The organism is Rhizobium cerradonense (genome assembly GCF_030182455.1).
GTDB lineage: Bacteria > Pseudomonadota > Alphaproteobacteria > Rhizobiales > Rhizobiaceae > Rhizobium.
In genome coordinates this window covers 288358-344156 of sequence record NZ_JAQJCK010000004.1, presented here as the reverse complement: position 1 = coordinate 344156, position 55799 = coordinate 288358, and the positions used below count along the sequence as shown (strand labels likewise).

The following is a 55799-nucleotide window of genomic DNA, read 5'->3' as shown; positions in this document are numbered from 1 at the left end:
GATCGAGAACATCCGCTTCCGTCGGCACGAGAATCTCGCGCTTGCCGGCGTGGTTGGCCGGGCCGATCAAGCCTTCCTGCTCCATACGCTCGATCAGCGAGGCGGCACGGTTATAGCCGATGCCGAGCCGGCGCTGGATGTAGGAGGTCGACGCCTTGCCATCGCGCAGCACGATCGCCACGGCTTGGTCGTAGGGGTCCTCCGAGTCGGAAAGGTTGGCCGTACCCGCCGGACCGTGACCATCGTCGTCATCATCATCGTCGGCAGTGATCGCATCGAGATATTGGGGAGAACCCTGCGTTTTCAAGTAGGATACGATATCTTCCACCTCGCCGTCGGCGACGAAGGGGCCGTGGACACGCTGGATGCGCCCGCCGCCGGCCATGTAGAGCATGTCGCCCATGCCGAGGAGCTGCTCGGCGCCCTGTTCGCCGAGGATCGTGCGGCTGTCGATCTTCGATGTGACCTGGAAGGAGATGCGGGTCGGGAAGTTCGCCTTGATCGTACCGGTGATGACGTCGACCGACGGACGCTGCGTCGCCATGATGACATGGATGCCGGCCGCACGCGCCATCTGCGCCAGACGCTGCACGGCGCCTTCGATATCCTTGCCGGCGACCATCATCAGGTCGGCCATCTCGTCGATGATGACGACGATGTAAGGCATGGGCTTCAGATCGAATTCCTCGGTCTCGTAGATCGCCTCGCCGGTCTGGCGGTCGAAGCCGGTTTGCACGGTGCGGCTGATCGCTTCGCCCTTGGCGACGGCCTGCTCGACGCGGGTATTGAAGCCGTCGATGTTGCGCACGCCGATCTTCGACATCTTCTTGTAGCGCTCTTCCATCTCGCGGACGGTCCATTTCAGCGCGACAACGGCCTTTTTCGGATCGGTGACTACAGGCGAGAGCAGATGCGGAATGCCGTCATAGACGGAGAGTTCGAGCATCTTCGGATCGATCATGATCAGGCGGCACTGTTCCGGCGTCATGCGATAGAGCAGCGACAGGATCATGGTGTTGATGGCGACCGACTTGCCCGAGCCGGTGGTACCGGCAACGAGCAGATGCGGCATCTTGGCGAGATCGGCGATAACGGGCTCGCCGCCGATCGTCTTGCCGAGCGCCATGGCAAGCTTGGCCTTCGAGCTTTCGAAATCACGGCTGGCGACGAGCTCGCGCAGGTAAACGGTCTCACGCGTGGAATTCGGCAGTTCGATACCGATGGCATTGCGGCCGGGAACGACGGCGACGCGGGCGGCGATGGCGCTCATCGAACGGGCGATATCGTCGGCAAGCCCGATCACGCGCGAAGACTTGATGCCCGGCGCGGGCTCCAGTTCATAAAGCGTGACGACCGGGCCGGGCCGGACATGGATGATCTCACCCTTGACGCCGAAGTCCTCGAGCACGCCCTCGAGCATGCGGGCATTCTGCTCCAACGCATCGGAAGACAGCGTCGCGTCACGCACGATCGTCTTCGGCTCGGCAAGCAGATGCACGGCCGGAAGCTGGAAACCATAGGGACGGATGAAGGAGGTTTGCGCCTCGCGCTCGGCGCGGATGCCGGGCTTCGGGCGGGCGGCGGCGGGAACGACGCGGTGGCCGCCGGGAACCTTCGGCGAAGCGGGACGCAGCGCCGCCCATTCGTCTTCCTCGTCATCCGGCAGAATACCGGCCGGGCGCGGCAGCTCGCGCTCATAGGAGGGATCGTCGTCCTCATCCTCGTCATCGTCGATACTCATCGACGGCGGAGAAACGACGCGGCGCTGCGCCGGACCGTCCATCGACGGCTCGACGCGTTCGCCACGGGCAACCGGCGCCTTGGCGCGCACCGGCTCGTTCAGCGTACCGAACTCGTCGTCATTGAAGTCGTAGGGCGCATCGAAGGCATGGTCGCGGCGCTTGCGCGGCCCCATGCCGAATAGCCGGCGAAGGCGCGCCTGCGTATTGTACCAGGCATGCATGAGGGCGCCAAAGGCCAGGAAGCCGCCGCGATCGTCATCCTCGTCGTCGTCGCCGACATTGCGCGCACGGCTCGGCGTGTTCTCGTATTCCTCTTCGTCTTCCTCATCTTCCGGCAGGCTGCGGCCGAGAACGCCGGCAGCAAACAGCATCAGCCAAGCCGCGGGAATCGCAAGAATGGAGCCAAACACGGTGGCGAAGACGCCGCTCGGATAGGTGCCCATGAAAAGAGCGGGGAAGCGCAGAACGATGTCGCCGATAACGCCGCCGATACCGTTCGGGATCGGCCAGGTCGGAGGCGCGGGGAAGCAGGCGATGGAACCGGCAGCAACGATAGCCCCGCCGACCCAGGCGCCGAGACGAGCCGGCACACGATGAATCCTGCGGTTGGAAATCAGCGCAACAGCCCAGGCGACGACCGGCAGCAGCGCGACCACGGAGGCAAGACCGAGCGCCTGCATCATGATGTCGGCAAAGGCCGCGCCGGAAAAGCCGAGTATGTTCGTCGGCGCGTTGCTCGTGGCATAGGAATAGCTGGGGTCCATGACGTTCCATGTCGCCAGTGCCGCAACGGCAAGCGCCAGCAGGAACAGCAGCGCGAAGCCGCTGAGGCCCCTCACCTGCCGCCAAACCACTCCCGAAAGCGAGAGACGACCGGAAGGACCGCCCAACGCTGCCGAATTGCTTCTGCCCATATTATCCAGCCCGTTCGTTGTCGAAAAGCACGCGAATCGGCTTCATGCCAACTCACGGAATACGTCGGCCCTAGCTAATCAGAGGAGGGTTAATGGCATGTTAACCATGCGGGTGCGGCGGGCGAATCAATGAAATATGGGCGCGTGGCAGACGGTCGCGCGAACAAAAAAAGCCCGAACCGAGGTCCGGGCCAAGAGCGGCTCATTTTTGATAAATGAACCGCGACGGGATGTTCTGCGACGTCGGAAACTTTGTTCCGGCGTCGCAAGCCCCAGATTAGGAATTGTGGTAAGCGGCTTCGCCGTGGGAGGCGAGGTCGAGACCTTCGCGCTCTGCTTCCAGCGTCACGCGCAGGCCGACGATCACGTCGACGATCTTGTAGAGGATCGCCGAACCGACGCCCGACCAGATCAGCGTGGTGAGAACACCCTTCACCTGAGCGAGCAACTGGGTTGCGGTGCCCGGATAGGAGGCTGCGAAGTCGGCCGTCGAATAGTCGACGATGCCTGCACCGCCGAGGGCCGGATTGACCAGGATGCCCGTCGCGATGGCGCCGAAAATACCACCAACGCAGTGAACGCCGAAGACGTCGAGGCTGTCGTCGTAGTTGAACTTGTTCTTCACGACGTCGACGAAGAAGTAGCAGATCGGCGAAACCAGCAGGCCGAGAACGATGGAGCCCATCGGACCGGCAAAGCCGGCAGCCGGCGTGACGGCGACGAGGCCAGCAACGGCACCCGAAGCAGCACCGAGCATCGAAGCCTTGCCGCGGGTGAAGGTTTCAACCACGCACCACGAAAGAGCGGCGGCAGCGGTGGCAACGAAGGTGTTGATCATGGCGAGCGAAGCGTAGCTGTTGGCTTCGAGGTTGGAACCGGCGTTAAAGCCGAACCAGCCGACCCACAGCAGCGAAGCGCCGACCATGGTGAGCGTCATCGAATGCGGAGCCATGATCTCCTTCTTGTAGCCGGTGCGCTTGCCAAGCATGATCGCGCCGACCAGACCGGCGATACCGGCATTGATGTGAACGACCGTGCCGCCCGCGAAGTCGATCGCGCCGAAACCGAAGACCATGCCCGACGGAGCCGAGTACGAGCTTGGACCACCCCAGAACCAGACCATGTGAGCGATCGGGAAGTAGATGAACGTGACCCACAGGAAGACGAAGAGCATCACGGCCGAGAACTTGATGCGCTCGGCGAAGGCGCCGACGATCAGGGCCGGCGTAATGCAGGCAAAGGTCATCTGGAAGCAGACATAGGTCAGCTCCGGAATGCCAACACCCTTGGTGAAGGTTTCGACGAGATCCTTCGGATCGGTGCTGACGCCAGCGAGGAAGGCCTTGGAGAAACCGCCGACGAAGCTGTTCAGCGAACCGCCGTCGGTAAAGGCAAGCGAGTAGCCATAGACGCACCAGATGATCATGACCATCGCGGTGATCATGAAGACCTGCATCAGGACGGAGAGCATGTTCTTGGCGCGGACGAGACCGCCGTAGAACAGCGCCAGACCCGGAATCGTCATAAGAAGAACGAGAACCGTGGAAACTAGCATCCAGGTGTTGTCACCCTTGTCCATGGTCATTGCCGGTGCTGCGGCAGCGGCGGCCGGTGCTGCCGCCGTCGTGGCTTGCTGCGCAAAGGCAACCGCCGGCGCGAGCAAGGCCGCAGAAAGCGCGCCTACCCGTGCAAGAGTGGAGGAAAGCTTTGTAGATGTCATTGCAAATAACTCCCTGATCGGCCGTGTCTTACAGCGCGTCTGAATCGGTTTCGCCCGTACGGATGCGCACGGCATGGTCAATCGAGTAGACAAAAATCTTGCCGTCGCCGATCTGACCCGTCTTGGCGGACGCCGCGATGGCTTCGACGGCCTTGTCGACGATTTCGGTTGCGACCGCGACTTCGATCTTCAGCTTCGGCAGGAAGCTGACGGCATATTCGGTGCCACGATAGATTTCGGTGTGCCCCTTCTGGCGCCCGTAACCCTTCACTTCGGTCACAGTCAGGCCTTGGATGCCGACAGCCGTGAGGGCCTCACGGACCTCATCGAGCTTGAACGGCTTGATAATGGCCATCACAATTTTCATCTGGTTTCCCATCCTTTGTTACCCTCGGCACGGAGCCGACTCTCCTTGCCGCTGACGACTGTTTCAGCAGCGACTGAGGGTACACATTCAAGGGACGTGCCAGATTCGTGACACTATTATAACTATTTGAAATTTAATGACTTTACGAGAGGCACCTAATAAAGCGGCAGATCGCAGCGCGCCTCGCGCACAAATAATATGCAAATTTGAAAAATTGCATATTATTTAATCATTTGCCTTTTTACGAATCAAACCTTCCTGCGCCACCGACGCAATCAGGACACCGGACCGCGTAAAAAGACTGCCGCGGGCCAAGCCGCGCGCGCCTGAGGCGCTTGGGCTATCCTGGGTATAGAGCAACCAGTCGTCGAGCTTGAACGGCCGGTGGAACCACATGGCATGATCGAGGCTCGCCACTTGCAGGCCCTGATCGAAAACCGACGTACCATGCGCATGAAGCGCTGCGTCGATGAGCGTCATGTCCGAGAGATAGGCCAGCACTGCATTCCGATAGAGCCGGTCATCCGGCACCGGTCCGGTCAGGCGAACCCAGATATCCTGCCGCTGGCTGGGCTCAGTACGGGAGAAATAATGATCGAGCGATACCGGCCGGATTTCGATCGCCCGCTTCCTCTCCCAATAGCGGCGCACATTTTCCGGCGCATTGGCGAGATAGCGCTCCTTGATCTGCTCCTCGTCCATCAGTTCTTCCGGAGCCGGCACCTGCGGCATCTCGCTTTGATGCTCGAAACCGGGCTCGTCGATCTGGAAGGAAACCGTCATCGCGAAGATCGCCTTGCCGTGCTGGATCGCCAGCACGCGGCGCGTATTGAAACTCGAACCGTCGCGCAGGCGGTCGACCTGGTAGAGGATCGGCACAGTGGGATCGCCGGGGAGCATGAAATAGGCGTGCAGCGAATGCGCGAAACGATCGTCCGCCACCGTCCGCTGCGCCGCCATCAGCGCCTGGCCGATGACCTGCCCGCCGAAGACGCGCTGCCAGCCGACCTGCGGGCTGTTGCCGCGAAAAAGGTTCATCTCGATCGTTTCGAGATCGAGCGTCGCGAGCACGACTTGCATGGCGGTCAATTTCTCGTTCTCGCGCGACATTTTGCATGAACTCCGACGGTAGGAACCACGAATGGGATGCTCTATATAGAACAGGAAATGACAGTAGGACACGGGGAAGCGCTATGTTGGACATGCTGGTAGTGGGTGGCGGTTATGTGGGTCTCGCCGCCGCGGTTGCCGTCAAGCAGGCAGCCCCCCATCTTGACGTCATGGTCATAGAGGCCGCCCCGGAAAGCGCCTGGAAAAAGGACATGCGCGCCTCGGCGATCATCGCCGCCGCTTCAAAAATGCTGGACGTCTTCGGCATCTGGGACGAGATCAAGCCGGAAGCGGAACCGATCACCCGCATGATCGTCACCGATTCGCGCACCAGCGATCCCGTGCGGCCAGTCTTTCTCACTTTCGACGGGGAAGTGGCGGAAGGTCAGCCCTTCGCCCATATGGTCCCGAACCTCACCATGGTCGGCGCGCTGCGCGGCGCTTGCGAACGCCTTGGCATTCCGATTCGCCACGGCGTCAGCGCGACAGACTTCAAGACCGGCGATGCCAACGTTACGCTGACGCTCTCGGACGGCAGCGGCCTAGAAACAAAGCTGCTGGTCGCCTGCGATGGCGTGCGCTCCAAGCTCCGCGATATGGCTGGAATCAAGACGGTGAGCTGGGACTACGGCCAGTCCGGCATCGTCGTGACCGTCGAGCACGAGCGGCCGCACAATGGCTGCGCCGAGGAACACTTCCTGCCCTCCGGTCCCTTCGCCATCCTGCCGCTGAAGAACAATCGCGCCTCGCTCGTCTGGACCGAGCGCACCGCAGATGCCGACCGGCTGGTCGCCTCCGACGATCTGGTATTCGAAGAGGAATTGGAGCGCCGTTTCGGCCACAAGCTCGGCGCGCTGCACGCGGTCGGCGAGCGCCGCGCCTTCCCGCTCGGCCTGACGCTTGCCCGCGACTTCGTCGCACCGCGCTTTGCACTCGCCGGCGATGCCGCCCACGGCATCCACCCGATCTCCGGGCAGGGCCTCAATCTCGGCTTCAAGGATGTTGCGGCATTGGCGGAAACCGTCGTTGAAGCCGACCGCCTTGGCCTCGATATCGGCTCGATCAATATTCTCGAACGCTACCAGACCTGGCGGCGCTTCGACACCTTCCGCATGGGGGTGACGACCGACGTGCTGAACCGGCTGTTTTCCAACGACATCACGCCGGTGCGAATCGCCCGCGATTTCGGCCTCGGCCTCGTCGACCGCCTGCCGAAACTCAAATCCTTCTTCATCGGCCAGGCCGCCGGCACGGCTGCCAGAGACAATCCGCGGCTTCTCGCCGGCGAGGCAATTTAAACGGTTAAAGCCTAAAGAAAACTCAATTCTGTAGCGACCAGCTCTGAGCCGATAACCGATATGCCCGCTATCGGCCCGACGGCGGTCATCAAGGCAAATGGCATCCTACTTAACTGGTGGCTCAAGAATTATTTTGAGCCGATCGTCTCGACGGTCATTCAACCATTTCTGGCGTTCCGGCCACGGGCACCGGACTTCATCGGAACACTCTTTCCGTATTCATTCCACCAGGCCGTCAAGGCTTCCATTGTGGGGCCAAGACCGCGTGCTTTCTGCGTAATCTCATATTCGACGCGTGGAGGAACCTCCGCAAAGACCGTGCGTGACACGAGCCCGTCGGCTTCGAGCTCGCGAAGTTGCGCCGTCAGCATGTGTTGGGTGATGCCGGGAATAGCCTTTCGCAGCTCTCCAAATCTGTACATCCGTTGATTGAGCAGCCACATGATTTCGAGCTTCCATTTGCCGGAGAGCAGTGCGAAGGCGCGCCGCATTTCCTCGTGCATATTGATTTCTTCATCAGCCATAGTCTGCTTTTCCATACTAACAGCAAGTAATTCATCCTACTTGCAGTAATCGATATTAGGCGACATTTTCTATTTATGCACCGGGGATCGCAACAATGAGCGACCCTCAACGCTAACCAACAATCGAAACGGAATGATGTTGCCGCTCGTTCGGCGACAAGGAAGAGATCATGCCTGAATACTACGCATACTGGATCAGCACGACGCTTTTGTCCCTGCTTTATTTGACCTCCGCCACCATGTACCTGACAAAAGGTGATTGGGTTCGGAAGGCCCTTGGGGACCTGGGATACAAGGCATCTTACTTGGTGCCGCTCCTGATTATCATCAAAATCCTTGCACCGGTCGCGATTCTGTCGCGCATAAGTGTGCCTTTAAGCGATTTAGCTTATGCCGGCATCTTCTTTCATCTGACGTTGGCGGCTTTGGCACATATCGGCGTTCGCAAGCCGATCGAAGCTCTGCCTGCGGTCATCGGTCTTGTTCTCATGGTCACATCGTTCGCCACACAGAACGATGCGCGGGATATGTCGTCCCCCTACTTCCAGGCAGCGCTTCGCTGACATCCAGACAATCACAAACCCGGCAATAGATGGAGATGAATATGAGCCGACTTGATGGAAAAGTTGCCATTGTCACAGGCGCAAGCCGCGGCATTGGCCGCGCCACGGCAAAACTCTTTGCGGCTGAAGGCGCCAAGGTTGCCGTGCTTTCACGCACGTCCGAAGGCGTCGAGAGCGTTGTCGCGGATATCCTTGGAGCGGGTGGCACTGCACTCAGCGTTGTCTGCGATGTCAGTGTAGCCGGCCAGATCAAGGCCGCGGTGGATAGGGTTGTCGCTGTTTACGGTCGCATCGACATTCTCGTGAACAACGCCTTCGATGGTTCCGTGGTTCTGTCATCGATTTTGGACCTTTCGGTCGAGCAATTGCACCGTAACTTCGACACTGGGCCAATCGCATATCTGCGCTTCATGCAGGCTTGCTATCCGTATCTGAAGCAAAGCGGAGAAGGTCGCGTCATCAATTTTGCTTCGATGGCTGCCACCATCGGATTGGGCGGCTACGGTCCGTACAACATGGCCAAGGAGGCAGTGCGTGCGCTCACCCGGACCGCCGCACGCGAGTGGGGTGCGGACAACATCACGGTGAACAATGTCCTGCCTATCGCCGACACCTGGGGTGCCGCTGCGAAGGATGTTCCACCGCCGACCAACGCGCTCGCCCGTTTCGGCTCCCCGGAAAATGACATCGCTCCGGTCGTCCTGTTCCTTGCCAGCAAGGACTCCCAGTTCATTACGGGATACAGCCTTACCCCCGATGGCGGCGCCATCATCGACAGCGCTCGGTGACCTTCAACAACTGCAGAGGTGTGACGCACGGCTATGCCTCTTCATCTATCCCGATCAGATGAAGAGGTCTCTCTGTAGGTGCAATATGAAAGTATTGCGCTTCTCGCCGCCACTCGGGTCAAGCAGTGTCCGCTTGTGGCATAAACGCCCCAATCCCGGAGAAACGAGGTTGCACTTACTGCCTGATTCCGAGGGAAAATCGCACTTAGTCCTCTATACGCCGGGCCTCCGAGATCAGCATGATCGGTATGCCATCGCGGATGGGATAGGCGAGCCGCGCCTTTTCCGACACCAGCTCGTTCTTGTCGCGATCGTAACTCAGCCGTCCCTTGGTGAGGGGGCAGACGAGGAGATCGAGCAGTTTCGGGTCCACCTTGCTGACCGTGATATCCATCGCAAATCTCCTACTGCATCACGGAATCGGTATCCCCGAAGCGGGCGAGTACGATTTCGATGATGGCGATGAAGGTCTCCGCCCGCGTCTTCAGGTCGGGCGCTTCCAGGAGCGCCTGCTTCTCGGCGGGATCGAAAGGCGCCATCATCGCCAGCGAATTGACCAGCGTCATGTTGCTGGCGCGCTCCACGCTTTCCCAGTCCGCCTCCAGCTTGTTGGCATCGAGATAGGCCCGGAAGGCCAACAGGAGCGCCGAACGATCGACTGTATCCTCCTCGTCGCGCGACTTGAGGTCGGAAATGAAGGGCGTAATACGGAAGCTGCGATAGGGATGGTGGCCGGTGATCTCGTCCATCAGCCGGAAGCGGCAGATGCCAGTCAGCGAGACGATATAGCGGCCATCGCCCGTCTCGGCGAAGGAGGTGATGCGCCCAAGGCAGCCGACATGCGCAAGATGCGGCGTTTCCGGATGCTCGCCGAGCGCCGGCTGCACGACGCCAACCAGCCGGTTGCCGGCGATCGCGGCATCGAACATCGAAAGATAGCGCGGCTCGAAGATATTGAGCGGCAATTGCCCGGTCGGCAGAAGCAGAGCACCGGACAGAGGAAAGACAACCACCGAATCCGGCAGATCGCTTGGCTTCAGATATCTGGCATTGCCGACTTGCATGATTTTCGTCCCGCTACATCACCGTGCTGCGCCTTGTGAGACGCGCAAGAACGATACCCCAACGGACATTCTTCTTCCGTCACACGCCGCGCCACAGGACAATGTGACCCCCTCTCCCGAAAACACAAGAGCATTTCCGGGCAAAACGCCGAAGCATTTCGCTTTCCTGTTCAATCGAGGCAACCGCGACGTCCCGAATGGCGCGTCAGGTGCCTTCCGGACAGATGACGCCTTAGGAAAACAGGATCGACGAAAGCTTGCGACGCGCGGCAATGGTCGCCGGATCCTTGGCACCCCAAACCTCGAAGAATTGTAGCAACTGACGGCGCGCGCCATCGTCGTCGAAAGCGCGGTCGCGGCGCATGATCGTCAGCAGATGCTCGGCCGCCTCATCGCGCTTGCCCTCGACATTACGAATCTTGGCAAGTTTGACGCGCTGCTCGTGATTGTCCGGATTGACCGCCAATTCCTGTTCGAGCGCCACGGGATCGCCGAGCTTGCGGGCCTCCTCGATCTGATCGAGCTTCTTCACCACGGCCTGGATGCCGGCATCATTGGCAAGCGTTTCCGGCAGATCCGTCAGCGTCTCGCGCGCCCTTTGGCTCTGGCCGGCCGCGATCATGCACTCTGCCATGCCGGCAAGCGCCTTGGCGTTTTCCGGATCGGCCTGCAGCACCGCGCCGAACAGCTCGGCGGCGCCATTGATATCGCCTCCGGTGAGAAGACCGGCAGCCTCTTCCAAAATCGCTTCGATCTCTGCCGCCTGATCGCCGGCACCGTCAGCCGGACCACCGAGGCGATCGATGAACTGGCGGACCTGGCTTTCGGGGACTGCGCCCATGAAACCGTCGGCCGGACGGCCGTTGACGAAGGCAATCACCGCCGGGATCGACTGGATGCCGAGCTGGCCGGGAATGGCCGGATGATCGTCAATGTTCATCTTGACCAGCTTGACGCGGCCCTTGCCCTCGTTGACGACCTTTTCCAGAACCGGCGTAAGCTGTTTGCACGGGCCGCACCAGGGCGCCCAGAAATCCACCAGCACCGGCTGGTTGCGCGACTCCTCGATAACGTCCCGCGCGAAATTCGCCGTCGTGGTGTCCTTGATGGGCGAAGCGCCGCCGGATGCGACAGGTGCGGCACCATAGGATGCCGAAGCCGACATCTGGCCGCCGAAGGAAGCGTTATAAGGATTGTTTGAACCGCTCATGAGTGTCTCCCGCCTGCCGGTATCCTGGACCCTTTAAAGCATGATTCCAAAAGGAAAGAAGCAGCCTTTGGATAAAATCACGCCCAATGAAATAGCCAAAGCGACAGGCCAATTCGAAGATAGGTCCTCTCGCTCTAATCGTAGCGCTAAAATCGTATGTCAGCCCGTCACTTTCAAGACTAGCGGCGTATGACCCGTCGCCTCCATGAAACGAAGGAGATCGCCGCTGGCAATCGAGGTCGTCGCGTCGTTCGACAACGGGTGGCAATTGACGATGTCGTGCTCCATCAATTCGGCATCGATCACAAAGGTAACGTTCTTGCCTGTATCGTTGATCGCCCCGAAGGCCGTCACCGCGCCGGGAACGACACCCAGATATTCTAGCAGCTTTTCGGGTTTACCGAAGGAGACTTTGCTGGCCGCACCGATCAGCGTGTGCACCGTCTTCAGATCGACGCTCGCATTCTCCTCGACCGTCAGTAGGAAGAAATTGTCCTTCTTGTCCTTCACGAACAGGTTCTTCGTATGCCCGCCGGGGATTTCGTCGCGCAGCGACACCGATTCGGCAACAGTAAACACCGGCGCATGATCCTTGGTGCTGTGGGAAATGCCGAGACCATCCAGGAAACGGAAAAGATCGTCGCGGGTTTTCGGGCTGTTGTCGGTCATGGGCGTCTCGCAATAAAAATGTTCCGCCCCTGATACGTCGCCCGCAAATCCTTTGCAATCTTCCAGACGACAAAGCCCGGCGTCCTGGGGCTTTCCGGCGGGCAATGAAAAAAATGCAGATTTTTCTTCGCCACCTCGTCATTTCCCTGTTGCATTTGAAAAATGGTTAGGCCATATAGCGCCCGTCGCCGCAAGACGACGCCCAGCGGTCCAACACACTACCCCGGACGGCTGCGGATATGAGCGGGTGTAGCTCAGGGGTAGAGCACAACCTTGCCAAGGTTGGGGTCGAGGGTTCGAATCCCTTCGCCCGCTCCAGTTTTCTCAAGAAAATCAGATGGTTATAATGGCCGCTCGAGGCCATTTTGCGTTTGCCGCAAGGCCTGTCGCTGAGGAGTGCCGACAGGCATCGGCGCATTTGAAGCCGTGAGAACTCCGCAAGTTTGCCGTTGCGGATGCGGCTAGCCGGTGATGCGAAACCCGGTCGGCATCTCGGCGAGAGTGGTCGGTTGCTTCTCCACGCTGGAAACCGATGCGCCGGCAGGCCCGTGCCAGAAACGCTCGATCATGGTCGAAATCGCGGCATCAGGTCCGGCGATCAAAGCGAGGACGGACCCATCCGATTCGTTGCGGACCCAGCCTGTCAAACCGAGCCTTGACGCCTCGTTGCGGGTCCAGACACGGAAACTGACACCCTGTACCCTGCCGGTTATCCGTACCAGGGTAGCCTCATAATCATCGGACATAGCCACACCCATCTGGCAACACCATTAGAATGCCAAGCTGTAAAGCGGCGCGCAAGGGATGACTGATTCCCACGGCAAACGGGTCTGGCCGATCGCATCAATCGGGCATGAAGCTGCACAGCGCGAAATAGGCGACAGCGCCCGTGACGATCGCAATGGCCGACGCTTGCGCCAGGGCCATGCCATATTCGCGCGTGCCGGACGAGAAGGCCAGGACCGCCTTTGTCACGACATTGACGACGACAGCAATGAGGATGACGTCGGCAGCTGTCTTGACGTCGATCGCAGACCCCACGAGCCGTGCGGTTGAAAGCGTGACGGCGTCCACGTCCACCAGTCCGGAAATTGCGGCCACGACGAAAAGGGCGGATGCGCCGATATAGTCGATGGTCATTTTCGATATCAGACTGATCAGCCCGAGCAATGCGGCGAACGAGAACACCATGCGCAATTCGAACGGGTTCTTCAGCTTGATTTCCGGAACCTCCGTTGCGGAGCCGGAGCGCCAGACCCAGAGGAAGCCGGCAGTCAGGAAGCCTATAATCGCCGGCACCAGGCCAGACGCCAGCGGCAGAAGCAAGTTGAAGGAAAGGGCGCTGCCGATCACCAAGACGCGGGCGAAGGACAAGGCGCCGGCAATAGCAGCCCCAGCGGCCAGATGTGCCGAGCCCTGCGGCGCCTCCTTCGAATGACGGGCGAAGGAAAGCGTCAGCGCCGTCGAGGAGACCAGCCCTCCCGCGGCGCCGGCGAGCAGGATGCCGCGGCTCGTGCCGGTCAGCTTGATGGCGACATAGCCCGCAAAGGAAAGGGCGGCGATGGTAATGGTCAGCAGCCAGAGAGAGAAAGGGTTGAGCGCTCCCCAGGGATCGAGCGCCTTATCTGGCAGTAGCGGCAGTGCGACCATGGTCATTGCCAGCAACACGAGCGCCGAACGCAGTTCCGGCCAGGTCAGTCCCCTAAGAAAGCCGTGCAGACTCTGGCGCGCGGCAAGAATTGCCGTCGTGACAACGCCACCGGCGGCCGCAGTCACAACGTCGCCGACGGCAGCCAGAACGCCCAGCCCGAAAACGACGAGAGCGGCGACGACCGAGGTGATGCTGTAATCTTCATCCTCTTTCGTTTCCTGCCACTTGCCTGCGATATAGATGAGGCCGAGCAAGACGGCGATCGTCGCCGGCAGCAATGGGCCAATCATGGACTGCAGTACGCCGGCTATTCCGCCCAGGAAACCGGTGAGGCCGAACGTGCGGATGCCTGCCGTTCTGCCGCCTGCCCGAACGTCGCGCTCCTGCCAGCCCCGCTCGATGCCGACAAGCAGGCCAATGGCAAGCGCCACACCGAGGCGTTGAAAGATTTCGCTGTGCTCCATGACATAACGATATGCCTCTTGCGCCCGCGCGCAATCCACCTTCGCCTTTCAGGAAAAACCGCGTGTTTATGGGCACCGTCGCGCTAAGGTGAACCGCATCGATCCGACAAAGTCCGGCTGCATTTTTGAGCCATGGAAACAAACGAAGACATTGAGGGAAACCAAGCGCGTTGTTTCAGGTTCTTGTTCGATACGATCTTTGCGCAATGGACAGTGATGGACCCGGATCATGATCTCTTGGGCGAAACCTCTTCTCATCTTCGAAGTCACGCTCTTTGCTGCCGCCTCGCTCGTCCACTCCGGCATACTCCTTGATGGCTATGCGCATGCGCGGGCCGCGACAGCCGAGGGGTTGATTGCGGCGGTTCTGGCTTGCGGGATCTTCGCGTGCCTCTTCCAGCCGGCATGGACCCGCTCGGTGGCTCTTGCGGTCCAGAGTTTTGCACTTTTCGCAACCCTCGTCGGCGCATTCACCATCGCCATCGGCATCGGCCCGCAGACGACGGCCGACCGTGTATTCCACCTGCTCCTGCTGCTGGTACTGATCTCAGGCTTTGTCGCCGCCTTCAGATGGAACAGTCCATAGAGTGGAGAGCTCAATCTCGGCACGAGTTCAGCACGTATCCAGCCATCCGTGACCGGAACCCGTCAGGGTCTCAAATCAGTCTCAATTGAAGTTCAGGCCTCGACACCAGAGCCACCGACGGATCACGGACAGAGCCTGAATGAAACGACTGACGATTCTGCCGATCGCGATGCTGTCGCTCCTTCCTGTCACGGCTCTTGCCCACCCGCATATATTTATCGATGCCAAGTTCGAGGTGGTCGCAGCACCGGACGGCTCGATCGCCGAGCTTCGCAATGTCTGGCGTTTCGACGAGGTCTTTTCCTCCTCGGTGCTGCTGGATTTCGACAAGAACGGCAACATGGCGCTGGATGCCGGCGAGCTCAAAGCGGTGGGAAAGACGGTCAGGAATTCGCTTGCGCAATACAACTACTACACAAACGTCACCAGTAACGGCAAAGCGGTCGCGATGGCGAAGCCCGAGGCGATACAGGCGGATTATAAGGACAACGCCCTGATACTGACCTTCTCGCTAAAACCGCTGCAGAAGACCTTCCTCAAGGGAACCACGATTTTCGGGATTTACGATACGACGCTTTATACCGCGGTCGATTTCGCCGCGGACAGCGACATGGCCACCTCCGGAGAGGCATTTGCCCGCTGCAAGCGCAAGGTGGTGAGGCCCAATCCCAACGAGATCATCGCGCAGAACCAGGCGACGCTCACCAGTATGTTCTTCAACGACCCGATGGGAACGAATTATTCGCAGCTCGTAGCGACGAGGCTGGAGGTCCAGTGCTGAAATCGCCGTCGATCTGAGGAGCCAATCCGGTCGAAATGCAGGTGCGGAACAGCCTTAACCACCACCCCTGCTCAAGTTTTTTCTATTTTTGGAACCGCAGGCCGTGCTAGGAATGCGCGCGGGGGCGATCTGCCTGTAAATCGGTGTGGGGCGATCAGGGACGGGTGTTGGCAGAATGTTCAGCGTCAAAACATCTTTCGCCAGCGTCTCGGCGCTTGCCGGGATAGCTCTGCTGGCGACATCCGCAATCGGCGCGCTTCCGGCACTGGCGCAGGAGGCGGCGAAATCTTCGTCGAGTACCTGGATCGTTACGCTTGGCGGCACGGTGGAATACGGCCCTTCCTACGAAGGATCGAAGCATCTCTCCTTCAGCGGCATGCCATCCTTCGACTTTCATCGCCTTGGCGAAACGCAGGACTACAGCGCTCCGGACGACAACATCGACTATAGCCTCTTCGAGGTTGGCGGCATCGAAGTCGGTCCGGTCGTCGGCCTGAGAGGTGGGCGCTCGGCATTTGACGATTCCAGTCTGAACGGCCTGCACAGGGTTCACTGGAATTTTGACGCCGGTGCGTTCGCGCAATATTGGCCGATGGAAAATCAGTTGCGGCTGCGGGCTGAGACGCGTCAGGCATTGTGGGGCGGCGACGGCCTCGTTGCCGATCTGTCGCTCGACTGGTTCCAGCCCGTTGGAGATAGCTGGCTTCTGTCGGCGGGTCCGCGCATGTCGCTGGCGAACTCCACCTATATGCGCAGCAATTTCGGAATCACCGCGAGCGAGGCAGCGAAGAACGGCCAACTCGACTCCTTTGACGCCAGCGGCGGCTTGAAATCCGTCGGTTTCACGGTGGCCGCGACCTATACGATCTCGCCCGCCTGGAGCGTGCAGGTCTATGATAAATATAGCCGCCTCGTAAGTGATGCAGCCGACAGCCCGATCACCTCGCAGATCGGCTCACCCAACCAGAACGTCATCGGCTTTACGCTCAACAGAACGTTCGATATCCGGTTTTGAAGCCTGCTGCGCTTCGTTGCGGGCGATGTAGTCCCGCGTGACCGGAACGATGTCGTTGTGTTTGCTGATCTGGATCTGGAAGACGACGAGATCTTCATAGCGGAACGCAGCTTCCGCCGTCGAAAGATAATATTCCCACATGCGGCAAAAACGCTCATCATAGAGTTCGGCCACTTCGCCCCAGCGCGCCATGAAACGCTCGCGCCAGTTGGCAAGCGTCCAGGCATAGTGCAGGCGCAGCACTTCGACATCGGTGATCGTCAATCCCGCTGCCTCGACCTCCGGCACGATCTCCGAAAGTGCCGGAATGTAACCGCCGGGGAAGATGTATTTGTCGAGCCAGGGCGTGGTGAAGCCGGGCGTTGCCGAACAACCGATAGTGTGCAGCACCATGATACCGTCATCCTCGAGCAATTCGGCACATTTGCGGAAGAAGGTCCGATAGGATGACAGGCCGACGTGTTCGAACATGCCGACCGAGACGATCCTGTCGAAATGACCCGTCAGGCTGCGGTAGTCCCTGAGCGCGAACTGAACCTCCGCCCTCGATCCCTCCACGGCGCCCTGCAACCGTTTCGAAGCATAATCGTGCTGCTCTTCGGACAGGGTGACGCCGAGGACATAGCCGCCCGGTGCCTGCTCGGCCAGGTGCAGGGCAAGGCCGCCCCAGCCGCAGCCGATGTCGAGAATGCTGTTGTCCGGCTCGATCGACAGCTTGGCCGCCAGATGCCTTTTCTTCGCTAGTTGCGCCTCTTCAAGCGATTGACCGGGATGGGCGAAGTAGGCGCAGGAATATTGCCGGTCCGCATCCAGAAAAAGCTCGTAGAGCCGCCCGTCGAGATCATAGTGATGCGCGACGTTCGCCCTGGAACGCCCCGGCAGATTGCGGTGACGGAAAATCCGCAGCCTCGTGCGGATGTGATCGATGACACGGGCAATGAGCGGATGCGTGCTGTTCTGCGCCTCCCGCAGCATCATCGCGACGAAATCGTAGAGCGAGCCCCGTTCGACAAGAAAACGGCCATCCATGTAGAGTTCGCCGAGCCGCAGGTCGGCGTCGACAAGGAAAGCCCACTGCGCGCTTGTGTCCGTGAAGCGAACATGCACCGGCTGACCAGTGGCATCGCCGAAAGTCAGGACGCGGCCGCCTGCGGTCGTCACCGTCAGTGATCCCCGCGTTACGATGTGCGACAGCGCGCGTCTCAAGCTCCAGTCCGCAAGGCCGGACGCGATGCTGACGCCCTTGTTTTGGTCTTCAGCTTGCAATCGGGACATCACTTATCCTTACCCGTGTCGGTACTGAGCGAACCGCGCTTTGGCGCCCAGCCATTTTGGTCTGAGGTTTCGCCCGCAGCACTTGCGATCAGCCAGACGCCCGTCAGGATCAATCCGCTGCCAATGACCTGCAGGCCGACGACGGGCTCGCCGAAGACGAACCAGCCGGTGGCGATGATCAAAACGTAGCTGATGCCGGAAAGGGGGAAGGCCCGGCTCAGATCAAGCTCGGAAAGTACATTCATCCAGATGAAGAAGCAGAGGATCTCGGCGGCGATCGCCGCCAGGATCCAATGCGACGTGAGCGCCTGCCACAGCCAATCCGCTCCGCCGTCACCGTCCAATTGCGCGGCTCCATGCTTGATGAAGAATTGGTACAGCGTGTTCAACACCGGCACCGCCAGCCAGGATAAGCGCATCGACATCATCAGCCCGCCTCATCTGTCGAAAACAGCGGCGAAACCAGCCGCAATATTTTCTGGAGAACCGGATTGCGGTGGCGAAAGAACATCGCATTGGCGGTGAGCTTGCTGCCGAGCCGCATCTTGTTTTCATAATAGGCCTGACCGCTCTGGTAACGGCCTATGCCGTGCTCCAGGCAATAGCGCAGATTGGTGAACCAGCTCAGGAAATAAAGATTGTAGGGCCGCCCCTCTTCGCCATCCATGCAGAAGAATTTGTCGATGGCGGCGCGTCCGTCATGGACGATCAGATTGGCAGCAAGAAGCCTGTCATCGACGAAATAGAAGGCGCAGAAAGAGCGACCGTCCATCCGGGAAAGGATTCCCTCGAAGTAACCGGCCGTCAGTTCCTCGAACTGCCATTCGCTGCGATTGCGTGTGTCGTGGTAGAGCCTCATGACCTCGGGCAGGAAATCGCCGAAATCCGTTCGAATCTCGACCCTGACCCGCGCAAAGGATTTCAACTTGCGGCGCATGTCCTTGCGCGTGCCGGAAGAGAGCCGGGCGAGATATTCGTCGATCGTCTTAAAGTCGATATCGAGCCAGGCGGTCGGCAAGCCGCCGATCATGGCGTAACGGCGGGCCGACAGCGGTCCGTCTAGCGCGGGGGCAACCGGCTGGGGAATGTCCTTGAGGCCCATCAGCGCGCAATCTTCCGTTGCCGCAAGCTGTTCGAAGAATGACAGCAATTCGGCAAACAACACCTTGCGGCGTTCCGGCGGCACATCGGGATGAAAGCCGACCGCGCCCGTTTCCGTGCAGGGAGAGCCAAGACAGGCGAGGCGCAGCGTCAGGAAGCCAGCAAAGCGCTGCCGCACCCACCGTATGCCCCTGCGCAGCGCGCCCTCTTCCAGAGTCGTGTCCAGGGCATAGGGGCAGAGGAAAGCCGGCATTGCGGCGCTGATCCGCCCGTCCTCGGCGACCGTGATGTAGCGCCATTCGAAGCCTTCGATACCGGCCTCCTCGATGGCCAGCAGGCAATCATAATCCTCGACCTGATCATGAAAGCAGGCGTTCCAGGCATCGCGGCCGATGGCGCGAATGCTGAAATGCACCTCGGCGACCGGATCGCGCGCCGGCGTCGGCGAAGGACTAAGCGAGCGCTGAAGCATGGCTCGCCTCGAAGAAATCGGCGGTGAATTCCGCGACCTGCCGGTGCTGACGATCGACGTGGATCATATGATAGCTGTCCTTGATCCACTTCAGCTCATGCGGGCCGCCAATGTGCTCGGAAATGTAGCGGGCGTGCCTCGGATTGCTGAGATCGTCTTCCTCCGCGTGCAGGATCAAGGTCGGCACGCGAATGTCGGGCAGCACGCCCCGCAGCGTCTTGCCCAAACGGTGCATCTCGACGATGCCGCGGCCAGGGAATTTTTCTAGCATGCCTTCGCCCGCCATTGCCTCGACCATGCGGCGCAAACGCTCGTCCTTGATGCCAAGGGATGAATTCTCTTTGAAATTGAGACGGTCGAGGAAGGGAATGCGCGATAGCCAGCCGATATGCGGCGACAGCAAAGTGTAGTGGCGTGGCACGTCCCAGCCGTCATAGTGGAAGCAGGGCGAATAGATCGCCACGGCCTTTATGAGATCCGGGCGGCTATTGGCGGCCAGCATCGACAGCTTGCCGCCCACACAGATGCCTGCCGCGAAAATATGCTGCGTGCGCCGCGCCATGAATTCCGCCGCCTGTACCACGCTGTTCAGCCAATCTTCCCAATGAGAGAGCCGTAACGCCCTGACATCCTCGCCGTGACCTGCCAGCAGCGGTGCGTGGACGCTGAACCCTCTGCGGTTGAGCTGACGCGCGACAAGCTTCATTTCGGCCGGCGCACCCGTTAATCCATGAATGAGGAGCACGCCTTTGCCGTTGTTTCCTTCGAGAAAGAAACTCAATTCCTCAGATTTCATGGGAAAGCTCCGCCTGCCGGTTTTCCTTGGCCATGAAGCCAAGGGCGTGGCAGGTGCTGATGACATGCGTGCCGGCCTTTTCCTGCTCTTCCTTGATCTGCTCGTGCAGCGTGCTCAGCTTCGTCCAATGGGTCCGCGGCCGGTAATGGTGCTCGGCATGATAGCCGTTGCCGAACCACAGCCAGTTGTAGAACGACTTGTGGCTGCTGACGCCCCAGGCGATCGGCTCGTCCGGATCGCCGTTCAGATGCTCGTAATAGCCGTTCAGCGACGACAGGCAGTTGCCGAAATAATAGAAGGGCACGAAGAACAGCACGGCCTTCCAGTCATAGATCAACGCAATTGCAGCAAGGCCAAGGAAGAAAAAGAGCTCGAACCGGCCCCATTTTGCATCGAACGGCCGCGTGCGGGCGATAGCCTTGTGAATGTCGCCGAGACTGTCCCGAAAGAAGCTCAGAAGCGTATAGGACCACACATTCTCCGGCTCGCCGTTGCGGCCGTGGCGATAGATCGACAAGAGATCGATCGTATCGCCCTTTTCGTCCGGCCGATCGCTGTTGCCGGAGTGATGGCGCATATGCACCCAATGATAATAGGTCTGCGAGAAGCCGATCGCGACCGATTCCAGCAGGCTGAACGCGTAGTTCATCCAGCGCGGCTTGAAATAGGGCGTGTGGATGAAATTATGGGATATGCTGTTGATATTCCACGAGATCGACACTGCATACAGGCAGCCGAGGACAGCCGAGAGCCATAACGGCCGGCTTTCGAAACCGACGATCAGATAGATGTCGAAAGCGAGATGCGCCACAGCGGCCAGAACCGGCGCGGCATCCCATCTGGTGTGCGCAAAGATTTTCATAGTCCGGTTACTCCCACGCAAGCCACGCCGGCGGTCACGAGGAACACACCCGTCGCGTGGCGGAGGTTGATATTTTCTTTGAAGATCAGGGCCCCGGCGAAGACGATGACGACATAGCTCAGCGCCATCAGCGGAAAGGCGATGGATAGGGGGACGTGCTCGAGCACGGCGGTCCAGGCGAGCAGCTCCACCGCCCAAAAGAAGATGCCCAGCCATGTCACTGGCTTGGTCAGCGCCGAAAGCAATGCGTTTTCGCTTGCCGACTGCTTGAAGCAGACCTCGCGCGCCGTTTCCGCCAGCACGCAGAAAAGGATCAGGCCGAGCATCGGAAGGGTCAGGCTGCCGCTCATGCCATGTACTCCGCCAGGACCTCCAGCAGCGCGTGGTTTGCGGCACTGTTGATATTTCTGATCGTTTCGGCCCTTGGCCGGATATGCGGCTGGTCGATAAAAACCTCGGCCCTTTTCAAAATCCTGGTTTGAAAACTGCCGGCATAGCTCGGGGCCGAGTAGTCGCCGATGACGTCTGCGCCGATAATGCGATGGCGGTTGCCGATTTCGCTGATCAGCGCCAGCAGGTAGGGCAGCCGCATACGGCCCTGGTCCCAGTTCGTCACGGCGTCATCCGCCACCAGCACATCCTTGTCGATCGTCAGATAGACCGCTTCGGTGCGAATCCGGCTCAGCATCCGGTCGATGAAATTTTCCTCGCCGATCTCGGAAATGGATTTCCAGTGCAGGGCGCCCTTCTCCTGCCGATAGCTGGCGCCGCTGCCGTATTCGGCCAAAACACGGCTCGGCGGATGTTCATAAGGATAGAGCTCCAGCTTGCCTTCGCCGAGCCAGTGCAGATTGGCGCCTTTGCGCTCCGGGCTGCGAAGGTCGTGACTGCAAACGCCGATGGTGATGACCTTTTGGATATGGCGGTTGGCCAGCGCGCTGTTGACCCAGGAGCCGCAATGCATCCCGCCATTGAAGGTGACCCAATCCGGATGATTGTCGAAATGAATGAGCGTCGTCGCAATGGACTGCCGCTCCAGAGCCCCATCGAGAAGCAGCGCCGTCACATGATGAAAGTCGCCGGAGCCCATGAAACAGAGCTGCGGATCCTTGCCGATTGCGGGCGTGTTCCGGACGATGTTGCGGCCGAGTTCGGCAAGCGCCTTCTGCTTGCTCCAGAGCCGCACCGCCCTGCCGGTTCCTTTATCGGCATATTGGCACGCGCCCGCAAACTTGCAGGCGCGCACGAAATCTGGCTGCAACTCCAACGCATCATCGAGATGAAGAAGAAGGAGTTGCACCGGTCTATCTCCGGGCTGCGCGCGTGAGAAGCTGATCGAGCAGGGCAATCGCCAGATCGATCTCCTCGCGGGTGATGAGCAGGTTCGGCGCGAAGGTGATGACGTTCTTGTGGTAGCCGCCGACGTCCAGCACGAGGCCGTACATCTTGGAGCCGACCTGAATGTCGCCCTTCATGCCCTCGTCGCAAAGCCAGTCCATCGTCGCCTTGTCCGGCGTGTAGCTGTCGTCCTTGCAGATCTCCATCCGCAGGGCCAAGCCGAGACCGTCGACCTCGCCGACGATGGCATGGCGCTTCTGCAATTGTTTCAGCCCATCGAGGAAATAAGCGCCCTTGGCCATGATGGCCGCGCCGAAATCCTCCTCTTCCAACATCTTCATGGTTTCGAGAGCCACGGCGGTCCCCATCGGGTTGCTGGCGAAGGTGGAATGTGTCGAACCGGGCGGGAAGATTTCCGGATTGATCATCTCTTCCCTTGCCCAGACGCCTGAAAGCGGATTGAGCCCATTGGTGATCGCCTTGCCGAAGACAAGAGCATCGGGGGAAACGCCGAAATGCTCGATCGACCAGAGCTTGCCGGTGCGGTAGACGCCCATCTGGATTTCGTCGACGACGAGCAGGATGCCGTGTTCGTCCAGCACCTTCTTGAGTTCGATGAAGAAGTTCATCGGCGGAATGACGTAGCCGCCCGTGCCTTGGATCGGCTCGATGTAGAAGGCGGCATATTCGGACTTGCCCGCCTTCGGATCCCAAACGCCGTTATATTCGCTCTCGAACAGACGGGCGAACTTCTGAACGCAGTGATGCCCGTACTCTTCCTTCGACATGCCCTTCGGGCCGCGGAAATGATAGGGAAATTCGATGAACTGCGCCCGATCCCCGAAATGACCGTAGCGGCGGCGGTAGCGGTAGCTGGAGGTGATGGCCGAGGCGCCGAGGGTGCGGCCGTGATAACCGCCCTCGAAGGCGAACATCAGGCTCTTGCCGCCGGTATAGTTGCGCACCAGCTTCAGCGAATCCTCGACGGCCTGCGAGCCGCCGACGTTGAAATGAACCCGCCCCTTGCGCCCGAACTTGCGTTCGGCGTCCTGGGCGATCATGGCCGCCAGCTCCACCTTTTCCCGGTGCAGATATTGCGAGGCGACCTGCGGCAGCCGGTCGAGCTGCCGGTGTGCGGCGGCATTCAGGCGTTCGTTGCGGTAGCCGAAATTGACGGCGGAATACCACATCTGCAGATCGAGGAACGGCGTCCCTGACTGGTCGTAGACGTAGGAGCCTTCGCATTCCTCGAAGAATTTCGGCTTTGCCGTATAGTGGACCGTATCGCCATGGGAGCAATAAGCCTCCTCAAGGATGCGCAACTCCGCCTCAGATTTGACGGGCGATTGCATCTCGCCACTGAAGGCTTCGACTACATTGGTTTTCATTAATGCCTCTCGGTCTGGTTCACGCGATCTTGGAATGCAGCAGCGCGCGGTGCTCCCGTGCGGCACTGGGAAGAATGGCTTTCATCTTTGGAAGCAGGTCGGCGAAATTGTCGAAGCCGACATAGGAAATGCCGCGGTCATCGCAGTAATCGGCGAGCTTGGCTTTTGCGAAGACGAGATCGACCTTGTCGGCAACACAGAAATCGCTTCGCCCATCGCCGATGTAGATCTGCAGTTCAGTTCCCCTGACAACCCGGCATTTGCAGACGCCTGAACCGGACATGCAGCCGGCTGCCGTGGGCGACGGAGAAAGAGAATACAAGTCTCGGCCATGAGCGAAGCGATAGGTGAGGACGTTGGCGACTATTCTGAGGTCGCCGATGCCGTGACGTGCCAGGATATGGCGAATGAAATAGTCGACCCCATCGCTGACGATCGTCACGGGCAGATCACTGCGGTTGCAGTATGACAGGAAACCCTCAAAGCCGGGGTCGATGGACACCCCGTCCAGGAGAGCCTCGAGATCTTTGCGGCTCGCCTGCACGAGGGCGATCTGCCGGCGCATGCATTCGCCCGACCCTATCAGCCCCTGTTTCCACTGCTGTTCTATGTCTTCCCATTCGGAACCGGCGAAACGGGACAACACCATATCCGTCGCGTCTTCGATGGATATGGTTCCATCAAAATCGCAAAACACCTGCATAAAAAAACCCTTTCGCCTTATCCTGAAGTTGCGTTTAGCAACCACGGATGAGCCAGGCATGAGGGCAGGATGATGCGAAAATGAAAAACGAGCAGCCCCACGACTTCGTGAAAAGCTGAACCGTCCAGCGATGAGCACCGAGCGCTCGGATGGGTATATAGGGGTCGCTCTATTGGTTTTTGGGCAACCGCAGATCGACCCGCAGGCCGGTGCCCCAACGCGGCGTCAATAGCTGGATTGAGGCCGCCAGCCGGTCGGCCGTATCGGCGACGATCGCAAGACCGAGGCCGGCCCCTTCAGTGTGAAGCGTATTGAGCCGATAGAATCGCTGGAAGACCGCAGCACGCTCATCGGGCGGTATGCCGGGCCCGCTGTCGCTGATCGATATCAGCCAGAGCGCGTTTTCAGAGGAGATCACGACTTCGATCTTGCCGGCAACGGGTGTGTATTTGATGGCATTGTCCAAGAGGTTGCCGATCATCATGCGCAGCAGCGATTCATCCGTTTTGACTTGCGCCGTCTCGTCGCCTTCCAGCAGGACATCAAGCTGCCTGCTGGTGATGATATTGCCGAATTCCGCCAGAACAGACGCCACCATATGGTAGAGCGGGACGGGTGTCGGATTGAGGGGATGATGGCTTACCCTGGCCAGCCGCAACAATTGCTCGATCAGATGTGTGGCGCGATTGTTGCTGGCCACGAGGTCGGCGATGATCGTCTGCCGTTCCTGCTCGCTGTCGGTGTTGCCCAGCATCTGCAGCAGCAGCTTCACGCTCGCCTGCGGGGTGCGCAATTGATGTGCCGCAAGATCGGAGAAGCGCCGCTCGAGGGTCAATGAGTGACCGAGTTTCTCCAAAAGCTGATTGATTGAGCGGCCGAGCGGCAAGAGGTCACGCGGCAGGCCCTGGACAGGGATGGCGGAGAGATCGTCGGGCGACCGGGTGCGAATCTGGCGTACTAGCCCGTGGATCGTGCGCAGGCCGCTGTTGATGCCAAGCCAGATGAGGAAGCCGATGACCGGCACCAGCACAAGCAGCGGAAAGAAGAGATTGAGCAGGATGTTGGAGACCAACGTTTCCCGCAGGGCGATCTTCTCGCCGATCTCCATGACGATGGTCGTGTTCGGTATCGGCAGCGAGTAGACCCGCCATTCCTCTCCCTTATAGGTGAGCGTGGTGAAGCCGACCTTCTGCTGCGGCACATCGGACTGGAACGCCGTGCTGCTGTAGAAGCGAATACGGCCATCCACCCAGGCGCGAAACATGTGGGCGTCGGCATAGTCGTCGGCGTCCTCATTGAAGGATAGCTGGTTGTCCATGTTGAAGTCGATGTCGTCGATCTTCTTCGGAGAGCGGTCCGGCGATCTTTCCAGAGGGCGACGCAGCAAGCTCCAGATAACGTTCGCGTCATCGATGAGCTGGGCATCGTAGATATTGTTAATCTCGCGCGTTGCGCTGTTGAACGCGAAGGCGCCGATCACCACGATCGTCACCGCCACGACCGGCGCTATCCTGAAGAAGAGTTTGCGGGTTAGCGTGGACCTGATCATCGTTCGATCATGTAGCCGACGCCGCGGATCGACTTGATGAAATCGGTGCCGAGCTTTTTGCGCAGGTTGTAGATCGTCACCTCGATGGCGTTGCTTTCGACGCTGTTCTCGGCATCGTAAAGCGCATATTCGATATCGTTCTTGGTCACGTATCGGCCGCTGCGCTCCATGAGCAGCTTCAGCAGATGGAATTCCTTGGCGGTGGTATGAACCTGCGCGCTGCCCTTGCGGGCGACCATCGCCGACGGGTCGACCTCGACATCGCCGCATCGTATGAGGCTTTCGGTTCGCCCATCGCGGCGGCGAATCAGCGCGCGCAGGCGGGCAAGCAGTTCGTCGAGATCGAACGGCTTGACCAGGTAATCATCGGCGCCCTCATCGAGCCCCTCGACCTTCTGCCGTACCGCATCGAGCGCAGTCAGCAGCAAAACCGGCACCGCATTGCCCCGCTGTCGAATGCCTCTCAGCACCTCCATGCCATTGAGCTGCGGCAGGTTGATATCGAGAATAACAGCCGCGAAATGCGAATGCTGCGCAGCTTCGAGACCGGACTCGCCATCGCGCATCCAATCGACACCGTAAGCGTGTTTCTCCAAAGCCTTCTTGAGGGATGATCCGAGAATATTGTCGTCTTCAACAAGCAGAACACGCACGGTCGATCTCATTTTGCCAACGGGGATTAGAAAGCCGATGTGAACCGCAATTGAAGCGGCCTTGTGGCGGAGCTATACTGTGATGCTTAAGTTCAGCAAGACCTGCAAGAGCGTATTAGAGCTGCTTCCCAGTGTCCGATTGTCTTTCCCATCCCTCTCTCGGCATTCGACCCTATCCAAAGACGTTTGGTCTGCATGTCTTGTCCGTAGACTGCGGGCGGAGCTGAGGCAGCAGGGACATGAAAACGTTCGCTCTTGTCGTTCCGTCGCTGATCTCAATCACCTTCGCCCTTTCCTTCACCGCCTTCGCCGCGAACACCGCAACCACGGGAAGCGGCAATTCCGCGCCATGCGCCAAAATGGTGGAGAGTATCAATAATGGGTTGAAGACATCGGCGATCAGCGCCGCCGACAGAAAGCGGGCAAGCGCCCTGGTGGCTGAGGGTCTCAAGCGTTGCAAGGCCGACGACTATTCCGGCGCCAACAGCTATTTCATCGACGCCTTGAAGATGCTGCATAAGTAATGCATCCGGCACTCCCGCTGGCCGGATTGTCATCGCCTGGGACCGGAGCGGGAACGCCGCCGCTCATCCGGCCCCCAATCTCCGCATCGACGCCGCCAGGACCTCGAAAATGCGAGCATCCGTTGATTGCGCAACATTGAAGCGGAGGAAATTGCTTGCCGCATCCCTCTGGCTGAAGGCATTGCCGGGTGCCAGGATGATGCCTTCGGCGAGGCAGGCGCGGGCGACGTCGGCCGCATTCAGCCCCTCCGGCAGCCGGCACCAAAGGAACATGCCGGCCTGTGGCTTCAGCCAGGGCGTGATGCCGATTGCCTCCAATCGGGAGATGGTTTCGCTCATGGCCTTGGCAAGCCGGACTCGCAACGCCTCGATATGCTTGCGATAGCCTCCGTCCTTCAGGGCCGAGAACAACAGCTCGGCCCCCAATTGGCCACCGCTGAAGTTGGTGGCGATCTTCAGATCGACAAGGCCGTCGATCCAATCCCGCCGCGCCGCGATGAAGCCGCAGCGCACCGAGGCCGACAGCGTCTTCGAGAAGCTGCCGATATGGATCACCCGATCGAGCCCATCATAGGCGGCAAGCCGCGGCGCCGGCACGTGCTCGAAATCGGCAAAAATATCGTCTTCGATGATGATCAGGTTGGAAGCATCCGCCAGCTTCAACAGGCGATGCGCCGTCACCGGCGACAATGCGGCGCCGGTTGGGTTGTGAACGGCGGAATTGGTGATGTAGAGGCGCGGCTTATGTCTTTCGAGTGCCTCGGCAAACCGCTCGATATCCGGCCCTGTCGGCGTGAAGGGCACGCCGACGATATTGGCCCGGTGCGCCCGCAGGAGAGCGTGGAAATTGAAGTAGCAGGGATCGTCGACCAGCACGGTATCGCCCGGTTCGAGCAGGAAACGGCAGAGAAGATCGATGGCCTGCGTGCCGGATTCCATGAGCATGATTCGATCAGGCGACGCCGTAATGCCGTGTTCGCCCATGCGCCGTGCCAGAAGCTGCCGCAACGGCGGCAGGCCGAGCGGTGTTCCATAGTTGGTGAGAATGTCGCTCCCGCCGGTCCGCGCCAGGGTTCGCATCGCTCGACGCAGCGCCGCTTCCGGCATCCAGGAGGGCGGAAGCCAGCCGCAACCGGGCTTCAGCACAGCATCGTCCACCTCCAACGATTGCCGCGAAATCCAGAGCGGATCGACATCGCGTTCGAGCGGCGGAGCGATCTCCGACAGGGAAAGCGGCGCGAGCGGCCCACAGACGTAAAAGCCGGAACCGGGCCGCGAGCGGATGACGCCCTCGGCCGCCAGCCGCTCATAAGCCTCGACCACGGTGGAAACGGATACCTGCATCGTCCTGGCGAAGCTGCGCACCGAAGGAAGCCGCGCCCCCGGCACCAGGCTGCGTGCGGCAATGCGATTGGAAATCGCCGCCATCACGACCTCGATGCGCGTGCCGCTGGCCCCATTCGTTACAATGGTATCGTTCATCCGTACTGCACCCCACACCATAACAGTTTGCAAAAATTGTACTGCGCCGTCTCTGGAATGACCAGCCGACTTCGCCGATACCGGCCGATAAACTTGGAGCATCGGAATGGACAAGACGACAAGCGGCTGGATCTATGGAATGACGGGCGTGCTGATCTTCAGCGGCTCATTGCCGGCAACACGGGTGGCGGTGATGGATTTCGATCCCGTCTTCCTGACGGTCGCCCGCGCGGCGATTGCCGGCATTCTCGCGTTGTGCCTGCTGCTCGCATTTCGGGAGAAGCGACCGGTTCGCAACGATATCATCCCTCTTGCCATCGTGGCACTTGGATGCGTCGTCGGTTTTCCGCTGCTGACGGCACTGGCGCTAAAGCACGTCACCTCGGCGCATTCGATCATCTTCATCGGGTTGCTGCCGCTTGCCACGGCCATATTCGGCGTATTGCGCGGCGGTGAACGGCCGCGGCCGGCCTTCTGGATATTTTCCGCCGTTGGCAGCGCCATCGTCTGCGGCTATGCGCTGGCCCAAGGTATCTCCGCCTCGCCGGTCGGCGATTTGCTGATGCTGGCGGCAATCCTCGTTTGCGGGCTCGGCTATGCCGAGGGCGCGGTGCTGTCGCGCCGGCTGGGCGGCTGGCAGGTCATTTCCTGGGCGCTCGTCCTGTCGCTGCCGGTCATGATCGCGCTTTGCCTCTTCACCATGCCGCAGGCGATCGGCGGCATCGGCGAGCCGGCCTGGATCAGCCTGATCTATGTCTCGCTCTTCAGCATGCTGATTGGCTTCATCTTCTGGTATCGCGGATTAGCACAGGGCGGCATTGCTGCCGTCGGGCAACTGCAGTTGCTGCAGCCCTTCTTCGGCCTGGCGCTCGCCGCTACCTTGCTGAAGGAAAGCGTCAGTTGGTCCATGCTTGCGGTGACGCTCGGCGTTGTCGCCTGTGTCATGGGCGCAAAGAAATTCGCGCGATAGCCTCCCGAGAAAATCAAATTCGCTCTTGCTCTACTAAACCGATCGGTCTAGAATAATCTTATCGGTCCAAAAGGAGCAAGCTATGGCCACCCCACTCGTGCCGCCGTTTACCCGCGAAACCGCTAACGCCAAAGTCCGCATGGCCGAAGACGGCTGGAACAGCCGCGATCCCGAACGTGTCTCGAAGGTCTATACCGAAGACAGCCAGTGGCGGAACCGCGCCGAATTTCCGCGCGGCCGCAAGGAAATCGTCGAATTCCTCACCCGCAAATGGGCCAGAGAGTTGGACTACCGGCTGATCAAGGAACTATGGGCCTTCGACGGCAACCGCATCGCCGTGCGTTTCGCCTATGAATGGCGCGACGATAGCGGCCACTGGTTTCGCTCCTATGGCAATGAAAATTGGGAATTCGACGCCGAGGGCCTGATGCAGCGCCGCTTTGCCTCGATCAACGACATGCCGATCAAGGAAGAAGACCGGAAATTCCATTGGCCGCTCGGCCGCCGTCCGGACGACCATCCAGGGCTTTCCGATCTCGGACTCTGAGACGATGACACGCACCATCTTCGAAAAATCGGACGCCATCATCCTCGTTGCCGAAGTCTTTCGTGAACTCGGCTACGAGGGTGCATCGATGAGCAACATCACGGCGCGTACCAAACTGTCGAAGGGCAGCCTCTATCACTTCTTTCCCGGCGGAAAGGAGGAGATGGCGGCGGAGATCATGGCCAATATCGACGCCTGGTTCGTCAACGAGATGTTCAAGCCGCTCGAAGAAGACGAACCGCACGCCGCCATTGCCCGCATGTGGGAGACAACAGACACTTATTTCCGCTCCGGCCATCGCATCTGTCTCATCGGCGCCTTCGCGCTCGACGAAACACGCGACCGTTTCGCAGCGGCGATCCAGACCTATTTCAACCGATGGATCGAAGCACTTGCCGGCGCTTTGACGAGAGCGGGCCTCAAGACGGCAGAAGCAAATGCGCTCGCCGAAGAAGCGGTAGTCGGTATCCAGGGCGCACTGATACTTGCGAGAGCGCTGGGGGACGACGCGATTTTTGGGCGAACGCTTCGACGGTGGCGGGAGCGGGTGGAAGCCAAGTTGGGGTGACCCGGCTGCCTATTGTTCTGCCGCTTCTTCCGCTGTCCAGAATGCAAGGCCGCAGAACAGGATCGTCGTGCCGATATCCAGAATTTTTGGCACTTTGCCGAGAATGAACCGGTCGCGTAGCAAAGAACGAAGGAAACAAGCGCGGCCAGGAACAGCGCTACGGTCGGGCCAATGAAACCATCCGCCACCGCCCGCGCACCCGACATATCGATGCCGCCGCTACAGATGGCGGCGCAGGCGACGGCCCTCTGGTCACTGGTGCATGGCTTCGCTATGCTGCGGCTCGAGGGACGCCTGGACGGCATGATCAGATCGCTTCCTGGCGACGAGACGGCGGATAGTTTGCTGGACGCGATGCTTTCGGCCATCCGCGTCGTAGATGATTAAGCTTCTCGAGGCAGCCGCTGCTAGTATATCTGACGGGTGCTCCGATTTTAAACAATCGTCCACAAAAGCGTGGCAGCATTAATCATCTTTGATTTGCAACTGTCCGAGCTCCTATGCTCAGCAGAAACCGGGGGGCGCCGAGGAGATGGATCAGACAATGCTGCAACAGACCAACGAAACCGACGATGCGTTGATCGACCGTCTGCAACGTTCGGCCTTCGACTATTTCATGCTGTACACCAATCCGGAAAATGGGCTGGTGGCGGATACTTCGATCAAGACGAGCCATTGCAGCATCGCCGCCGTCGGCTTCGCGCTGTCGAGCTATCCCGTCGCCGTCGAACGCGGCTGGATCAGCCGCGCGGATGCGGCCCAGCGCGTGTTGACCGCGCTGAATTTTTTCGCCGAAAGCCAGCAGGGCGAAGAGCGAGGCGCCACCGGTCATCGCGGCTTCTACTATCACTTCCTCTATATGGCGACCGGCAACCGGGCCTGGAACAGCGAACTCTCCACCATCGATACCGGCCTTTTCCTGCTCGGCGTATTGACGGCGGCAGCCTATTTCAACGGCCCCGATCAGAACGAAGAGGACATTCGCACACAGGCGCAGTTTCTCTATGAGCGCTGCGATTGGCATTGGGCGCTGAACAAGGGCAAGACGATCAGCATGGGCTGGAAGCCGAGCAGCGGTTTCCTGCGCTGGCGCTACCAGGGCTATGACGAGGCGATCTTTCTTTATGTGCTGGCACTCGCTTCGCCCAGCCATCCCATACCGTCATCGAGCTACGACGCCTTCGCCTCGACTTATACCTGGATGATGTTCAAGGACACGCCCTATCTCTATGCCGGGCCGCTGTTCATCCACCTCTTCTCGCACGCCTGGATCGATTTTCGCGGCATCGCCGACCGGCATGTGGCCGACAAGGACACGGACTATTTCCGCAACACCCAGACGGCCATCGCCGTTCAGCGCGATTACACCGACCGCAACCCGGGCCACTTCGTCGGCTATGCCAGGAACATCTGGGGGCTCTCGGCCTGTGACGGCCCGAATCCGACCGGCACCAAGCACAGCCGGCGTTACAGCCCTAAGGTTCTCGGCTATGCCGCCCGCGGCGCGCCGCTCGGTCCCGACGACGGTACGATCGCGCCCTGGGGCCCGTTATCCTGCCTGCCGTTCGACCGCCAAGCCGCCCTCGACGGCACCAAGGCCCTGCTTTCCACCTATCCGAACCTGTTGCTGGACGGCCGCTTTCCCGGTGGCTTCAACCCCAGCGTCAGAGGCCCAGGCCCAGAAGGCTGGGTGGACGACCGCTCGGTCGCCATCGACCAGGGCCTGCTCGTGATGATGATCGAAAATGAGCGCAGCGGGCTGATCTGGAACCTGATGCGGCAATCGCCGATCCTGCGCCGTGGCCTCGAACGCGCCGGCTTTATCGGCGGCTGGCTGAACGAAGGGCAGACGGCGCCGGCGATCGTCTGATCTGTGGATCGCGGGTGGCCGTCAGGCACCCGACCATCACCGTCGGCGGCTCAAAGCCTCTCTATCGCGGCAATCACTTCGTCCTCGACACTGATGCCTTCACTCAGCGCAAGGCGTCGTGAGTTCTGCCCACGCCGGCCGGGCAGGCGGACATTGGGATCGCTGGTGATCTCACTTGCCAGCAGGGCCAGCCGCTGCGCCGTATCGCCCGCACTCATCGCCGCCGGATTGATGGCGATGATCGTATGCCCCAGCGCGGGTGGCGAACCCTGATCGTCGAACAGCGACGAAGATTCGAAAGAATAGTTGGCGCCAGTCAGGCCGGCGGAGAGGATCTCTACCATCATGGCCAATGCCGCCCCCTTTGATTCACCGGCGGGGATCATCGTGCCGGCCAACGCCTCCTCGGCATCGGTCGTCGGCTTGCCGTCGCGGTCATACGCCCAATCGGCCGGGATCGGCGCGCCCTTCTGCCGGGCGGCCATGACCTTGCCGCGCGCCACTTTTGATAGCGCGAGATCGATGACGATGGGATCGTCATCCGGTAGCGGCGCGGCGAAGGCGATCGGATTGGTGCCAAAGACGGGCCTTTTGCCACCCCAAGGCGCCATGGATGCCGGCGCATTGGCGACCATCAGCGCCACCAGCCCCTGATCGGCAAAACGCTCGACCGTCAGGCCCATGACGCCGGCATGATGCGAGCGGCTGATGGCCGCCAGCGCGATCCCCTGTTCGCGAGCAACAATGGAAAGCTCGGCAACGGCGAGATCGAGCGCCGGATAGGCATAGCCGTTGCCGGCATCGATGCGCAGCACGGCAGGATAGGGTCGAAGGAGCTGTGGCTTGGCGAAGCCGTCGGTCTTGCCGATCTTCGCCTGCCCGGCATAGGCGGGCACGCGGCGCAGACCATGGCCGCCCTGCCCGGCCGCCTCCGCCGCGACGAGGGCGACCGCCACCGAACGGGCGTTTTCCGCACTGACTCGATTTCGCTGCAGCGCCTCCACAACCAGCGTTTCGGCCTCGGCGAGCGACAGATGCATGGTGAGCGACCTTGGAATGATGAAGGAGGGCGAAGACGTTTCTACGCCCATGCACTCCTCATCGCAACGCAAGGATTGCGACGCTCGTCTTACTCGACGTCGAACTTGACGCCCTGCGCCAGCGGCAATGTCCTGCCGTAGTTGATAGTATTGGTCGCCCGGCGCATATAGGCCTTCCAGGCATCCGAGCCGGACTCACGGCCGCCGCCGGTCTCCTTCTCGCCGCCGAAAGCACCGCCGATTTCAGCGCCGGAAGGGCCGAGATTGACATTGGCGATGCCGCAGTCCGAACCGCGCGCCGAGACGAAGGCTTCCGCCTCGCGCATGTCATTGGTGAAGATAGACGACGACAGGCCCTGCGGCACGGCATTGTGCAGCGCCACTACCTCGTCGAAATCACTGTACTTCATCACATAGAGAATCGGCGCGAAGGTTTCGTGCTCGACCGGTCCGGTCTGGGCCGGCATCTCGACCAGGGCCGGACGGACGTAGAAGGCATCGGCCGCGCCACTTTCGACGCGTTCGCCACCCGTCACCTTGCCGCCGGCCGACTGTGCCTGGCCGAGGGCTGCCTGCATCTTGTCGAAGGCCTGCTTGTCGATCAGCGGGCCGACGAGCGTGCCCGTTTCCAGCGGATTGCCAATGGTGACCGAGCCATAGGCCTTTTGCAGGCGTGGGACGAGCTGATCATAGACGCTTTCATGCACGAAGAGGCGGCGCAGCGTCGTGCAGCGCTGGCCGGCCGTTCCCATGGCGGAAAAGGCGACGCCGCGCAGCGTCAGATCGAGATCGGCCGTTGGGCAGACGATCGCGGCATTGTTGCCGCCGAGTTCGAGAATGGCACGAGCGAAGCGGTTGGCGAGACGCGGACCGACAGCGCGGCCCATGGCTGTCGAGCCGGTCGCCGAAACGAGCGGAATCTTCGGATGATCGACCAGCACCTCACCGACATCACGGCCGCCGATGATCAGCGTCGAGAGATTGGCCGGCGCCTCGCCGCCCTCGGCGACATAGCGCTTCAGCGCCTTTTCGAACAGGGCCTGTACGGCAAGCGCCGTCAGCGGCGTCTTTTCCGATGGCTTCCAGACAGTGGAGTTGCCGCAGACGATGGCGAGCGCCGCGTTCCACGACCAGACCGCAACGGGGAAGTTGAAGGCGGAAATGATGCCGATCGGCCCCAGCGGATGCCAGCTCTCCATCATTCGATGTTCCGAACGCTCGGTGGCAATGGTCAAGCCATAAAGCTGGCGCGAAAGACCGACGGCGAAATCGCAGATGTCGATCATCTCCTGCACTTCGCCGAGGCCCTCGGAGGTGATCTTGCCGACTTCGATGGAAACGAGACGGCCGAGCGCTGCCTTGCCGATGCGCAGCTCTTCACCGAGCAGGCGGATCAGCTCGCCGCGCTTGGGCGCCGGTACAGCGCGCCAGGAAAGAAACGCCTCATGCGCCTTGTCGATCGCAGCCTTCGCTTCGGCAGCCGAATGCTCCCTCAGGCGGCCGATTTCAGCGCCGGTTACCGGTGAGGTGACGGCAAGTGTTCCGCCCGTGTAGCGATCGGCGGCAACGCCGAGTTCGGTCAGGATTGCCTTGGTCTCGGCGGCGAGATCGAGTGTGGCGGTCATGTCATCTTCCTCTTCTTGTTATGATGGTCCGGTTCCCGTCCCTGGAACATCCCGCTTTCAGGTGAAATCACCAAGCCGATAGGATGCTCTAGTCCCTCGCGCCTACAAAATGCGCAGCCTGGGCGCCGGCTTCGTACCACATTTCCTTCAGCGCACGGAAGCCGGGCTCGCGCGGATCGGTCACCGGCAGCGGCAAGTCGGCTTCGGAGACCCGGCCGAGAATATGGTCGGCCACTATTTTCCCGAACACCGTGCCCGGCGCGATGCCGCGCCCATTATAGCCGGAAAAGCCGACGACATTCGGCGCGAACCTATGGAAGCGCGGCAAGGCATTGTCGGTCATGCCGATCTTGCCATACCACTCACTTTCAAAGGCGATATCTCCGAGCTGCGGAAACAGCTTTTTCAGCGAACGACGCGCCCAGTTCTTGTGGACGGCAAGCCCGGTATTGCGCAATGCGCCGACGCTGCCGAAGACAAGGCGGCCGGCCTGGTCCATGCGGAAGGACGACAGGATTTCCTTCGTATCCCACGCGCCCTCACGACCGGGTAGCACCGATCTGCGCAGATTGTCGCCAAGTGGTACGGTGGCGAAATTGAAATAGGGCAGATGCACCTGTTCCTGGCGCACCTCTTGCCAGGGACCGGTGCTGTAAGCATCCGTCGCGACGACGATCCAATCCGCACTGACACTGCCGCCGGCGGTTTTGACGATCCACCGCCCGCCATTCCTCTCGGTCGCCGTCACGCGGCTGCTTGTGTGGATGACAACGCCGGCCTTGGCCGCCACATGCGCCAGGCCGCGGACATAGGCGAGCGGCTGCAGCGTACCGGCGCGCATGTCGAGCAACGCTCCCGCGTAGGCAGAACTCCCCACCCGCCGCGCCGTCTCGTCCGTATCGAGCACGGTGACCGGGGCACCGTGCTTGCCCCATTGACGGGCACGCTCTTCGATCTCCTTCAGTCCCTCGGACCCGACGGCGCAATGCAGCGTGCCGTTGCGTTCCAGCTCGCAGGCGATGCCGTGTTTCTCGATCAGCGCCATTACCAGCTTCGGCGCATCGCCAAGAAGCTCCAGCAGCCGTTCACCATGGACGGGACCCAGCACGCCAGGCAGGTCGTCGGGCATGACCCACATGCCGGCATTGATCAGACCGACATTGCGCCCCGCGCCGCCAAAGCCGATTTCATTGGCTTCCAGCAGCACCACCTTGGTTCCGGCTTCCGCCAGATGCAGCGCCGAGGACAGCCCCGTATAGCCGCCGCCGACCACCACCACGTCGGCCGAAACATCGCCTGCAAGCGGCCCGGTCGCAGGCGGCGGCGGAGCAGTCTTCTCCCAAAGTCCGTGAGAGCGAGGGTCATTCAGCATCGAGTCGATCCGGTTGGCTAAAAGAATCCCGTCAATCTAGCGCCACCTCCCGACTTGCGGAAGCGGCAAGCGCGACATCCGGTGGATAGAGAAAAACTTGCATGGCCACGCCGCTTTCGACCATTATAGAGCAAAGCGCCGGCCGCCATCGCGGCCGCGACAGAGTCAGGACAATCTCATGAAGCCCATTTTCGTTCAGCTCCAATGCGCACCCGGCAAGACCTACGAGGTCGCCGACGCGATCTACCAGACGGAGCTGGTCTCGGAACTCTATTCCACCAGCGGCGACTACGACCTGCTGCTGAAGGTCTACATCAAGGACGAGCAGGATATCGGCAAGTTCATCAACGACAACATCGCCAATATCCCGGGCATCGTCCGCTCGCTGACCACACTGACATTTCGGGCGTTTTGAGAGGTCCGGCTGAGGAGGAGTTATGCCGCTCTTTCCGAGATGACCCCTCACCCCAACTCTGTCCCCGCGTGCGGGGAGAGGGCAAGGGTGAGGGGCCATGCACAAGCCCAACCTTCCCTGACGGAATGTTCCGATATTAACCTTCTTGCTTGAAACGGCGCGATCCCTCGTCCGCAATTAAGCTCTTTTTAACCAGCAAGATGGTGTGCTTTGCGCCGATCAAGAGACGGCGCTTTCGCGCGCCTGATCGCCGCGGCTTTGTGCGGCCAAAGATCGAGGGCGGGTCAATGACATCGGCTATTTCGGATATTCAAGCACAGAATGCCTCGGGACCGCTGATCGTGCATGTCGTGCGCCAGTTCCTGCCCAACAAGGGCGGGCTGGAAGATGTGGTCGCCAACCTCTGCCGGCAGTTGATCCGCCGCGGCTATCGTGTCCGCGTCGTTACCTGCAATAGCCTGTTCTCCGATCCTACCCATAAACTTGTACCGGCCGAAACCATCGATGATATCGAGATCGTCCGCATCCCCTGGTCCGGCTCCAGCCGCTATCCCTTGGCGCCGCAGGTTTTCAAGCATATCGCCGATGCCGACCTGATCCATGTCCATGCCGTCGATTTCTTCTTCGACGCGCTTGCCTGGGGCAAGCTGTTCCATGGCCGCCCGATGGTTGCCACCACCCATGGCGGCTTCTTCCATACGCCGAAATATGCCGCCATCAAGAAGCTCTGGTTCAACACCGCAACCCGGCTTTCGGCCCTTGCCTATGCCGAGCTCGTCTGTTGCAGCCTGTCGGACGAGCGGCTGTTTTCCGGCATCGCCGCCAGCCGCACCCGCCTGATCGAGAACGGCGCCGATGTCGGCAAATTCGCCAATTGCGCCGCGCTCGAAGCCCGCCGCCGCATCGTCACTATCGGCCGCTTCTCCGTCAACAAACGGCTTGACCGCATGCTTGACGTCATGAAGGTGCTCGCCGCCCGCGATCCGGATTGGCATCTCGACATTATCGGTGCCGTCTCCGATCTCGATCAGCCGGCGCTGGAGAAGGAAATCGCCGTCCGCGAGCTTGGCCGCCATGTCTCGCTGCATGTGTCGATTGACAATGGCGCCATCCGCAACGTTATCGCCCGCGCCTCGCTTTTTGCTTCCGCCTCCGAATATGAGGGCTTCGGCCTGGTGGCGATCGAGGCGATGAGTGCCGGCCTGCTGCCGGTGCTGCACACAAACGATGCCTACAAGGCGCTCGCTGAAACCCATCCGACGCTAATGCTTTCCGATTTTTCCAATCCGGAAACCGCCGCCGATGCCCTAGCCGCCGCTTTCGCGCGTCTCGGTGCCGAAGGCCTGGGCCTGAGAGAAGAACTCATTCATGACGCCCGCGCCTATGCCTGGGACGAGGTCGCGCAACGCTATGTGGATGTCTATGCCGAAGCCATGACGCCAAGGGGCGAACGGCCTCAACCGCTGCGCCATCGCGGCCAGGTCGCATAGCCTTCCAATATGCCCATCAGCCAGGCGCGCTTGTAACGCGCCGTATCGACCCTGCATCGCACCAGCGCTGCCAGCCAGCCGGCGACAGGCCTGCACAGGCGGTAGCCGACATAGGCGAGCGGAAAGCGCTGCTTGCGCATCAGCGCGCCGAAGCCGCGGCCATATTTGCGCGCCCGTTCGATCTGCCGCGGGCCATATTCGCTGGTGACCTGATCATGGTGGACGATCAATTCCGGAAAGAACATCAGCCGCTTGCCTGCAGCAAGAGCACGCAGCAGGAAATCCGCCTCCTCGCCGCTTTGGAATGGCGAGTCCGAGCCGACCCCGAGATTCTCGTCGAAGCCGCCGATGGCGGCCAGCGCCGCACGGCGCACGAAAATGCTGTTGGAGTTGCCGCATTTCAGATAGTTCCAGCGCGTCACCGCAAGCGACGTTTCGCCTGTCGGGCTGACGGAGGCCAAGCCGTCGGCATCGAGTGTACGACCGGTGACGATGGCAAGCTCCGGGTGCGCGGCAAACAGCCGCTCCGCCGTCTCCAGCGTATCGGGCTCATACCAGCAATCATCATCGGGAAAGCAGACATAGTCGCCATTCGCGGCGGCCATTCCGTTGTTGCGTGCCCGCGAAAGGCCCTTGGCCGAGCGGACATGGCGGATCATGAAGAAGGGCGAGAAGCTTCCGATCAGCTCCGACAGCCGATCGTCAGGATTCTGGTCGACAAGGACCACCTCGAAATCCCTGTGACGCTGACTCATCAGCGACTGAAACAGTCGTTCCAACTGGTCGAAGCGGTCGATCGTACAGACGATGAGGCTGAACAAAGAGGACTCCCGAACAAGCGGCAAGACAGCCAATATCGGAAATATGCATATTAGCCGAAGTAAAAATGAAAGTTACATTAGGAATAGACGGTAAATATTAAGGCATATGAAATACAGCAGGCGCTATCTCCATGAAGAGCCGGCATTTGCGGCCAATTTCTGCGACCTGGGGAACGGTAATCTTCATGACGAAGAGCATCATGGCGAATTCGGCGTTGAACGCGGCGGCGGGGCTGACCCTGCTGGCGACCGGTTTTGCCTGTTCGATCATCGCTGCCCGCCTGCTTGGCCCGGAAGCTAACGGCATCATCGCCTTTTCGCTCTGGTTGACGACCACGGGCGCGCTCGTCGCCGAACTCGGCACCGGCATCACGCTACTGCGCATACTGCCGCAACTAAAAGTCCAGGGCTATTCGACGGAGGAGCGGCGCGGCTTTGCGGCCTACCTCCTGCACCCGACGATCCTGTCGACGCTGATCCTGCTCGCAGGCTACACGGCCTTTTATTGGGAAGCGGAGCGGCTGCATTGGGCAAACGATGAATGGTCCGTCATCGTCATCACCGGCGCGTTTTTCGTCCTTCAGTCGCTGGGCGCCTACAGCAAGAACTATCTGGTCGGCGAACAACAGCTCGGCGCTTTCTTCCGCATCACCCTGACAAGTTCGGTGCTGCAGCTCGCCACCGTGCTTCTCGGCGCCATCTTCTTTGGCGTCAGCGGCGCTCTTGCCGGCTATGCCATCGGTCAGCTCCCGATGTTCGTTTCCAGCCTGAGGATCGCAGTCGCGCGCCGGAACAGTTGCGGCGTCAGCCTTGGCTATCTCGTCAGTTCCTCGCTCATTCTCTCGGTCGAATTCATCAACAGCTCGATCTTCCTGAACCGCATCGAGCTGGTCTTCCTGCAGCATTACTGGGGCATCGAAGCAGTCGGCTTCTACGCCGTCGGCCTGTCGCTTGCCAATCTGGCGCTGCAGCTTCCGGTGCAGTTGAGCGGCAGCCTGCTGCCCTATTATTCCGAACAGATGCATTCGCAGGCGTCGGGCAAGTTGCCGGTTCATGTCTTCGAGGGCGTCGCGCGCGCCATTTCCTATATTACCCTGCCCATGAGCTTCGGCCTTGCGGCGATCGCCCCTGAGCTGGTGGTAACGATCTTCGGCAAGCCCTTCGGCCCGAGCGGCGGCATGGTGGCGCTGCTGTCGCTGACGGCTGCTCCCTACGTCTTCATGCAGATCTGCACGCAATATCTCTACTCCATCGACCGCATGCGCGAGCGTACCATCATCGGCGGCGTCGCCAGCGTCATCATGGTCGTCGGCTGCCTGATCGCAGTGCCCTCGTATGGCGGCGAAGGTGCCGCGCTAGTGCGGTTGCTCGCCTTCTCCGCCATGTGCGTGCTGATGGTGCGCCGCATGGAATTCGAGGGCTCGATGCACAGTATGTTCGTCAGCCTTGCCAAGGTGACCGGCGCATCCGCGCTCTGCGCCGCCGCGGCCTATGGTTTCATCCATGTGCTGCCCGGCATTCCCGGCCTCGTCAGCGCCGTCATTGCCGGCATCCTGGTCTATGGCCTGGCGCTCCGGCTGCTGAATGCCGTGCCGCCGGAGGATATCGCCGTCCTTCAGCAAATTGCCGCGCGTCTGCCCCGGCGCGCTCATCCGATTGCCGTTCACGCGCTGGCATGGCTGGCGCCGCGCCGAATTTGAGGAGAATGCCATGGCTGCGTTGGGAGCCGCCGAATACCAGGGCCCGCTTAAGGATGTCACCCCCGCCGCCACGCCGGTGACTTTCGCCGGAACTGTCGGCCTGTTCATGCCCGCCGCGGCACCGACGAGCCAGACGGCCGTATTGTTCCTCAGCCCCTGGGGTTTCGAGGAAATGTGCACCCGCAAATTCTGGCGCATTCTCGCCGAAGATTTTGCCAAGGAAGGTATTGCCAGCCTCCGCTTCGACTATGCCGGCACCGGCGATGCGCTCGACGTTGCCGATCCGGGTGAAGGACTGGCGCTCTGGGAAGGCACGGCCCTCGCCGCCGCCGGCATGCTGCGATCGCTCTCCGGCTGCGAGCGGCTTATCCTGGTGAGCCAAGGGCTCGGAAGCGTCGTCGCCCTTGATATTGCAGAGCAGCTCTCCGGCGTCGACGGCATCGCCTTTCTGGCTCCGACCATTTCCGGCCGCGCCTATCTGCGCGAATTGACCGTTTGGTCGAAGATGATCGACGAGGGCATGGGGCTCACCGAAGCGCAACGCCGGGCCGAGGGCGTGACCATCGCCAGCCTGCAGATGCCGGACTCTATCGCCGCCGCGGTCAAGAAACTCAATCTGATGACGCTTGCCCATATCAGCGCGCCGGATTGCCTTGTCCTGACGCGGCCCGGCCGCCCTGGAGACGCCGATTTCGCTGCCCATCTCGAAACCCTCGGCCCACGCGTCGAACGCTCGGCCTATGAGGGCTATGACGAGCTGGTATCGAACCCGACCGTAGCCACCATGCCGCTCGAAGCCGGCCGGAAAGTTCTGGACTGGGCACGGTCGATCGCGACGGAAGAATCCGCGACGGCATCTCGCAGAATTCTCCGCGCGCCGCGCGCCGAACCGCTGATCGGCGACGGTTTTCGCGAAACGCCGCTGCGCTTTGGCGAGGGCAACCGCCTCTCCGGCATTCTCTGCGAACCCACAGGCACCCGTGCGGGCGCGACGGCATTGCTTTTGACCACGGCCTATGACCGCCATGCTGGCTGGGGCCGAATGTCGGTGACCATGGCGCGAACGCTTGCACGCGACGGCATCCCCTCGCTGCGTTTCGATACCGCCAACGTCGCCGACAGTCCGCCGCTTCCCGATGCGCAGGAACAGGTGCTCTATTCCCCCGCGCAGCTTCAGGACGTTAGCGCCGCTCTCGACCTTCTGGAGGCGGAGAAACTGTTGCCCGCCTTTGCCGTTGGCCGCTGCAGCGGTGGCTATCTCGCTTATCAGAGCGCTATCCAAGATGGCAGGTGCGGCGGTCTGATCACCGTCAACCCCTATGCTTTCTTCTGGGATGAAACCCAGCCCGTGGAGGAAGCCCTGCGCTTCGTGCCGCGTTCGCTCGAGACCTACGGCCAGAAATTCCTGCAGTTTGAGACGCTGAAGCGGCTCTATGGCGGCCAGATCGACGCCAAAAGTGCGGCGCGCAACATCGTCGTGGCGCTGGCGCGGCGCGCCGTCCGTCTCGGCCGCCCCCTCCTCGGCGTTCTCCCGTTCTTCGCCGGCGAGCACGAAACCGTCATCAACGGCTTCCGCTCGCTCGTCAAACGCCAAGTCGATATTTCCCTGATCTACAGCGCCCACGACATTGGTCTCGATCATTTCCGCGAACATTTCGGCGAAGATGCCGCCGGCCTCAAGAATTTCCCCGACATCCGCCTCACCATCATTCCCGATACCGACCACAATCTGACGCCGCCCTATGCGCGCAAAGTATATTTGCGAGAGGTGAAGGAGATGGGATTGAGGCTGTGGCGGCGCTGAAATAGGGCCACGGCAATTCCGGAAACACTCGCACTATCGGGTACTTGCTGTATAGTTGCTCCATGAGGCTCCTGATCGTCGAAGACAACCGCGAACTGGCGTCCTGGCTCGGCAAGGCGCTGCGTCAGGCGCAATATGCCGTCGACATCGCCTATGACGGCGAGGACGCCGAACATATGTTGAAAGTGGCGGGTTACGCGGTCGTCATCCTCGATCTGTCACTGCCGAAAATCGATGGGTTGACGCTGTTGAAGCGCTTGCGCCAAAGCGGCAACAAGGTGCCGGTCATCATCCTGACCGCCAATGCCAGCCTCGACGGCCGTGTTGCCGGGCTCGACAGCGGCGCCGACGACTATCTGGCAAAGCCTTTCGAAATCGCCGAGCTGGAAGCCCGTATCCGCGCCCTTGTCCGCCGCGGCCATGATCGCGCCGCACCCGAAATCGCCGTGGGCGACCTGCTCTTCGACGGCGGCACGCGGCAGTTCTTTCTTGGCGGCGAAACCCTGGCGCTCACGCCGCGCGAACATGCCGTGCTCGAACATCTCGTCATGAAGGTCGGCACGACAGTCACCAAGACCGCGCTGTCCGAAAGCGTCTTTGGCTTCGACGATCTCGCCGACACCAGCGCCATCGAAATCTACGTGCACCGCGTCCGCAAGAAACTCGAAGGCAGCGCCGTGCAGATCGCCACGCTGCGTGGCCTCGGCTATCTCCTTCGCCATGCGCAATGACGAAAGCCAAGCACGCAAGGGACGTCTGCGCCGCGCCATCGCAGGGCTGACCTCCAGCCTGCGGGCGCAACTCTTTGCCTGGGTGGTACTGACGCTGATCGGGGCGATCTGCGTCAATCTGTACCTCAGTTTCCACTCGGCGAACGCCACCTCGGACCTCGTCACCGACCACACGCTGCTTGCATCGGCCCGCGTCATCGCCGAAGCCGTACATGTCGATGCAAACGGCACTGTCCAAGTCGATCTCCCACCGGCGGCGCTGGAAATGTTCGATACCGGTTATGGCGACCGCGTCTTCTATCAGGTGGTGACCGCGTGGGGGAACCTCGTCGCCGGCTATCCCGATCTGCCGCAACCGAAGAAACAGCAGGTCGGTGAAGATACCACATTCCGCGCCGATCAGGTTCGGCTGATGATGCTGAACCATCCGATCGTCGGCCTTAGCGAAGACAGCACGATCTCCGTCACCGTCGCCGTCACCCACAAAAGCCAATACGCCATGCGCCGCAGGCTGTGGCTCTCGGATTTCACCAAGCAGCTCGTGCTCGTGCTGCTCGCCGGCCTGGTGACCATTATCGGCCTGCAGCGCGGTCTGACACCGGTGCTGCGGCTACGTGATGCGGTGCGCGAACGCGGCCGCCAGCGGCTGGACCCGCTGGAGCCGGATATGGTGCAGAGCGAGCTACGCCCCCTGGTTCATGCGCTGAACGATCATATGGAGCGGGTGCAGAACCAGATGGCGGCACAGCGCCGATTCGTCTCCAACGCTGCCCATCAGTTGCGCACGCCGCTTGCGCTCATCTCGACGCAGGCAAGTGTGGCGGCGCGCGAGGACGACAATGCCAGACGTGACGAAGCCCTGACGGCACTACGCTCCAGTACAAGGCAGGTGACACGGCTGGCGAGCCAGCTTCTCACCCTGTCGCGGGCCGAACCCGGCAGCCGCCGTCCACGTAGCGACACGATCGACCTCGTTGCCACCGCCCGGCAAGTCTTGGAAAACCTGGCGGAAGAAGCGCTGAGACGCAACATCGACCTGGGACTGGAGGCCGATGGCGCGCCGGTCCATGTCGAAGGCGACGGCACCATGCTGCGCGAGATGCTGGTCAATCTCGTCGACAATGCCCTGCGTTATACCCCGGCCAATGGCCGCGTCACGGTCGGGGTCCGGCTTGATGACAACAACGCCGTACTGTCGGTGGAGGACAACGGTCCGGGCATTCCCGAGGCCGAACGCGGGCAAGTATTCGAGCGTTTCTACCGCATCATCGGCACGGAGCCCGAAGGCAGCGGCCTCGGATTAGCCATCGTCCGCGAAGTCGTCGACGGCGCCGGCGGCACGATCGCGCTCAGCGACGCGCCCGGCGGCGGCTTGTTAGTGACCGTAAGGCTGCCGGCGGTTTGACCGAGTCCCAACCGCCAGCAACCAGAAAGAAGCAGGACCGTTATCCTGCCGCCCGAGGCTGGACTTCGCCCTTGTTCAGGAAAAATGTCTTGTCGAACAGCGCCAGATCCAGCGGATTGGGCAGACGGACATCCTTGAGATCGGGATAGGCTTTCATCGACGGATCGTAGGACCGATCGATCTGCGAGATGAAGACGAGGATCAGACCTCTCTCACGCGCAAAGGATCGCAACGTCAGGACCTGCACCATCAATTCCGGCTTCTGCCGGTTTTGATCGAGGATTTGCAGGTAATCGATGACCACCAGCGTTCCCTTGGGCATCGACGCCAGCCTCTCGACGATATAGTCGGCGCTGATCGCGTCTGAACAGTCAAATTCGAACCGGTCTTTGAAAGACTCGAACTCAGCGCCAATCATGCGGAAACGATCGAGAACGGCCCTTTCGGTATCCTCCAGTGTGAAGAAGATGCCACGGTTGCCGGCTTTCATCGCCTCGACCGCCAGCCTCAGACTCATCAGCGTTTTGCCGTGGCCCGGACGGGCACCCAGAAGCACCAGGTCGCCAGGATCCAATTGCGCGAACATCTCACCGGCGGGCGTCGTCGCGTCCGCACGAGCTGCAAGCAAGCTCCAGCCGCGGAAACCTTCCTCGGCTGCAATTCGGTCCAGCGCTTCATGCAAGGGAATATTCTCCTCGCGCGACATGAGCCGGGCTTTACGCTTCAAGCGATAAATTGGGCCAGAAAGCCTCATCTGTAAAACCTCCTATCGCGAGCAACGATTGCAACCCCTCCTTATGCTTGGCGCTCGAACAGTCGGTTCGATGATCGATCAGCCCCGCATGAACGATACTTTCCCGGATGGAGGGGGGAGGCATGGGCTTTGCCGGAATCGGACCATAAGCTGATTCTCATCCGGAGGAAATTGCGCGATAGGACAATAACGGCCGCCCGGCCGTCCCGGCTTATATGGCAACTTGGCGCAAGCAAAGCTCGCTCGCCATAGCTGTCGTCGAAACACCCATCAGCAATCATTCATGGACGGTTCATGCGTATTAACTAAGCAAATAAAACACAAACAATACCTGAGGGGAGAGTGCCCATGACGCTTGCTGACCAGTTGGAAATCATCCGCTCTGGAAAAATGTACAACGATCTGACGCCCGAGCTGATCAAGGCTCGAGAGGAGGCCGTTCTACTGACCAACCGCTACAATGCAAGCTTCGGCAAGACGTCCGCAGAACGGGAAAGCATCCTTCGTGAGCTGTTGGGCAAGGTGGGCGAGCACGTGCTTTTCGAGCCGACGTTCCGTTGCGAGTTCGGTCGGAACGTCGTTATCGGCAACAACTTCTACGCCAACTTCGACTGCGTCTTGCTGGACGGTGGCGGCATCGAGATCGGTAATGACGTGCTGTTCGGTCCCCGTGTCGGCATTTACACCTCCAACCACGCAATTGATGCTTCCGAGCGCGCGGCGGGTGCGTGTTACGCGAAGCCGGTGAGGATCGGGAACGGGGTGTGGATTGGCGCCGGGGTACACATCAACCAGGGCGTGACCATTGGCGATGGCGCGATAATTGGGTCAGGTAGCGTCGTGACCAAAGACGTTCCAGCAGGTGTGATTGCAGCGGGCGTTCCTTGCAAGGTAATTAGAGAGATCACCGAGATGGACAGAACGGGTTTTCAGCCCTGAGCATACGGTAGGGCCTGACCGGCAGACAAAAAAAGAGGCCGGGTGGGGGTGCCCGGCCTTGGGAGTTAACTGAGTGCCTCGAGGGCTTATTGCACGTCCATGTGCTGCTGCGGACGCCATCTGGTGATGCGGTTTTCGACGAGCGTCATCACGTATTCGGCACCGAGCGTGACCACCATCACGAGGATGATCGCGGCATAGAGGCCGGCTGCGTCATAGGTGCCCTTGGCGATCGAGATCAGGTAGCCGATGCCGGCGAGCGATCCGACGAATTCGCCGACGATCGCGCCGATGATGGCGAAGGAGAAGGAGATGTGCAGGCTTGCAAAAATCCAGCTCATTGCCGACGGCAGGATGACGTTGCGGGTCACCTGCCAGTTGGAAGCGCCGAGAATGCGGGCATTGGCGATCATGTTGCGGTCGGCTTCACGAACGCCCTGGAAAGCGTTGGCGAACACCACGAAGAACACCATGATGAAGGCAAGCGCGACCTTGGAGGCAAGGCCGAGGCCCATGATCATCACGAAGATCGGCGCGAGAACGACGCGCGGGATCGAGTTGATCGCCTTGATGTAGATCGACAGGATATCGGAAGCGAGTTTGTTGCGGCCGAGAGCGACGCCGACGAGAACGCCGGTCACCGAGCCGATGACGAAGCCGATCAGCGCTTCTTCCATGGTGACGCCGAGATGATACCAGAGCGAGCCGCTCTCGGTGCCCTCGGTGATCCAGTCCCACAGGCGCAACGCGATGCCATACGGGCTGGAATAGAAGAACGGGTCGATCCAGTGCAGATCGGAGGCGACCTGCCAGAGACCAAGGATGGCGAGCAGAATGCCGACCTGCCATGCCACGACAACGTACTTGCGGCGGGTGAGCGCCTTCAGCGCTGCGGCTTCGATTTCCGCATCCGAAGTCCCGGCGCGGAAGATCGGGGCATTGCCTGTTTCGAGGGCTGTGTTTGCCATGATCAATCCTCCCTTATGCCGCTTCAGCGGCACGGCGATAGCTGGTTTCGACCTCTTCGCGAAGGTCATCCCAGATCGTCTTGCAATAATCGATGAAGTTCTGCTCGTAGCGGATCTCGGAGACGACGCGCGGGCGCGGCAGGTCGATCGTATAGACCGATTTCACCGTCGCCGGGCCGGCGGTCAGCACATAGACCTTGTCGGCGAGTGCCACGGCCTCTTCGAGATCGTGCGTCACGAAGACGACGGAAGCCTGGCGTTCGGCCCAGAGCTTCAAGAGCTCCTCATGCATGACCGTGCGGGTCTGCACGTCGAGCGCCGAGAACGGCTCGTCCATCAGCAGGATTTCCGGCTCGTTGATGAAGGTCTGTGCCAGCGAAACGCGCTTGCGCATGCCGCCCGAGAGCTGATGCGGATAATGATGCAGGAATTTTGAAAGCCCGACGCGGGCGAGCCAGTCCTTGGCGCTCTTTTCGGCTTCCGCCTTGGACTTGCCGCGGAACAGCGGGCCGGACATGACATTGTCGATGACGTTCTTCCAGGGGAAGAGCGCATCCGTCTGGAAGGCGAAGCCGACGCGCGGGTCGATGCCGTTGACCGGGCCGCCCATCAGTCGGACTTCGCCGGCGCTTGGCTTGGCAAGGCCGGTGACAAGATTGAGGGTCGTCGACTTGCCACAGCCCGTCGGACCGACGACGGCGACGAATTCGCCGCGCTCGACGGTCATGTTGAAATCGCGAAGTGCGGTCAGCGACTTGCCCGTCGGCGATACGAAACGGCGGCTGACATTAATGAGTTCGATCGCCGGGGTGCGGCGTTCATCCTGTTGCATGGTGCTGATCCTGACGCGTGCCTTCGGGGCGTGCACGCAAAGCCCAGTGAAATGCAAAGTCTCTTGAACTGCCGCTTCCGGAACCTTCCGGAAGCGGCGTTATGACTGCTTACTTGACGTTCTTGACGAATTCAGTCGTGTAGGTCTTCGACAGGTCGATCGTCTTGCCCTTGACGTTCTTGGAGAACTGCGAGAGCACGGCGAGAACCGTCTTCGGACCATCTTCCGGCATCACGCCATCAGCCGTGAACATTTCCTTACCGGCGTCGAGAGCCTTGATGTAGCCCTCCTTGTCACCGACGTAGAAATCCTTCGGCATCTTCTCGGCAATTTCGGCACCCGAATGGGTGTTGATGAAGCGCAGCGTCTTGACGAAGGCGTTTGCGAGCTTCTGCACTTCTTCCTTATGAGCATCGACCCAGGCGGCGTCCATATAAAGCGACGCGGCCGGATAGGTGCCGCCGAGAGCGGCCTCGGTGCCCTTCAAGGTTCTGAGATCGACGAGAACCGAAGCTTCGCCGGTCTTCAGCATGCGCGAGATCGTCGGTTCGGTGGTCATGCCGGCCTGGATGGCGTCCTGCTGCATGGCTGCGATGAAGGTCTGGCCGGCACCGACCGGAACCGGGGTGACGTCAGCCGGCGACAGGCCCGCCTTGGACGCCATGAAGAGCGTCAGGAAGTTGGTGGAAGAACCGAGGCCGGTAACGCCGACGCTCTTGCCCTTCAAATCGGCGAAGGACTTAATTTCCGGATGCTTGGCCGACACCAGTTCCACCTCGCCCGGTGCCTGGCTGAACTGCACGACGGATTCGATGAACTTGCCCTTGGCCTGCAGGTCGACGCAGTGATCGTAGAAACCGACGACGCCCTGGACGGCACCGGCGAGGAGCTGGTTTTCGGCATCGACGCCGGCGGATTCGTTCAGAAGCTCGACATCGAGGCCTTCGTCCTTAAAGTAGCCGAGGCCTTCCGCAAGCTTGGCCGGCAGATAGATCTGCTTTTCATAGCCGCCCACCATGATGGAAATTTTGTCGGCAGCATGCGCTGCCGTGGCGCCGAGGGAAGCGGCGGTCATGACGAGGGAAAGGGCAACGGTATGAAAAAGCGTGCGCGATGAACGCATGAGTGTCTCCTCCTGTTAGGATGCCTGCGTCAGATGTTCGCGCACGGCATGTGCTTCCTCCACGAAGCTGGGCAAGCCTAGCGCGGGCAACCTTTCAGTCAGCTTTCAGCGGAATTCCCGCAGAACGGCATCGCGATTTTTTTCTCAACCACCGCCAGCAGACCTTTTGAAGTTGGGAAGTGCCGGTGTTCCCAATGCAAATATTTGCGAGTACCCACGCTTTGCAATGCTTGTGCGAGTTGCATCAGCAGCAATTAAAGCAGCGGTTTGTGGACGGCAGCGGAGTTCTGGTTGATCGTCGTGCCGCCGTGCTTGGACGGCCGGGGCTCGCTGACCCCCCTGCTGCATCAGCATGGCGGGCCCCGCAAAAAAACAAAAAAATGGAAGTGAAAAAAGGACCCGCTGTTCTTGGTGCAGCGGGCCTAATACTCCAGCAACTTGTCCGGGCGCGGGCACGACCGGACGAAGGGCATTAAGACCACCTAATATAACAGGGTCAAGACGCGATTTCGACCAATTTTGGTTCTCTCACTCAACCAGTGTTAGAGTTTCGTGTCGCGCAATACGCTAGTTCGTTGATTTTATAATAGGAAATATAACCAAGCTTCTCTCGAAAAAAATGAGCGTTATAGCAAAAAATTTTTGCTTCCGGCCCCACTCCGCTCCTCCCGAGAATGACCAATTCCCATAATCACATGGTTGAAAAGACTAACCTTGCGTTATTTAAGAAAAAATTAATGTAGTAAACGCCGTGAGCAGCAGACTGCTCCTGGGATCGCCGACGAAAGATCGGCGCCTGCTGGGCCGCCGGCTCTTGCACCCGTAAAATCTCGAGCCCAGATCCCTGAAGATTTCTGAGTGGCGCATCTGAGACGAGCTATGTTCATCGAGGGAACATCCATGAACATCGTGGGCGCAACTTTGCTTTTATTGGCGACTGCCGATCCGGCATTGGCGATCTCGCGCTATGATTCACTCAAGCAAACCTGCGCATCGATGCAGCAGATAATTTCGCGGGAGCGCGCGGCGCTGCTTCGCTACCCCTCGAAGAGCGGCAATGTGGTGCTCTATGACCGCTATGTAGCCGGCGACGGACAATGCGGAACCGGCCACTACGCAGCTCCCGCCCGCGTACCGACCAAAGACAATCCGGTGTGTCCCTTATACAATTGCAGATCGTCCTCAGACTTTAGTCCACATTGACGCGAAGGTTCTTTTCAGCCGATTATCTCTTTGACGTTCGGGGGAAAATCTCTGGCGCCAGGACTTTTGGTTGAAATTTACCAACATTTAATACACACTGAACGGGCAGATTGGGGACGTGTTCCTTGCCTCCTCCCCGGGCATCTGTAAGGTGGCGCCCGCTGGGGTTCCCCCGTTCGAATGAGGAGATTGCGCAGTGAGTGCAAAAGTACCAAATCCGATTGACGCCTATGTCGGCTCACGCGTGCGCATGCGCCGGCTAATGCTCGGCATGAGCCAGGAACGGCTCGCCGAACAGATCGGCGTTACCTTTCAGCAGGTGCAAAAGTACGAAAAAGGCACCAACCGCATCGGCGCCAGCCGGTTGCAGGCGATCGCAGGGGTTCTGGCTGTCCCTGTCGCTTTCTTCTTCCAGCAGGACAACTCACAGCCGTTGACGACGGAAGGGTTGGGGGCGATCAGTGGCCTTGAAGACCTGTCCGATTTTCTGACGTCCAAGGAAGGTCTCAGCCTCAACAAGGCCTTCATGAAGATCAACGATCCCAGTGTCCGCCAATCCGTGCTGATGCTCATCAAATCGCTGGCCAACGCCTCCGAGCCCGCCGTCGTACATGCGCCGCCTGCAGCCGAAGTTCCTTTCGGCCTCAGAAACTGATCTCCATGCCTCGCCCGAAAAATGGGTGAGGCGCGGATCTTGATCGAATGCTAGATTGTCCCCCCATCGACGATCGCGGAACCCGCCATCGCAGAAAATGCTTGAGTGCGGCGCGTTCATTCAAGCGCAGACGAGTGGCTCCGGCTTTTTGAATCCAGGGCACCTTGTCCGCTTCTAGCTATTTAACCGAAAACAAAGATGTTCTAGCGATTGCGATAGGATAGCAGTCGTCGTAGTGTGAATTCTCAAAAAGATACCTGTGATCACATGACGTGATCGCAAGCGATGCCGAAAGCCATGATTGCGATATCGGGACGCTGCTAGATGCAGTGGGGGCATATGGATTTCAGACTGCTGACATTCGGAGACCTACGTCTCGTGGACGGAACAGGCGCGACAGTGCCTTTTCCCGAAAAGGGTCTGCTGTCGCTCTGCTTTCTGCTGACAAGCCCCTCGCCGCAAAAAAACCGTGCGGAGCTTGCGGAATTTCTTTGGGGCGACATTCCCCTGGATAAGGGGCTTGCCAATCTGCGGCAGACCCTGTCGCGTGTCAAAAACCGCCAGGACGAGCTCGGAATCGGGCTGCTGCTGATCGAGCAGGCGACCGTCAGCGCGAATCTCCAAGCCTTCACCACCGATCTCGCGCTGCTGGATGCGGTGTCGCAAACTAACCCCCACACCGCCCTGGAAGAGTTGCTGCAACTCGGCCGCTGGGATTTTCTTGCCCGCACCGAAGTCATCGGTGGCACGGCCCGAATGTGGCTGCGTACACAGCGGGATCGCATCAAGACAAAGATGCTGACAACACTTCGCGATGCCATTGCGGCCATGGGCAAGGACGCGGACGCCACCATTGTCAAGGAGGCGGCGCTGCGGCTGTTCGAGGCTCATCCCGAAGATGAGACGGTCTACCAGATATTGGGAGAGACCTATGCCGGCGAACCCCAGCTCGAAAGCGCCCGCCATATTTTTGAAAGCCGCAGAAAATATCGCTGGGGCGAATTGCCGGTCGATCCCGATCCGCAGACGTTAAGCGTTGCGCGGCGGCTGTTCGAACGTCAGCGCAGCATCGCGCCGCAGCTTCGGGAGAAAGCGCCGTCGCAGTTGGAAGTCATTCCGCCGGTGCCTCGTGGGCCACCCAAGCTCGCGCTTTTGCCGCCGGTAAACACCTCCAGCAACTATCAGCCTGCCGTCTTTCTCTCGGCAGCGCTTTTGGAAGATATCACCGTCGGTCTTTGCGTGTTGAAGACCGTGACGATGGTAGCGCATTACACGGCGGAAAAGATTGCGCTCAATCTCGACCGGGGTGCAATGCTGGAAAAATACGCCATCAACTATGTGCTGGATACAAGGCTCAGCTTCGACGGCAGCGCCTACTGGCTTTTCGCGCAACTGGTTTACGCTGGCAATGACGAAGTTATCTGGGCCGAGCGCTTCAGCATGGAGGCCCAGGATCTGCCGCGCCAGCATCGCGAAATCGGTCAACGCGTCGTGGCGTCGGTCGCTAGCTATATCGAGCGCAACGAATTTTCCCGCGACTATTTCGAGCGGAATCCGGAAGCTTATCGTCAATATCTGCTCGGCCAGCGTCATCTGAAACATCTCGATTTGCCGGACATCCGTCGGGCCCGCAAGGCATTCCAAGCAGCCCTGAAGGAGAACCCCTATTTCTCGCCTGCTCTCAGCGGCGTCGCGCGCACCTACCATCTCGAGTGGTTGGTGACGGCGCAGGGCGACGCAAGGCTGTTGAAGCTTGCCGAGGAAGAGGCCGGCAAGGCGATTGCGACCGGTCAGGATATCGTGGGCGGCTATCATCAATTCGGCGTCGCCAAGCTCTACCAGGGAGCTTTTGATGAAAGTATCGAGGCCTTCGAACTAGCCGAGACTATCAGTCCGCATTATGCCGACGTCATCGCCGACTATGCCGACACGCTGATGCATGCTTCGAAACCAAGTGAGGCTTTGGAAAAGGTTGAACGCGCCATCAAGCTCAATCCGTTGAGCCCGGACCTCTATTTCTGGACAGCAGCAAGCGCTAACTACTCTCTTCAACGTTATGAGGATGCCGGCGCCTATATCTCGCGTATGGCCGATCCTTCTCAGGCTGCGCGACTTGCCGCGGCAACGGCGGCAATGGCGGGCGACATGCGCAAGGCCAAAGCGTTGGTGCGCAAAGTTAAAGAGACCTATCCTGATTTTAAGATCGATACTTGGCTTTCCATCGTTCCCCTACGAGAACAATGGCAGAAAGACCAATATCGCGAAGGGCTGCGAAGAGCAGGATTTGACTGAGATATTTAACCATTGAGGGGATTTGGGCATGACAAATTTTGTAGTAATCGGCGTTCCCGGCAATTCACAACTTTACCTCGCCGATCTAGGCGCAGGTACTATATCTCCGCTCGCAGCGCCAGCGGGCAGCGATCTCGGCACTGCCGATCAGTTGCGTAATGCCGGCGCAACTATCATTAAGGGTGTCAACCTTGCCGTTGCCGTTGGCAGTTCGGCTGATGCCGCTAATGGTAGGCTCGATGAAGCAGCGAGCATCAGATTGGACGAGGGCCCGGCAAGCGGCAGGCTCGACGAAGCTCCTGCGGGTGGCAGGCTCGACGAGTAACACCAGAGGCGTCGTGGCGGCGGTAATGACTTCAGATCCATCTTTGGTTGAATTCCTCACCCGGAATTCAGGTCGGAAGGAATTTGTCGCCGCCTCATCGCCTTATTCAGACCGTACCTGTTCCGCCGAGGAGACGTTTCGGCGGATCGAACCTTGTCTTGCGGCTCATGGCGTCACCCGCCTCGGCCGCTTGACGGGGCTCGACAAGGTCGGCATTCCCGTCTGGCAGGCGGTCAGTCCGAACGCGCGCTCGATCGTCATCAACAATGGCAAAGGCATCACCGATCTCGATGCCAAGGTCTCAGCGGCCATGGAGGCACTGGAGCGGACTGTTGCAGGCGCACCCGCCGTCAAAACCGTTATTACCAGTCGCCGGCAACTGATGGCCGAAGGACTTCATGCCGATCTCTTGCCATCGCTGATTGCCAAGAGTCAGGCCGATATCGCCGACGACGAAGAGATCACCTGGGCCGAAGGCTATGATCTGATCGCCGCCCAAAAAGCTTGGGTTCCCTTCGACGCAGTCACGCTTGACCGCACTGTCCGCAGTTCGCGCTTCTGGCAGTCTTCCGATGGCCTCGCCTCGGGGAATGTACTGGCCGAAGCCATCCTGCACGGCTTACTCGAACGCATCGAGCGTGATGCCGAAGTCCTCTGGGATATTTCCGAGCCGAAGCTGCGCATGGGCGCCTGCATCGATCCTGCCTCGTTCGCCGATCCAGTGCTGGACGAACTTATCGTGAAGATTACTGCCGCCGGCCTGACGCTGCGGCTCTTCGATATCACCAGCAACATTGGTATACCTGTTATCGTGGCCCTCCTCGGTCCTGGAGAAATCGCAGAAGCGCGGCGTATCCGCTACCTCGATGTTACGATCGGCAGCGGCGCTCATCTATCGCCGGTGCGAGCGGCGATCCGTGCCGTGACGGAAGCAGCGCAATCGCGCCTGACCTTCATCAGCGGCGCCCGCGACGATATCCGTCCCGAGAATTTCACCCGGGAACTACCGGAGAGCATCCGCCGTTGCTTCGACGCCATGCCGAAGCCAGCGGCAAGACCGAATGAAGTCCTGCCGCATGGCGCTGAAGCCCTGTTGCATCTGACCATCGTCCGTTTGCGCCAGGCGGGCATCAATTCCGCCATTGCCCTTTCCCTTGGCGACGCCTCGCTTCCCTTTGCGGTCGCCAAACTCGTGGTGCCGCAACTGGAAAATCCGGCTGGGGACCGCAAGCGCCGCTTCGGCTATCGCGCCATCTCGAAAACGTTGCAACTGCTATGAAGATCCTGTTCGTCGGCCCAACGCTTCCCGATGCCGCCGAGATCGCCGATCCCGGCATCGCTCTCCGTCCGCCGGCAAAGCAAGGCGATATCGTCGAAGCCCTCGAGAATGGCGCGAACGTCATCGGCCTGATCGACGGACTTTTCGAAAATGTCGCGCCCGTCTGGCACAAGGAAATCCTCTTTGCCCTGTCGAAAGGCGTCCGCGTCTATGGCGCCGCCAGCATGGGCGCGCTGCGCGCCGCCGAATGCGCCGCTTTCGGCATGATCGGCATCGGCCGCATCTTCGAGGCATATGCCTCCGGTGCGCTGGCGGACGATTCGGCGGTAGCGCAAATCCATGCGCCGCAGGAACTTGGCCATCTGCCCCTCAGCGAACCGCTCGTCAACGTGCAGGCAACCTTGCAGGCGCTGGCGGAGACCGGCGCGATCAGCGAGATGGAGCGAGACGTCCTGCGAACAT

General features: G+C 60.2%; 56 protein-coding genes and 1 tRNA gene (2 of these 57 only partly in view). 26 read left to right on the top strand and 31 right to left on the bottom strand.

The genetic code is table 11. The annotated features are described in order from the left end of the window. From PH547_RS12250 to tesB, 4 genes are all read right to left on the bottom strand, one after another. Positions 1–2656 carry the 5' portion of an FtsK/SpoIIIE family DNA translocase gene (locus tag PH547_RS12250; protein ID WP_285168334.1) on the bottom strand. 5 nt of this gene lie to the left of the window's left edge, so 2656 of the gene's 2661 nt are visible here — the first part of the coding sequence; it begins with the start codon at positions 2654–2656; its stop codon lies off the left edge, out of view. Between the two features lie 277 nt (positions 2657–2933). After that, the gene (locus PH547_RS12245) at positions 2934–4376 is read right to left on the bottom strand and encodes an ammonium transporter (protein ID WP_285168333.1); all 1443 of its coding nucleotides are present in this window, start codon (positions 4374–4376) and stop codon (positions 2934–2936) included. A 28-nt stretch (positions 4377–4404) separates the two neighbouring features. Beyond that, on the bottom strand, positions 4405–4755 hold the full coding sequence (locus PH547_RS12240) for a P-II family nitrogen regulator (protein WP_199773498.1): 351 nt from the start codon (positions 4753–4755) through the stop codon (positions 4405–4407). 213 nt (positions 4756–4968) lie between these two features. Next, positions 4969–5853, bottom strand: coding sequence for an acyl-CoA thioesterase II (gene tesB / locus PH547_RS12235; RefSeq protein ID WP_104824684.1), 885 nt, complete (start codon positions 5851–5853; stop codon positions 4969–4971). Positions 5854–5936: 83 nt separating this feature from the next. On the opposite strand from tesB, the gene PH547_RS12230 reads away from it, so the two are divergent. Beyond that, positions 5937–7151, top strand: a complete 1215-nt coding sequence (locus tag PH547_RS12230; protein WP_285168332.1) for a ubiquinone biosynthesis hydroxylase — start codon at positions 5937–5939, stop codon at positions 7149–7151. Positions 7152–7309: 158 nt separating this feature from the next. Here the strand turns inward: PH547_RS12230 and PH547_RS12225 are convergent, their stop codons facing one another. Continuing rightward, complete coding sequence (locus PH547_RS12225) at positions 7310–7690, bottom strand: winged helix-turn-helix transcriptional regulator (RefSeq protein WP_285168331.1); 381 nt, start codon at positions 7688–7690, stop codon at positions 7310–7312. 155 nt (positions 7691–7845) lie between these two features. Here PH547_RS12225 and PH547_RS12220 point away from each other — a divergent pair, with 155 nt between their 5' ends. Beyond that, positions 7846–8238, top strand: coding sequence for a DoxX family protein (locus tag PH547_RS12220; RefSeq protein ID WP_285168330.1), 393 nt, complete (start codon positions 7846–7848; stop codon positions 8236–8238). 41 nt (positions 8239–8279) lie between these two features. After that, on the top strand, positions 8280–9026 hold the full coding sequence (locus tag PH547_RS12215) for an SDR family NAD(P)-dependent oxidoreductase (protein ID WP_285168329.1): 747 nt from the start codon (positions 8280–8282) through the stop codon (positions 9024–9026). 205 nt (positions 9027–9231) lie between these two features. Here PH547_RS12215 and PH547_RS12210 read toward each other — a convergent pair whose 3' ends face one another. From PH547_RS12210 to PH547_RS12195, 4 genes are all read right to left on the bottom strand, one after another. Further along, complete coding sequence (locus PH547_RS12210) at positions 9232–9420, bottom strand: Trm112 family protein (protein ID WP_028751380.1); 189 nt, start codon at positions 9418–9420, stop codon at positions 9232–9234. Between the two features lie 10 nt (positions 9421–9430). Then, on the bottom strand, positions 9431–10090 hold the full coding sequence (locus PH547_RS12205; protein ID WP_104824687.1) for an LON peptidase substrate-binding domain-containing protein: 660 nt from the start codon (positions 10088–10090) through the stop codon (positions 9431–9433). Between the two features lie 232 nt (positions 10091–10322). Beyond that, the gene (trxA, locus tag PH547_RS12200) at positions 10323–11300 is read right to left on the bottom strand and encodes a thioredoxin (RefSeq protein ID WP_285168328.1); all 978 of its coding nucleotides are present in this window, start codon (positions 11298–11300) and stop codon (positions 10323–10325) included. A gap of 159 nt (positions 11301–11459) precedes the next feature. Beyond that, entirely contained in the window at positions 11460–11969 is a 510-nt protein-coding gene (locus PH547_RS12195; RefSeq protein ID WP_285168327.1) for a prolyl-tRNA synthetase associated domain-containing protein, read from the bottom strand. 243 nt (positions 11970–12212) lie between these two features. Here PH547_RS12195 and PH547_RS12190 point away from each other — a divergent pair. After that, positions 12213–12287 (top strand) — tRNA-Gly (locus PH547_RS12190). Between the two features lie 143 nt (positions 12288–12430). Here the strand turns inward: PH547_RS12190 and PH547_RS12185 are convergent. Together PH547_RS12185 and PH547_RS12180 are read right to left on the bottom strand one after the other, a co-directional pair. Then, on the bottom strand, positions 12431–12715 hold the full coding sequence (locus tag PH547_RS12185; RefSeq protein WP_104824690.1) for an acylphosphatase: 285 nt from the start codon (positions 12713–12715) through the stop codon (positions 12431–12433). A gap of 97 nt (positions 12716–12812) precedes the next feature. Further along, a complete protein-coding gene (locus tag PH547_RS12180) occupies positions 12813–14084 on the bottom strand; it encodes an MgtC/SapB family protein (RefSeq protein ID WP_104825253.1) in 1272 nt (423 codons plus the stop codon). 229 nt (positions 14085–14313) lie between these two features. Between PH547_RS12180 and PH547_RS12175 the strand changes: the two genes are divergently transcribed. From PH547_RS12175 to PH547_RS12165, 3 genes are all read left to right on the top strand, one after another. After that, positions 14314–14670 (top strand): hypothetical protein, encoded by a 357-nt coding sequence (locus PH547_RS12175; RefSeq protein ID WP_104824691.1) that lies wholly within the window; start codon positions 14314–14316, stop codon positions 14668–14670. A gap of 139 nt (positions 14671–14809) precedes the next feature. Next, positions 14810–15451, top strand: a complete 642-nt coding sequence (locus PH547_RS12170) for a DUF1007 family protein (protein ID WP_104824692.1) — start codon at positions 14810–14812, stop codon at positions 15449–15451. Between the two features lie 175 nt (positions 15452–15626). Continuing rightward, on the top strand, positions 15627–16466 hold the full coding sequence (locus PH547_RS12165; protein ID WP_104824693.1) for a MipA/OmpV family protein: 840 nt from the start codon (positions 15627–15629) through the stop codon (positions 16464–16466). Here the strand turns inward: PH547_RS12165 and PH547_RS12160 are convergent. The 11 genes from PH547_RS12160 to PH547_RS12110 form a co-directional block, all read right to left on the bottom strand. Next, complete coding sequence (locus PH547_RS12160; RefSeq protein WP_104824694.1) at positions 16407–17741, bottom strand: SAM-dependent methyltransferase; 1335 nt, start codon at positions 17739–17741, stop codon at positions 16407–16409. The two genes, PH547_RS12165 and PH547_RS12160, sit on opposite strands and share 60 nt — an antisense overlap. Then, the gene (locus PH547_RS12155) at positions 17741–18169 is read right to left on the bottom strand and encodes an EamA family transporter (protein ID WP_104824695.1); all 429 of its coding nucleotides are present in this window, start codon (positions 18167–18169) and stop codon (positions 17741–17743) included. The genes PH547_RS12160 and PH547_RS12155 overlap by 1 nt, the downstream gene beginning before the upstream one ends. Further along, positions 18169–19314, bottom strand: a complete 1146-nt coding sequence (locus PH547_RS12150) for a peptidogalycan biosysnthesis protein (RefSeq protein ID WP_285168326.1) — start codon at positions 19312–19314, stop codon at positions 18169–18171. The genes PH547_RS12155 and PH547_RS12150 overlap by 1 nt, the downstream gene beginning before the upstream one ends. After that, on the bottom strand, positions 19295–20110 hold the full coding sequence (locus PH547_RS12145) for an alpha/beta hydrolase (RefSeq protein ID WP_104824697.1): 816 nt from the start codon (positions 20108–20110) through the stop codon (positions 19295–19297). Before PH547_RS12145 ends, PH547_RS12150 begins: the two co-directional genes overlap by 20 nt. Next, positions 20100–20972, bottom strand: a complete 873-nt coding sequence (locus PH547_RS12140; protein ID WP_104824698.1) for a fatty acid desaturase family protein — start codon at positions 20970–20972, stop codon at positions 20100–20102. Before PH547_RS12140 ends, PH547_RS12145 begins: the two co-directional genes overlap by 11 nt. Further along, positions 20969–21322, bottom strand: coding sequence for a DMT family transporter (locus tag PH547_RS12135; RefSeq protein WP_104824699.1), 354 nt, complete (start codon positions 21320–21322; stop codon positions 20969–20971). Before PH547_RS12135 ends, PH547_RS12140 begins: the two co-directional genes overlap by 4 nt. Beyond that, a complete protein-coding gene (locus PH547_RS12130) occupies positions 21319–22272 on the bottom strand; it encodes an arginase family protein (protein ID WP_104824700.1) in 954 nt (317 codons plus the stop codon). Before PH547_RS12130 ends, PH547_RS12135 begins: the two co-directional genes overlap by 4 nt. A gap of 4 nt (positions 22273–22276) precedes the next feature. Further along, entirely contained in the window at positions 22277–23698 is a 1422-nt protein-coding gene (locus tag PH547_RS12125; protein WP_104824701.1) for an aspartate aminotransferase family protein, read from the bottom strand. Positions 23699–23717: 19 nt separating this feature from the next. Then, complete coding sequence (locus tag PH547_RS12120) at positions 23718–24401, bottom strand: MtnX-like HAD-IB family phosphatase (protein WP_104824702.1); 684 nt, start codon at positions 24399–24401, stop codon at positions 23718–23720. Positions 24402–24570: 169 nt separating this feature from the next. Then, positions 24571–25950 carry a sensor histidine kinase gene (locus PH547_RS12115; RefSeq protein ID WP_104824703.1) on the bottom strand — a complete coding sequence of 460 codons (1380 nt, stop codon included), beginning with the start codon at positions 25948–25950 and terminating at the stop codon, positions 24571–24573. After that, entirely contained in the window at positions 25947–26603 is a 657-nt protein-coding gene (locus PH547_RS12110) for a response regulator transcription factor (RefSeq protein ID WP_104824704.1), read from the bottom strand. The genes PH547_RS12115 and PH547_RS12110 overlap by 4 nt, the downstream gene beginning before the upstream one ends. A gap of 239 nt (positions 26604–26842) precedes the next feature. On the opposite strand from PH547_RS12110, the gene PH547_RS12105 reads away from it, so the two are divergent. Beyond that, entirely contained in the window at positions 26843–27127 is a 285-nt protein-coding gene (locus PH547_RS12105; RefSeq protein WP_104824705.1) for a hypothetical protein, read from the top strand. Between the two features lie 63 nt (positions 27128–27190). On the opposite strand, the gene PH547_RS12100 is transcribed toward PH547_RS12105, so the two are convergent. After that, positions 27191–28609, bottom strand: a complete 1419-nt coding sequence (locus PH547_RS12100) for an aminotransferase-like domain-containing protein (RefSeq protein WP_285168325.1) — start codon at positions 28607–28609, stop codon at positions 27191–27193. A gap of 106 nt (positions 28610–28715) precedes the next feature. Between PH547_RS12100 and PH547_RS12095 the strand changes: the two genes are divergently transcribed. The 5 genes from PH547_RS12095 (at position 28716) to PH547_RS12075 (ending at position 32564) form a co-directional block, all read left to right on the top strand. Continuing rightward, on the top strand, positions 28716–29579 hold the full coding sequence (locus PH547_RS12095; RefSeq protein WP_260303195.1) for a DMT family transporter: 864 nt from the start codon (positions 28716–28718) through the stop codon (positions 29577–29579). 82 nt (positions 29580–29661) lie between these two features. Next, positions 29662–30126, top strand: a complete 465-nt coding sequence (locus PH547_RS12090; protein WP_104824707.1) for a nuclear transport factor 2 family protein — start codon at positions 29662–29664, stop codon at positions 30124–30126. A gap of 4 nt (positions 30127–30130) precedes the next feature. After that, positions 30131–30694, top strand: coding sequence for a TetR/AcrR family transcriptional regulator (locus tag PH547_RS12085; protein WP_104824708.1), 564 nt, complete (start codon positions 30131–30133; stop codon positions 30692–30694). 171 nt (positions 30695–30865) lie between these two features. After that, on the top strand, positions 30866–31081 hold the full coding sequence (locus tag PH547_RS12080) for a TetR-like C-terminal domain-containing protein (RefSeq protein ID WP_104824709.1): 216 nt from the start codon (positions 30866–30868) through the stop codon (positions 31079–31081). A 157-nt stretch (positions 31082–31238) separates the two neighbouring features. Beyond that, positions 31239–32564: a glucoamylase family protein gene (locus PH547_RS12075; RefSeq protein ID WP_285168324.1), complete on the top strand. Its 1326-nt coding sequence runs from the start codon at positions 31239–31241 to the stop codon at positions 32562–32564. A 50-nt stretch (positions 32565–32614) separates the two neighbouring features. On the opposite strand, the gene PH547_RS12070 is transcribed toward PH547_RS12075, so the two are convergent. From PH547_RS12070 to PH547_RS12060, 3 genes are all read right to left on the bottom strand, one after another. Continuing rightward, positions 32615–33604 carry an Ldh family oxidoreductase gene (locus tag PH547_RS12070; protein ID WP_285168453.1) on the bottom strand — a complete coding sequence of 330 codons (990 nt, stop codon included), beginning with the start codon at positions 33602–33604 and terminating at the stop codon, positions 32615–32617. Between the two features lie 89 nt (positions 33605–33693). Beyond that, positions 33694–35229: an L-piperidine-6-carboxylate dehydrogenase gene (gene amaB, locus PH547_RS12065; protein WP_285168323.1), complete on the bottom strand. Its 1536-nt coding sequence runs from the start codon at positions 35227–35229 to the stop codon at positions 33694–33696. Between the two features lie 88 nt (positions 35230–35317). Next, a complete protein-coding gene (locus tag PH547_RS12060; RefSeq protein ID WP_285168322.1) occupies positions 35318–36601 on the bottom strand; it encodes an NAD(P)/FAD-dependent oxidoreductase in 1284 nt (427 codons plus the stop codon). A gap of 178 nt (positions 36602–36779) precedes the next feature. On the opposite strand from PH547_RS12060, the gene PH547_RS12055 reads away from it, so the two are divergent. Together PH547_RS12055 and PH547_RS12050 are read left to right on the top strand one after the other, a co-directional pair. Continuing rightward, on the top strand, positions 36780–37016 hold the full coding sequence (locus PH547_RS12055; RefSeq protein ID WP_034522129.1) for an Lrp/AsnC ligand binding domain-containing protein: 237 nt from the start codon (positions 36780–36782) through the stop codon (positions 37014–37016). Between the two features lie 287 nt (positions 37017–37303). After that, on the top strand, positions 37304–38506 hold the full coding sequence (locus PH547_RS12050; protein WP_104825255.1) for a glycosyltransferase family 4 protein: 1203 nt from the start codon (positions 37304–37306) through the stop codon (positions 38504–38506). On the opposite strand, the gene PH547_RS12045 is transcribed toward PH547_RS12050, so the two are convergent. Beyond that, positions 38473–39327, bottom strand: coding sequence for a glycosyltransferase family 2 protein (locus tag PH547_RS12045; RefSeq protein WP_104824713.1), 855 nt, complete (start codon positions 39325–39327; stop codon positions 38473–38475). The genes PH547_RS12050 and PH547_RS12045 overlap by 34 nt on opposite strands. 185 nt (positions 39328–39512) lie before the next feature. On the opposite strand from PH547_RS12045, the gene PH547_RS12040 reads away from it, so the two are divergent. The 4 genes from PH547_RS12040 to PH547_RS12025 all read left to right on the top strand — a co-directional run bounded on the left by PH547_RS12040 (position 39513) and on the right by PH547_RS12025 (position 44967). Beyond that, a complete protein-coding gene (locus PH547_RS12040; RefSeq protein ID WP_104825256.1) occupies positions 39513–41027 on the top strand; it encodes a lipopolysaccharide biosynthesis protein in 1515 nt (504 codons plus the stop codon). 10 nt (positions 41028–41037) lie between these two features. Next, positions 41038–42831: an alpha/beta hydrolase family protein gene (locus PH547_RS12035; protein ID WP_104825257.1), complete on the top strand. Its 1794-nt coding sequence runs from the start codon at positions 41038–41040 to the stop codon at positions 42829–42831. Positions 42832–42893: 62 nt separating this feature from the next. Further along, positions 42894–43562 (top strand): response regulator, encoded by a 669-nt coding sequence (locus PH547_RS12030; protein WP_104825258.1) that lies wholly within the window; start codon positions 42894–42896, stop codon positions 43560–43562. Continuing rightward, positions 43552–44967, top strand: coding sequence for a sensor histidine kinase (locus PH547_RS12025; protein WP_104824714.1), 1416 nt, complete (start codon positions 43552–43554; stop codon positions 44965–44967). Before PH547_RS12030 ends, PH547_RS12025 begins: the two co-directional genes overlap by 11 nt. A gap of 40 nt (positions 44968–45007) precedes the next feature. Here PH547_RS12025 and PH547_RS12020 read toward each other — a convergent pair whose 3' ends face one another. Continuing rightward, on the bottom strand, positions 45008–45721 hold the full coding sequence (locus PH547_RS12020; protein ID WP_104824715.1) for a DNA helicase: 714 nt from the start codon (positions 45719–45721) through the stop codon (positions 45008–45010). A gap of 348 nt (positions 45722–46069) precedes the next feature. Between PH547_RS12020 and PH547_RS12015 the strand changes: the two genes are divergently transcribed. Beyond that, complete coding sequence (locus PH547_RS12015; RefSeq protein WP_104824716.1) at positions 46070–46660, top strand: sugar O-acetyltransferase; 591 nt, start codon at positions 46070–46072, stop codon at positions 46658–46660. An 86-nt stretch (positions 46661–46746) separates the two neighbouring features. Here PH547_RS12015 and PH547_RS12010 read toward each other — a convergent pair whose 3' ends face one another. The 3 genes from PH547_RS12010 to PH547_RS12000 all read right to left on the bottom strand — a co-directional run bounded on the left by PH547_RS12010 (position 46747) and on the right by PH547_RS12000 (position 49583). Continuing rightward, positions 46747–47628: an ABC transporter permease gene (locus PH547_RS12010; protein ID WP_104824717.1), complete on the bottom strand. Its 882-nt coding sequence runs from the start codon at positions 47626–47628 to the stop codon at positions 46747–46749. A gap of 13 nt (positions 47629–47641) precedes the next feature. After that, complete coding sequence (locus tag PH547_RS12005) at positions 47642–48460, bottom strand: ABC transporter ATP-binding protein (protein ID WP_104824718.1); 819 nt, start codon at positions 48458–48460, stop codon at positions 47642–47644. Between the two features lie 109 nt (positions 48461–48569). Further along, positions 48570–49583 carry an ABC transporter substrate-binding protein gene (locus PH547_RS12000; RefSeq protein WP_260303196.1) on the bottom strand — a complete coding sequence of 338 codons (1014 nt, stop codon included), beginning with the start codon at positions 49581–49583 and terminating at the stop codon, positions 48570–48572. A 900-nt stretch (positions 49584–50483) separates the two neighbouring features. On the opposite strand from PH547_RS12000, the gene PH547_RS11995 reads away from it, so the two are divergent. From PH547_RS11995 to PH547_RS11970, 6 genes are all read left to right on the top strand, one after another. Further along, on the top strand, positions 50484–50786 hold the full coding sequence (locus tag PH547_RS11995) for a hypothetical protein (RefSeq protein ID WP_104825259.1): 303 nt from the start codon (positions 50484–50486) through the stop codon (positions 50784–50786). A gap of 196 nt (positions 50787–50982) precedes the next feature. Next, positions 50983–51441, top strand: coding sequence for a helix-turn-helix domain-containing protein (locus PH547_RS11990; protein WP_104824720.1), 459 nt, complete (start codon positions 50983–50985; stop codon positions 51439–51441). A 339-nt stretch (positions 51442–51780) separates the two neighbouring features. After that, entirely contained in the window at positions 51781–53733 is a 1953-nt protein-coding gene (locus tag PH547_RS11985; protein ID WP_104824721.1) for a tetratricopeptide repeat protein, read from the top strand. Positions 53734–53761: 28 nt separating this feature from the next. Then, positions 53762–54058 carry a hypothetical protein gene (locus PH547_RS11980; protein ID WP_104824722.1) on the top strand — a complete coding sequence of 99 codons (297 nt, stop codon included), beginning with the start codon at positions 53762–53764 and terminating at the stop codon, positions 54056–54058. Between the two features lie 25 nt (positions 54059–54083). Beyond that, positions 54084–55337 carry a YcaO-like family protein gene (locus PH547_RS11975; RefSeq protein WP_285168319.1) on the top strand — a complete coding sequence of 418 codons (1254 nt, stop codon included), beginning with the start codon at positions 54084–54086 and terminating at the stop codon, positions 55335–55337. Then, positions 55334–55799: the 5' portion of a TfuA-like protein gene (locus PH547_RS11970; protein WP_104824724.1), read on the top strand. The gene runs 260 nt beyond the window's last position; the window shows 466 of its 726 coding nt (coding positions 1–466); its start codon is at positions 55334–55336; its stop codon lies off the right edge, out of view. The genes PH547_RS11975 and PH547_RS11970 overlap by 4 nt, the downstream gene beginning before the upstream one ends.

Excerpts from the sequence above, each read along its gene's own strand:
- PH547_RS12245 (WP_285168333.1), bottom strand. The coding sequence starts at position 4,376 with ATGACATCTACAAAGCTTTCCTCCACTCTTGCACGGGTAGGCGCGCTT.
- PH547_RS12240 (WP_199773498.1), bottom strand. The coding sequence starts at position 4,755 with ATGGGAAACCAGATGAAAATTGTGATGGCCATTATCAAGCCGTTCAAG.
- tesB (WP_104824684.1), bottom strand. The coding sequence starts at position 5,853 with ATGTCGCGCGAGAACGAGAAATTGACCGCCATGCAAGTCGTGCTCGCG.
- PH547_RS12230 (WP_285168332.1), top strand. The coding sequence starts at position 5,937 with ATGTTGGACATGCTGGTAGTGGGTGGCGGTTATGTGGGTCTCGCCGCC.
- PH547_RS12225 (WP_285168331.1), bottom strand. The coding sequence starts at position 7,690 with ATGGAAAAGCAGACTATGGCTGATGAAGAAATCAATATGCACGAGGAA.
- PH547_RS12220 (WP_285168330.1), top strand. The coding sequence starts at position 7,846 with ATGCCTGAATACTACGCATACTGGATCAGCACGACGCTTTTGTCCCTG.
- PH547_RS12215 (WP_285168329.1), top strand. The coding sequence starts at position 8,280 with ATGAGCCGACTTGATGGAAAAGTTGCCATTGTCACAGGCGCAAGCCGC.
- PH547_RS12210 (WP_028751380.1), bottom strand. The coding sequence starts at position 9,420 with ATGGATATCACGGTCAGCAAGGTGGACCCGAAACTGCTCGATCTCCTC.
- PH547_RS12205 (WP_104824687.1), bottom strand. The coding sequence starts at position 10,090 with ATGCAAGTCGGCAATGCCAGATATCTGAAGCCAAGCGATCTGCCGGAT.
- trxA (WP_285168328.1), bottom strand. The coding sequence starts at position 11,300 with ATGAGCGGTTCAAACAATCCTTATAACGCTTCCTTCGGCGGCCAGATG.
- PH547_RS12195 (WP_285168327.1), bottom strand. The coding sequence starts at position 11,969 with ATGACCGACAACAGCCCGAAAACCCGCGACGATCTTTTCCGTTTCCTG.
- PH547_RS12185 (WP_104824690.1), bottom strand. The coding sequence starts at position 12,715 with ATGTCCGATGATTATGAGGCTACCCTGGTACGGATAACCGGCAGGGTA.
- PH547_RS12180 (WP_104825253.1), bottom strand. The coding sequence starts at position 14,084 with ATGGAGCACAGCGAAATCTTTCAACGCCTCGGTGTGGCGCTTGCCATT.
- PH547_RS12175 (WP_104824691.1), top strand. The coding sequence starts at position 14,314 with ATGATCTCTTGGGCGAAACCTCTTCTCATCTTCGAAGTCACGCTCTTT.
- PH547_RS12170 (WP_104824692.1), top strand. The coding sequence starts at position 14,810 with ATGAAACGACTGACGATTCTGCCGATCGCGATGCTGTCGCTCCTTCCT.
- PH547_RS12165 (WP_104824693.1), top strand. The coding sequence starts at position 15,627 with ATGTTCAGCGTCAAAACATCTTTCGCCAGCGTCTCGGCGCTTGCCGGG.
- PH547_RS12160 (WP_104824694.1), bottom strand. The coding sequence starts at position 17,741 with ATGTCCCGATTGCAAGCTGAAGACCAAAACAAGGGCGTCAGCATCGCG.
- PH547_RS12155 (WP_104824695.1), bottom strand. The coding sequence starts at position 18,169 with ATGATGTCGATGCGCTTATCCTGGCTGGCGGTGCCGGTGTTGAACACG.
- PH547_RS12150 (WP_285168326.1), bottom strand. The coding sequence starts at position 19,314 with ATGCTTCAGCGCTCGCTTAGTCCTTCGCCGACGCCGGCGCGCGATCCG.
- PH547_RS12145 (WP_104824697.1), bottom strand. The coding sequence starts at position 20,110 with ATGAAATCTGAGGAATTGAGTTTCTTTCTCGAAGGAAACAACGGCAAA.
- PH547_RS12140 (WP_104824698.1), bottom strand. The coding sequence starts at position 20,972 with ATGAAAATCTTTGCGCACACCAGATGGGATGCCGCGCCGGTTCTGGCC.
- PH547_RS12135 (WP_104824699.1), bottom strand. The coding sequence starts at position 21,322 with ATGAGCGGCAGCCTGACCCTTCCGATGCTCGGCCTGATCCTTTTCTGC.
- PH547_RS12125 (WP_104824701.1), bottom strand. The coding sequence starts at position 23,698 with ATGAAAACCAATGTAGTCGAAGCCTTCAGTGGCGAGATGCAATCGCCC.
- PH547_RS12120 (WP_104824702.1), bottom strand. The coding sequence starts at position 24,401 with ATGCAGGTGTTTTGCGATTTTGATGGAACCATATCCATCGAAGACGCG.
- PH547_RS12115 (WP_104824703.1), bottom strand. The coding sequence starts at position 25,950 with ATGATCAGGTCCACGCTAACCCGCAAACTCTTCTTCAGGATAGCGCCG.
- PH547_RS12105 (WP_104824705.1), top strand. The coding sequence starts at position 26,843 with ATGAAAACGTTCGCTCTTGTCGTTCCGTCGCTGATCTCAATCACCTTC.
- PH547_RS12100 (WP_285168325.1), bottom strand. The coding sequence starts at position 28,609 with ATGAACGATACCATTGTAACGAATGGGGCCAGCGGCACGCGCATCGAG.
- PH547_RS12095 (WP_260303195.1), top strand. The coding sequence starts at position 28,716 with ATGGACAAGACGACAAGCGGCTGGATCTATGGAATGACGGGCGTGCTG.
- PH547_RS12090 (WP_104824707.1), top strand. The coding sequence starts at position 29,662 with ATGGCCACCCCACTCGTGCCGCCGTTTACCCGCGAAACCGCTAACGCC.
- PH547_RS12085 (WP_104824708.1), top strand. The coding sequence starts at position 30,131 with ATGACACGCACCATCTTCGAAAAATCGGACGCCATCATCCTCGTTGCC.
- PH547_RS12080 (WP_104824709.1), top strand. The coding sequence starts at position 30,866 with ATGAAACCATCCGCCACCGCCCGCGCACCCGACATATCGATGCCGCCG.
- PH547_RS12075 (WP_285168324.1), top strand. The coding sequence starts at position 31,239 with ATGCTGCAACAGACCAACGAAACCGACGATGCGTTGATCGACCGTCTG.
- PH547_RS12070 (WP_285168453.1), bottom strand. The coding sequence starts at position 33,604 with ATGCATCTGTCGCTCGCCGAGGCCGAAACGCTGGTTGTGGAGGCGCTG.
- amaB (WP_285168323.1), bottom strand. The coding sequence starts at position 35,229 with ATGACCGCCACACTCGATCTCGCCGCCGAGACCAAGGCAATCCTGACC.
- PH547_RS12060 (WP_285168322.1), bottom strand. The coding sequence starts at position 36,601 with ATGCTGAATGACCCTCGCTCTCACGGACTTTGGGAGAAGACTGCTCCG.
- PH547_RS12055 (WP_034522129.1), top strand. The coding sequence starts at position 36,780 with ATGAAGCCCATTTTCGTTCAGCTCCAATGCGCACCCGGCAAGACCTAC.
- PH547_RS12050 (WP_104825255.1), top strand. The coding sequence starts at position 37,304 with ATGACATCGGCTATTTCGGATATTCAAGCACAGAATGCCTCGGGACCG.
- PH547_RS12040 (WP_104825256.1), top strand. The coding sequence starts at position 39,513 with ATGACGAAGAGCATCATGGCGAATTCGGCGTTGAACGCGGCGGCGGGG.
- PH547_RS12035 (WP_104825257.1), top strand. The coding sequence starts at position 41,038 with ATGGCTGCGTTGGGAGCCGCCGAATACCAGGGCCCGCTTAAGGATGTC.
- PH547_RS12030 (WP_104825258.1), top strand. The coding sequence starts at position 42,894 with ATGAGGCTCCTGATCGTCGAAGACAACCGCGAACTGGCGTCCTGGCTC.
- PH547_RS12025 (WP_104824714.1), top strand. The coding sequence starts at position 43,552 with ATGCGCAATGACGAAAGCCAAGCACGCAAGGGACGTCTGCGCCGCGCC.
- PH547_RS12020 (WP_104824715.1), bottom strand. The coding sequence starts at position 45,721 with ATGAGGCTTTCTGGCCCAATTTATCGCTTGAAGCGTAAAGCCCGGCTC.
- PH547_RS12015 (WP_104824716.1), top strand. The coding sequence starts at position 46,070 with ATGACGCTTGCTGACCAGTTGGAAATCATCCGCTCTGGAAAAATGTAC.
- PH547_RS12010 (WP_104824717.1), bottom strand. The coding sequence starts at position 47,628 with ATGGCAAACACAGCCCTCGAAACAGGCAATGCCCCGATCTTCCGCGCC.
- PH547_RS12005 (WP_104824718.1), bottom strand. The coding sequence starts at position 48,460 with ATGCAACAGGATGAACGCCGCACCCCGGCGATCGAACTCATTAATGTC.
- PH547_RS12000 (WP_260303196.1), bottom strand. The coding sequence starts at position 49,583 with ATGCGTTCATCGCGCACGCTTTTTCATACCGTTGCCCTTTCCCTCGTC.
- PH547_RS11995 (WP_104825259.1), top strand. The coding sequence starts at position 50,484 with ATGAACATCGTGGGCGCAACTTTGCTTTTATTGGCGACTGCCGATCCG.
- PH547_RS11985 (WP_104824721.1), top strand. The coding sequence starts at position 51,781 with ATGGATTTCAGACTGCTGACATTCGGAGACCTACGTCTCGTGGACGGA.
- PH547_RS11980 (WP_104824722.1), top strand. The coding sequence starts at position 53,762 with ATGACAAATTTTGTAGTAATCGGCGTTCCCGGCAATTCACAACTTTAC.
- PH547_RS11975 (WP_285168319.1), top strand. The coding sequence starts at position 54,084 with ATGACTTCAGATCCATCTTTGGTTGAATTCCTCACCCGGAATTCAGGT.